The 56308-nt window shown below is 61.2% G+C and carries 53 protein-coding genes and 1 pseudogene; 29 read left to right on the forward strand and 25 right to left on the reverse strand.

Annotated elements, in window-relative coordinates:
- Nucleotides 1-64 precede the first annotated feature (64 nt).
- The 3 genes from BN1800_RS32420 to BN1800_RS32430 all read right to left on the reverse strand — a co-directional run bounded on the left by BN1800_RS32420 (nt 65) and on the right by BN1800_RS32430 (nt 2345).
- Nucleotides 65-646, reverse strand: coding sequence for an alpha/beta fold hydrolase (locus BN1800_RS32420; RefSeq protein ID WP_087003713.1), 582 nt, complete (start codon nt 644-646; stop codon nt 65-67).
- A 351-nt stretch (nt 647-997) separates the two neighbouring features.
- Complete coding sequence (locus tag BN1800_RS32425) at nt 998-1462, reverse strand: low affinity iron permease family protein (RefSeq protein ID WP_027512416.1); 465 nt, start codon at nt 1460-1462, stop codon at nt 998-1000.
- Between the two features lie 85 nt (nt 1463-1547).
- The gene (locus tag BN1800_RS32430) at nt 1548-2345 is read right to left on the reverse strand and encodes a DUF2189 domain-containing protein (protein ID WP_087003716.1); all 798 of its coding nucleotides are present in this window, start codon (nt 2343-2345) and stop codon (nt 1548-1550) included.
- 166 nt (nt 2346-2511) lie between these two features.
- On the opposite strand from BN1800_RS32430, the gene BN1800_RS32435 reads away from it, so the two are divergent.
- The 7 genes from BN1800_RS32435 (at nt 2512) to BN1800_RS32460 (ending at nt 8017) form a co-directional block, all read left to right on the forward strand.
- A complete protein-coding gene (locus BN1800_RS32435; RefSeq protein ID WP_027512414.1) occupies nt 2512-3066 on the forward strand; it encodes an RBBP9/YdeN family alpha/beta hydrolase in 555 nt (184 codons plus the stop codon).
- Nucleotides 3067-3219: 153 nt separating this feature from the next.
- On the forward strand, nt 3220-5445 hold the full coding sequence (locus BN1800_RS32440) for a bifunctional diguanylate cyclase/phosphodiesterase (protein ID WP_087003804.1): 2226 nt from the start codon (nt 3220-3222) through the stop codon (nt 5443-5445).
- A 228-nt stretch (nt 5446-5673) separates the two neighbouring features.
- Entirely contained in the window at nt 5674-6438 is a 765-nt protein-coding gene (gene purC / locus BN1800_RS32445) for a phosphoribosylaminoimidazolesuccinocarboxamide synthase (protein WP_027512412.1), read from the forward strand.
- Nucleotides 6439-6471: 33 nt separating this feature from the next.
- Nucleotides 6472-6714 (forward strand): phosphoribosylformylglycinamidine synthase subunit PurS, encoded by a 243-nt coding sequence (purS, locus tag BN1800_RS32450; RefSeq protein WP_027512411.1) that lies wholly within the window; start codon nt 6472-6474, stop codon nt 6712-6714.
- 18 nt (nt 6715-6732) lie between these two features.
- Nucleotides 6733-6900 (forward strand): hypothetical protein, encoded by a 168-nt coding sequence (locus BN1800_RS41700; protein ID WP_167333931.1) that lies wholly within the window; start codon nt 6733-6735, stop codon nt 6898-6900.
- A complete protein-coding gene (purQ, locus tag BN1800_RS32455; protein ID WP_027512410.1) occupies nt 6897-7568 on the forward strand; it encodes a phosphoribosylformylglycinamidine synthase subunit PurQ in 672 nt (223 codons plus the stop codon). The genes BN1800_RS41700 and purQ overlap by 4 nt, the downstream gene beginning before the upstream one ends.
- Nucleotides 7569-7615: 47 nt before the next feature.
- Nucleotides 7616-8017, forward strand: coding sequence for a hypothetical protein (locus BN1800_RS32460; protein WP_027512409.1), 402 nt, complete (start codon nt 7616-7618; stop codon nt 8015-8017).
- Here BN1800_RS32460 and BN1800_RS32465 read toward each other — a convergent pair whose 3' ends face one another.
- Nucleotides 8018-8326, reverse strand: a complete 309-nt coding sequence (locus BN1800_RS32465) for a DUF1127 domain-containing protein (protein ID WP_143534202.1) — start codon at nt 8324-8326, stop codon at nt 8018-8020.
- 17 nt (nt 8327-8343) lie between these two features.
- On the opposite strand from BN1800_RS32465, the gene BN1800_RS32470 reads away from it, so the two are divergent.
- From BN1800_RS32470 to BN1800_RS32485, 4 genes are all read left to right on the forward strand, one after another.
- Nucleotides 8344-9762 carry an aminotransferase-like domain-containing protein gene (locus BN1800_RS32470; protein WP_087003722.1) on the forward strand — a complete coding sequence of 473 codons (1419 nt, stop codon included), beginning with the start codon at nt 8344-8346 and terminating at the stop codon, nt 9760-9762.
- Between the two features lie 169 nt (nt 9763-9931).
- Nucleotides 9932-10456, forward strand: a complete 525-nt coding sequence (locus BN1800_RS32475) for an acyloxyacyl hydrolase (protein ID WP_244564737.1) — start codon at nt 9932-9934, stop codon at nt 10454-10456.
- A 127-nt stretch (nt 10457-10583) separates the two neighbouring features.
- A complete protein-coding gene (gene purL, locus BN1800_RS32480; protein ID WP_087003729.1) occupies nt 10584-12818 on the forward strand; it encodes a phosphoribosylformylglycinamidine synthase subunit PurL in 2235 nt (744 codons plus the stop codon).
- Nucleotides 12819-12837: 19 nt separating this feature from the next.
- The gene (locus BN1800_RS32485; RefSeq protein WP_027512404.1) at nt 12838-13071 is read left to right on the forward strand and encodes a BolA/IbaG family iron-sulfur metabolism protein; all 234 of its coding nucleotides are present in this window, start codon (nt 12838-12840) and stop codon (nt 13069-13071) included.
- A 22-nt stretch (nt 13072-13093) separates the two neighbouring features.
- On the opposite strand, the gene BN1800_RS32490 is transcribed toward BN1800_RS32485, so the two are convergent.
- A complete protein-coding gene (locus BN1800_RS32490; RefSeq protein WP_087003732.1) occupies nt 13094-14245 on the reverse strand; it encodes a hypothetical protein in 1152 nt (383 codons plus the stop codon).
- A gap of 157 nt (nt 14246-14402) precedes the next feature.
- On the opposite strand from BN1800_RS32490, the gene BN1800_RS32495 reads away from it, so the two are divergent.
- From BN1800_RS32495 to BN1800_RS32520, 6 genes are all read left to right on the forward strand, one after another.
- Nucleotides 14403-14630: a hypothetical protein gene (locus tag BN1800_RS32495; RefSeq protein ID WP_027512402.1), complete on the forward strand. Its 228-nt coding sequence runs from the start codon at nt 14403-14405 to the stop codon at nt 14628-14630.
- Between the two features lie 139 nt (nt 14631-14769).
- On the forward strand, nt 14770-15102 hold the full coding sequence (gene grxD / locus BN1800_RS32500) for a Grx4 family monothiol glutaredoxin (protein WP_087003735.1): 333 nt from the start codon (nt 14770-14772) through the stop codon (nt 15100-15102).
- Nucleotides 15103-15242: 140 nt separating this feature from the next.
- Nucleotides 15243-16448, forward strand: a complete 1206-nt coding sequence (locus BN1800_RS32505; RefSeq protein ID WP_087003738.1) for a multidrug effflux MFS transporter — start codon at nt 15243-15245, stop codon at nt 16446-16448.
- A gap of 42 nt (nt 16449-16490) precedes the next feature.
- The gene (locus tag BN1800_RS32510) at nt 16491-17768 is read left to right on the forward strand and encodes a multidrug effflux MFS transporter (protein ID WP_087003741.1); all 1278 of its coding nucleotides are present in this window, start codon (nt 16491-16493) and stop codon (nt 17766-17768) included.
- A 287-nt stretch (nt 17769-18055) separates the two neighbouring features.
- Nucleotides 18056-18601 carry a glycosyltransferase gene (locus tag BN1800_RS32515; protein ID WP_087003744.1) on the forward strand — a complete coding sequence of 182 codons (546 nt, stop codon included), beginning with the start codon at nt 18056-18058 and terminating at the stop codon, nt 18599-18601.
- On the forward strand, nt 18583-19575 hold the full coding sequence (locus tag BN1800_RS32520; RefSeq protein WP_087003747.1) for an NAD-dependent epimerase/dehydratase family protein: 993 nt from the start codon (nt 18583-18585) through the stop codon (nt 19573-19575). Before BN1800_RS32515 ends, BN1800_RS32520 begins: the two co-directional genes overlap by 19 nt.
- A gap of 16 nt (nt 19576-19591) precedes the next feature.
- Here BN1800_RS32520 and BN1800_RS32525 read toward each other — a convergent pair whose 3' ends face one another.
- The 10 genes from BN1800_RS32525 to BN1800_RS32570 form a co-directional block, all read right to left on the reverse strand.
- A complete protein-coding gene (locus BN1800_RS32525) occupies nt 19592-19840 on the reverse strand; it encodes a DUF982 domain-containing protein (RefSeq protein WP_179213955.1) in 249 nt (82 codons plus the stop codon).
- A 467-nt stretch (nt 19841-20307) separates the two neighbouring features.
- Nucleotides 20308-21132, reverse strand: coding sequence for an inositol monophosphatase family protein (locus BN1800_RS32530; protein ID WP_027512395.1), 825 nt, complete (start codon nt 21130-21132; stop codon nt 20308-20310).
- Nucleotides 21133-21164: 32 nt separating this feature from the next.
- Entirely contained in the window at nt 21165-22049 is an 885-nt protein-coding gene (ttcA, locus tag BN1800_RS32535) for a tRNA 2-thiocytidine(32) synthetase TtcA (RefSeq protein ID WP_087003753.1), read from the reverse strand.
- 57 nt (nt 22050-22106) lie between these two features.
- Nucleotides 22107-23036 carry a glutaminase gene (locus tag BN1800_RS32540; RefSeq protein ID WP_027512393.1) on the reverse strand — a complete coding sequence of 310 codons (930 nt, stop codon included), beginning with the start codon at nt 23034-23036 and terminating at the stop codon, nt 22107-22109.
- 71 nt (nt 23037-23107) lie between these two features.
- On the reverse strand, nt 23108-23725 hold the full coding sequence (rpsD, locus tag BN1800_RS32545; protein ID WP_027512392.1) for a 30S ribosomal protein S4: 618 nt from the start codon (nt 23723-23725) through the stop codon (nt 23108-23110).
- Nucleotides 23726-24323: 598 nt separating this feature from the next.
- Nucleotides 24324-25838, reverse strand: a complete 1515-nt coding sequence (locus tag BN1800_RS32550) for an ATP-binding protein (protein WP_087003754.1) — start codon at nt 25836-25838, stop codon at nt 24324-24326.
- A 147-nt stretch (nt 25839-25985) separates the two neighbouring features.
- Nucleotides 25986-26309, reverse strand: coding sequence for an MmcQ/YjbR family DNA-binding protein (locus BN1800_RS32555; RefSeq protein WP_027512390.1), 324 nt, complete (start codon nt 26307-26309; stop codon nt 25986-25988).
- A gap of 53 nt (nt 26310-26362) precedes the next feature.
- Nucleotides 26363-27166 carry a glutamate racemase gene (gene murI / locus BN1800_RS32560; protein ID WP_087003757.1) on the reverse strand — a complete coding sequence of 268 codons (804 nt, stop codon included), beginning with the start codon at nt 27164-27166 and terminating at the stop codon, nt 26363-26365.
- A 7-nt stretch (nt 27167-27173) separates the two neighbouring features.
- Entirely contained in the window at nt 27174-27977 is an 804-nt protein-coding gene (locus tag BN1800_RS32565; protein ID WP_087003760.1) for an RNA methyltransferase, read from the reverse strand.
- On the reverse strand, nt 27961-28209 hold the full coding sequence (locus BN1800_RS32570; protein ID WP_143534204.1) for a hypothetical protein: 249 nt from the start codon (nt 28207-28209) through the stop codon (nt 27961-27963). The genes BN1800_RS32565 and BN1800_RS32570 overlap by 17 nt, the downstream gene beginning before the upstream one ends.
- Before the next feature lie 194 nt (nt 28210-28403).
- Here BN1800_RS32570 and BN1800_RS32575 point away from each other — a divergent pair, with 194 nt between their 5' ends.
- The 3 genes from BN1800_RS32575 to BN1800_RS32585 all read left to right on the forward strand — a co-directional run bounded on the left by BN1800_RS32575 (nt 28404) and on the right by BN1800_RS32585 (nt 30825).
- The gene (locus tag BN1800_RS32575; protein WP_087003766.1) at nt 28404-29618 is read left to right on the forward strand and encodes an NADP-dependent isocitrate dehydrogenase; all 1215 of its coding nucleotides are present in this window, start codon (nt 28404-28406) and stop codon (nt 29616-29618) included.
- Between the two features lie 80 nt (nt 29619-29698).
- Complete coding sequence (locus BN1800_RS32580; RefSeq protein ID WP_087003770.1) at nt 29699-30142, forward strand: GNAT family N-acetyltransferase; 444 nt, start codon at nt 29699-29701, stop codon at nt 30140-30142.
- Nucleotides 30143-30204: 62 nt separating this feature from the next.
- Nucleotides 30205-30825: a glutathione S-transferase family protein gene (locus tag BN1800_RS32585; protein WP_087003773.1), complete on the forward strand. Its 621-nt coding sequence runs from the start codon at nt 30205-30207 to the stop codon at nt 30823-30825.
- Between the two features lie 8 nt (nt 30826-30833).
- On the opposite strand, the pseudogene BN1800_RS32590 reads toward BN1800_RS32585, so the two are convergent.
- The 3 genes and pseudogenes from BN1800_RS32590 to recA form a co-directional block, all read right to left on the reverse strand.
- Nucleotides 30834-31367 (reverse strand): annotated as a pseudogene (locus BN1800_RS32590) (AraC family transcriptional regulator); the annotation flags it as partial.
- Nucleotides 31368-31544: 177 nt separating this feature from the next.
- The gene (alaS, locus tag BN1800_RS32595) at nt 31545-34205 is read right to left on the reverse strand and encodes an alanine--tRNA ligase (protein WP_087003776.1); all 2661 of its coding nucleotides are present in this window, start codon (nt 34203-34205) and stop codon (nt 31545-31547) included.
- A gap of 154 nt (nt 34206-34359) precedes the next feature.
- A complete protein-coding gene (gene recA, locus BN1800_RS32600) occupies nt 34360-35448 on the reverse strand; it encodes a recombinase RecA (protein ID WP_087003779.1) in 1089 nt (362 codons plus the stop codon).
- 232 nt (nt 35449-35680) lie between these two features.
- On the opposite strand from recA, the gene BN1800_RS32605 reads away from it, so the two are divergent.
- Nucleotides 35681-36622: a carbohydrate kinase family protein gene (locus BN1800_RS32605; protein ID WP_027512381.1), complete on the forward strand. Its 942-nt coding sequence runs from the start codon at nt 35681-35683 to the stop codon at nt 36620-36622.
- A 30-nt stretch (nt 36623-36652) separates the two neighbouring features.
- Nucleotides 36653-37579 (forward strand): pseudouridine-5'-phosphate glycosidase, encoded by a 927-nt coding sequence (locus tag BN1800_RS32610; protein WP_087003782.1) that lies wholly within the window; start codon nt 36653-36655, stop codon nt 37577-37579.
- 28 nt (nt 37580-37607) lie between these two features.
- On the opposite strand, the gene cckA is transcribed toward BN1800_RS32610, so the two are convergent.
- Nucleotides 37608-40217: a cell cycle histidine kinase CckA gene (gene cckA / locus BN1800_RS32615; RefSeq protein ID WP_027512379.1), complete on the reverse strand. Its 2610-nt coding sequence runs from the start codon at nt 40215-40217 to the stop codon at nt 37608-37610.
- 268 nt (nt 40218-40485) lie between these two features.
- Here cckA and BN1800_RS32620 point away from each other — a divergent pair, with 268 nt between their 5' ends.
- A complete protein-coding gene (locus tag BN1800_RS32620) occupies nt 40486-41502 on the forward strand; it encodes a flagellar biosynthetic protein FliO (RefSeq protein ID WP_087003785.1) in 1017 nt (338 codons plus the stop codon).
- 340 nt (nt 41503-41842) lie between these two features.
- Here the strand turns inward: BN1800_RS32620 and dksA are convergent, their stop codons facing one another.
- Nucleotides 41843-42283: an RNA polymerase-binding protein DksA gene (gene dksA / locus BN1800_RS32625; RefSeq protein WP_087003787.1), complete on the reverse strand. Its 441-nt coding sequence runs from the start codon at nt 42281-42283 to the stop codon at nt 41843-41845.
- A gap of 254 nt (nt 42284-42537) precedes the next feature.
- On the opposite strand from dksA, the gene BN1800_RS32630 reads away from it, so the two are divergent.
- The 4 genes from BN1800_RS32630 (at nt 42538) to BN1800_RS32645 (ending at nt 46429) form a co-directional block, all read left to right on the forward strand.
- Nucleotides 42538-43032, forward strand: coding sequence for a SixA phosphatase family protein (locus BN1800_RS32630; protein ID WP_087003789.1), 495 nt, complete (start codon nt 42538-42540; stop codon nt 43030-43032).
- A gap of 75 nt (nt 43033-43107) precedes the next feature.
- Entirely contained in the window at nt 43108-44583 is a 1476-nt protein-coding gene (locus tag BN1800_RS32635; RefSeq protein WP_027511807.1) for a YcjX family GTP-binding protein, read from the forward strand.
- Nucleotides 44580-45662: a YcjF family protein gene (locus BN1800_RS32640; protein WP_087003792.1), complete on the forward strand. Its 1083-nt coding sequence runs from the start codon at nt 44580-44582 to the stop codon at nt 45660-45662. Before BN1800_RS32635 ends, BN1800_RS32640 begins: the two co-directional genes overlap by 4 nt.
- 215 nt (nt 45663-45877) lie before the next feature.
- Entirely contained in the window at nt 45878-46429 is a 552-nt protein-coding gene (locus BN1800_RS32645; RefSeq protein ID WP_027511809.1) for a hypothetical protein, read from the forward strand.
- A 56-nt stretch (nt 46430-46485) separates the two neighbouring features.
- Here BN1800_RS32645 and folK read toward each other — a convergent pair whose 3' ends face one another.
- From folK to folP, 3 genes are read right to left on the reverse strand one after another with little or no spacing between them, the layout of a single operon-like run.
- The gene (gene folK, locus BN1800_RS32650) at nt 46486-46977 is read right to left on the reverse strand and encodes a 2-amino-4-hydroxy-6-hydroxymethyldihydropteridine diphosphokinase (protein WP_087003795.1); all 492 of its coding nucleotides are present in this window, start codon (nt 46975-46977) and stop codon (nt 46486-46488) included.
- 16 nt (nt 46978-46993) lie between these two features.
- Nucleotides 46994-47365, reverse strand: coding sequence for a dihydroneopterin aldolase (gene folB, locus BN1800_RS32655; protein ID WP_027511811.1), 372 nt, complete (start codon nt 47363-47365; stop codon nt 46994-46996).
- A gap of 5 nt (nt 47366-47370) precedes the next feature.
- Complete coding sequence (gene folP, locus BN1800_RS32660) at nt 47371-48228, reverse strand: dihydropteroate synthase (RefSeq protein WP_027511812.1); 858 nt, start codon at nt 48226-48228, stop codon at nt 47371-47373.
- Between the two features lie 104 nt (nt 48229-48332).
- Here folP and BN1800_RS32665 point away from each other — a divergent pair, with 104 nt between their 5' ends.
- Complete coding sequence (locus BN1800_RS32665; RefSeq protein WP_027511813.1) at nt 48333-48959, forward strand: DUF922 domain-containing Zn-dependent protease; 627 nt, start codon at nt 48333-48335, stop codon at nt 48957-48959.
- Between the two features lie 283 nt (nt 48960-49242).
- On the opposite strand, the gene BN1800_RS32670 is transcribed toward BN1800_RS32665, so the two are convergent.
- Together BN1800_RS32670 and BN1800_RS32675 are read right to left on the reverse strand one after the other, a co-directional pair.
- The gene (locus BN1800_RS32670; protein WP_027511814.1) at nt 49243-49563 is read right to left on the reverse strand and encodes a 2Fe-2S iron-sulfur cluster-binding protein; all 321 of its coding nucleotides are present in this window, start codon (nt 49561-49563) and stop codon (nt 49243-49245) included.
- 201 nt (nt 49564-49764) lie between these two features.
- Nucleotides 49765-50133, reverse strand: a complete 369-nt coding sequence (locus BN1800_RS32675; RefSeq protein WP_087003798.1) for an Hpt domain-containing protein — start codon at nt 50131-50133, stop codon at nt 49765-49767.
- 465 nt (nt 50134-50598) lie between these two features.
- Between BN1800_RS32675 and BN1800_RS32680 the strand changes: the two genes are divergently transcribed.
- The coding region (locus BN1800_RS32680; protein WP_087003801.1) for an apolipoprotein A-IV repeat region-like domain-containing protein at nt 50599-56308 on the forward strand (5710 nt) is incomplete at its 3' end.

The following is a 56308-nucleotide window of genomic DNA, read 5'->3' on the forward strand; positions in this document are numbered from 1 at the left end:
CGCAGACGAAATCCTCGCCTCCGTCAGACGCTTCTGCCAAAAAACAATGAACCGAACTTCGGATTCAGGTGACTAGGTCCTGTTCTACTAACCGTCGTGCAGCGCCGGCATCATGCGGATGCAAAGTGCTGGCTACCATGCGCGCATCCCTTGTCATGAAGTCGAGGACGCTTGCGCGGTTGCTCCAGTCGACCGCCTCTGCCGTTGCCGCGTGCTCGCCATAGGCTTCCGTGAACGGCGGCAGACCGTCAATCCCCAGCGGACTGGAGCTGATTAACGTCAGCGTCTTGACGCGATCCGGATGGCCAAGCGTTACCCACTGAGCGATCATGCCGCCGAGCGACATCCCGACGAGATGGGCCGTTTCGATCCCATATCCGTCAAGGATCGCGATTGCATCTTCCGCCATATCAGCGAAGGCATAGCCTGGTTCACCGGTTGGATAGGCCGTGGAGAGCCCGGTGTCCCGATTGTCGTAACGGATCACGTACCGGCCGGAAGCCGCAATACGCTCGCAGAATTCGTCCGGCCACCATAGCATCGAAGCCATCGCGCCCATGCTGAGCAGCACTGCGGGATTCGAATGATCGCCGAATGTTTCTGTCGCCAGTTTCACGTCTCCGCTGTTGATCGTCAATTTGACCATGCTTGTTCCTTCTCGATTGGGAAGCCTTCCGCCCCGCGCACTGCGTCTTCTGCTGGCTTCACGATGAGCTCACGAGCGGAGTGAGTGACGGCTGCTCTGCCGATAAGGATGTGTGATTGCAATTAGCAACTGGTTGCAAAATAAAATCAAAATTGCGTGCATGCAACCGATTTTTATACGGATGCAACAGGATGAAGCAGGCGCGCCAACGACGTGAGAGGAACGGGAGATGTTTGTGATTTCCGAAGAAATCGCCCACACGGGAATATCTCATGGGCTGCTATGAGGGATATTCCCGCCAACCGCCACTTTCGATATTTCGGGGAACGCTGACGTCAGGGGGTGCCGTTTTCATTTCTGCTTTCGTGCTTTCGACGGCGCAACGCGTTTACTGCCCGGCGATCTCGTGCCTTTTCTTCCACCAGCCTCCGATACCGAGCCGGCTTCCGTCGAGCCTTTCTCTTTGGCGGCCTTTGCCACCAACCGGTCCATGTGTTCCAGAGCCTCGTCGTCGAGATTTTCGATGCCGATGAAGCGGTTCTCGGCACGGCTGGTCAGGATGAGTTCATCGAGCTTGGCCTGGATGGCGCGGGTATCGCGCGTCTGCGCGTTCTGCAGTACGAACACCATGAGGAAGGTCACGATCGTCGTGCCGGTATTGATGACCAGCTGCCATGTTTCCGAATAGTCGAAGAAAGGCCCTGAGACGGCCCAAACGATGACGGTCGCAAGCGCGAGGACGAAAATAGCCGGCTTGCCCGCCCATTCCGACACCGTGCTGGCGAAACGGGCAAAGACCTGCTGCGGCGTTGCCATGGCAACCTCCTTCAAAAGCATCGTCAGATTAACTTTGAAAGAGGTTGCAGGTTCCGCCCGCTCAACGCACAGACTGCAGCTCGCCTTATGCGGGCGCGATCAGTTTTCTATAGAGATGCCATGTCGCGTGGCCGAGTATAGGCATCACTAGGGCCAGGCCGACGAACAGCGGGATCGTGCCCACGATCAGCGCCGCGGCAATGATCAAGCCCCACAACATGACCGGCAGCGGATTGACGACAGTGGCGCGGATCGATGCCGCCATCGCAGCCACGAGCCCGACGTCGCGATCGAGAAGTAGAGGGAAAGTGACGACGGTCGTCGCCAGAACCACGATCGCGAAGACAAGTCCCAGCAGATTGCCCCAGACGATCAACTGCATGCCTTCGGACGTGCCAAATATCTGCGATATGAACACCTCGATCGACCGTGGGAAAACGTCGCCGAACAGGCTCGTGTAGAGTGCCTGAGCGGCAACGAGCCAGACGATGAAGAAGCCAAACAGCAGCAATCCGCCGACGATGATGGACGGCAAGGCGGGCGACTGCCTGACTTCGAGCGCATGCGCCCACGACGTATCGAGACCGGCCTCACGGCGGCGGCTGATTTCGTAGAGCCCGATGGCGGCGATCGGCCCGATCAGCGCGAAGCCGGACATCAGCGGAAAGATCATCGGCAACAGGTTGGCGCCCGATGACGCAAGGAAGAGGAAAATGCCGGCGATCGGATACATGAGGCATAAGAACACGTAGTGAGAAGGCTTTTCGCGAAAATCGTCCAGCCCCCGCCGGAGCGCGTCGAAGACGTCTGCGGTACTGATCTTGTTGACGGCAAGGCGCGCATAGCGCTCACCGGATCCTGTCATGACATGAAATGCCGGCATGGCTTTCTCCTCCGTAAGCCGATCAACCGGCGGCGGAAAAGTGTCGGCAATGACGCAGCCGACACGAGAATCCGCAACCGGCAATGGCGCGATCATAACGAATTTCGCCGCCGTTGTCGCGCTTTCCCTTGACAGAGCGGCCAAGCTTTCTCACATCGGCGGCATCATGAAAGCTTCTGACCTCGATATTCTCATCATCCCCGGCTACACGAATTCCGGTCCCGACCACTGGCAGAGCCGCTGGGAAGCAAAGCTCAGCACGGCGCGGCGCGTCGAACAGGCCGAATGGTCGAAGCCGGTCCTCGACGATTGGGTCGCCCGCATCGCCGAGGAAGTGAACGCCTCCTCCCGCCCCGTTGTCCTTGTCGCCCACTCGCTTGGCATACCGTCGGCCATCCACGCGATCCCGCGTTTCAGGAAGAAGGTGGCCGGCGCCTTCTTCGTGGCGCCGCCCGAGGTCGCCAACCCGAAGATCCGCCCGAAGCATCTGATGACTTTCGGCCCCTACCCGCGCGAGCCACTGCCCTTCCCTGCGATCACGGTGGCAAGCCGCAACGATCCTTTCGGCAGCTATGAGCATGCCGACGACATCGCCGCAAGCTGGGGCTCGCTTCTGATCGACGCCGGCGAATCTGGCCATATCAACGCGGAGTCAGGTCACGGCCCCTGGCCCGAAGGCACGATGGTCTTCGCGCAATTCCTGAGCCGCCTGAAGCCTTAGGCTCTGGAAAACCGAAAGTTTTCCACGTCCTTCAGGCATTGCTTAACAATTATTTTATTCAATAACTTCAAACTGCCTACACGCGAATTGAGCGAGTGCGCAGTGAAGAATCGAAAACAGGTCAGCGCCATCGATACGGACGACAAGCTTGTGATGAAGCCGGCACCGGATGCCTCCGATCTGGCCGAACGCGAGAGCCGTTGGAACTATGCGCTCGTTGGTTCCGGGCTCGGCGTCTGGGATCACAACAACCGGGCTGGGACCAAATACTACTCCGACACTTGGAAAGAAATCCGCGGCCTGGCTCCGGACGAGGAAGCCGACGGGGACTATGAGGAATGGATCAAACTTCTTCATCCCGATGACCGGGATTTCGTCATTGAGGCCATCGGGAAGCAGATCGCCGGCGACCCGGATTACCATGTTTTCGAATACCGGGAGCGCCACAGGGACGGCCATTGGGTCTGGATCGAATGCCGCGGCGCGTGTGTGGAGTGGGACGAAGACGGCGCCCCTGCGCGCATCGTCGGCACGGATACGGACATCACGGCCCGCAAGCGATCCGAGGAAATGCTCGAGCACCTATCGCGCAGGCTGGATCTCGCTCTCGAAATCTCGCGCATCGGCGTTTTTGAGGCCGATCTCGATGCCGGAACCGTCGAGTGGGACGACCGCTTGCTGGCGATGTACGGGCTTGAGGGCACGCCGCGCATAAAGCTCAGTGAAGCATGGGAGCAGGCGCTGCATCCGGACGACCGCGAAGGCACGCTGAAGAACCTGGAAATAAGTCTCGAAAAAGACCGCGGCCTGCTGCAAGAGTTCCGCATCATCCGCGGCGACGGCGCCGAACGCGTCATTCGCGCCCGCTCGGCTTTCTTCTTGGATGCCGACGGCAAGCGCAAGCTCATTGGCGCAAATTGGGATGTGACCGAAGAGGTCAGTCTTCGCAACGATCTGCAGAAGGCGAAGGATCTCGCGGAAGCCCGCAATCAGGAGCTCGAAGCCGCCAGGGAAAGCATCGAGCATCTGGCGCTTCACGACTATCTCACTGAGCTGCCAAACCGCCGCTATCTCGACCGCATGCTTGACGAGCGCTCCGCCGAATGCCGCGAGAATGGCCTGACGCTCGCAGTCCTGCATATCGACCTCGATCGCTTCAAGCAAATCAACGATACGCTCGGCCACCGCGCCGGCGATGCCATGCTGAAACATGTGGCCAGGGTGCTGAAAGAGAGTGTGCGCTCGAGCGATTTCGTTGCGCGCATCGGCGGCGACGAGTTCGTCGTAGTCTGCACGATCGACAGCGCTCCGAAAAAGCTTTCCAACATGGCGGCCCGCATCATCCGCGAGCTGAGCAAGCCGGTCCGCTACGAAGGCCACGACTGCCGCTTCGGAGCCAGCATCGGCATCGCCGCCGACAGCGGCAGGGATCTCGATGCAAAGCAGTTGCTGCTCAATGCCGATATCGCGCTTTACCGCGCCAAGGGCGCAGGCCGCAACCGCCATGAATTCTTCTCGAGGGACGCCCGCCGCACCATCATTGCGGCAAAGCGCCTGTCGGATGAAATGCTGCTTGGACTGGAGCGCAACGAATTCATTCCCTTCTATCAATTGCAGTTCCATGCCCGGACCCTGGAGGTTGCCGGCGTGGAGACGCTGGCGCGCTGGCGGCATCCGGAGCACGGACTGCTGACACCCGGCCACTTCCTGACGATTGCCGAAGATCTCGACGTCGTCTCGGCGATCGACAGCCTGATCCTCGAAAAGGCGCTGGCCGATCGCGCCGCCTGGGCGAGAGACGGTTTTGTCGCACCGAAGCTTTCGGTGAATGTCTCCTCCAGGCGCTTGGCCGATCCGGGCCTTGGCAAGAAGCTGCGGGCGCAAAAAATCGAGCCGGGCATCCTCTCCTTCGAACTCCTGGAATCCATATCGCTTGACGATTGCGACGATGCCGTCCTGGCCAATCTCAGGCAGTTTCGCAAGCTCGGGATCGATATCGAGATCGATGACTTTGGTACAGGCCACGCCTCGATCGTCAGCTTACTCAAGCTCAGCCCGCGCACGCTGAAGATCGACCGGGAGCTGATCCGCATGCTGCCGCAGTCGGCCGAGCAGAGAAAGCTCGTCCGCTCCATCATCGACATCGGCCGTTCGCTGAACATCCTCGTCACGGCCGAGGGCGTCGAAAGCATGGATCATGTCCGCGTCCTCGGCGATCTCGGCTGCGACATGCTGCAAGGTTATGCGCTGGCGCGGCCGATGCCGGCTATGCAGATTCCAGCTTTTGTACGCAATGCGGGCTGGCGGCGGCACGATGGCGGCGCCCGCGCCCTTCAGGGCGCTCTTCGCCACCAAATCAAAAGCAACCGCAGCAAATAAAGCTTGCATAAGCGGCCGCGCTGGCGGCAGCGATTCCACGGTGTCACAAAAACCTGTAAGCTTGTATCCAGAAAATCTTCGATTCTCTTGGGCCAAGTTCCTACATATTGGAATTGGGAGAAGGAGTGACAGGCGCATTGTGAAACTCTTTCTTTTCCTTTATGGGGACGCCACGAGGTCCATCCACTCGCGCTATCCCAAGAGCGCCAACGACAGAGAACAATTAAAATGAACCGTCGCCGCCGTATCTACGAGGGCAAGGCCAAGATTCTATATGAGGGACCGGAACCGGGCACGTTGATCCAGTTCTTCAAGGATGACGCCACGGCCTTCAACAAGAAGAAACACGAAGTCATCGATGGCAAGGGCGTTCTGAACAACCGCATTTCGGAATTCATCTTCAACCATCTGAACAAGATCGGCATCCCGACCCACTTCATCCGCCGCCTCAATATGCGCGAGCAGCTGATCCGGGAAGTAGAGATGATCCCGCTCGAGATCGTCGTGCGCAATGTCGCTGCCGGCTCGCTCGCCAAGCGCCTCGGTATCGAGGAAGGCGTGGTCCTGCCGCGCTCGATCATCGAATTCTACTACAAGTCCGATGCCCTCGACGATCCGATGGTCTCGGAAGAGCACATCACCGCCTTCGGCTGGGCAAATCCTGCGGAACTCGACGACATCATGGCCCTCGCCATCCGTGTCAACGATTTTATGACGGGTCTCTTCCTCGGCGTCGGCATCCAGCTCGTCGATTTCAAGATCGAATGCGGCCGCCTGTTCGAAGGCGACATGATGCGCATCATCCTTGCCGACGAGATTTCGCCGGACTCCTGCCGCCTCTGGGATATCGAAACCCATGAGAAGATGGATAAGGACCGCTTCCGCCGTGATATGGGCGGGCTTCTTGAAGCCTATTCCGAAGTCGCGCGCCGCCTCGGCATCATCAACGAAAACGAGCCTGTGCGCGGCACCGGCCCCGTTTTGGTCAAGTAAGACGTTCTGGTCAAAGACAGGGAAGAAGAAGAAGTGATCAAGGCTCGTGTCACCGTCACGCTGAAAAACGGCGTTCTCGATCCGCAGGGCAAGGCAATTGAGGGCGCGCTCGGCGGCCTCGGCTTCACAGGCATCGGCCACGTCCGCCAAGGCAAGGTCTTCGACCTCGAGCTCGAAAGCGCCGACAAGACGAAGGCTGAAGCCGACCTCAAGGCCATGTGCGAAAAACTCCTCGCAAACACGGTGATCGAGAATTATACTATTTCTCTCGACTGACGGTTGCAGAAAGTCGTGATGGTCGAGGTGAATCAAGAGCTCATGTATGAGCTGTTGAAAAAGATGCACCAGCGTATCGACTATGGTGTCCTTGCACGGCATGAAGACCGGCTGGAGCGCATTGAAAATCGTCTCGAACTTCGAGAATTGGCAGAAGCACAAGCAAGGTTTGAACCGCACCCATGAAATCAGCCGTCGTTCAACTTCCAGGCCTCAACCGCGATCGCGACATGATCGCAGCGCTGACGAAAATCTCGGGCCGCGCGCCCGTGACGATCTGGCAGACGGAAACCGATATTCCAGACGTCGATCTGATCGTCATCCCGGGCGGCTTTTCCTATGGCGACTATCTGCGCTGCGGCGCGATCGCGGCGCGTATGCCGGTAATGCAGGCGATCATCGCCAAGGCCCAAAAGGGCGTCAGGGTTCTGGGTGTCTGCAACGGCTTCCAGATTCTCGTCGAGGCCGGCCTGCTGCCTGGTGCGCTGATGCGCAACGCCTCACTGAGATTCGTCTGCCGTGAGATCAAGCTCGAGGTCGCCAACGCCGACACCGATTTCACCCGCGCCTATGCCAAGGGCCAGGTCATACGCTGCCCGGTCGCCCACCATGACGGCAACTATTTCGCGGACGCCAAAACGCTGGCTGAGATCGAAGGCAATGGCCAGGTGGTTTTCCGTTATGCGGAAGGCACCAACCCAAATGGCTCGATCAACGACATTGCCGCGGTGATGAACGCCAAGGGCAATGTGCTCGGCATGATGCCGCATCCGGAAAACCTGATCGAGGCAGCCCACGGCGGCTCCGACGGCCGCGGGCTGTTTGCCTCTGCGCTCGACGTAATCGCTGCTTAACCTTCCCCGCGTAAGACGCACTCAACAGGTCCACCGGAGCAAGATTGATGCGCCTTTCCATGAACATTGCCGTGGTTGCGGCTGTCGGTGCGCTTTGCGTTCCAATCGCCTCGTGCCAGTCCAGGGCGCCGTCTCCCGGCCCGGATCGTAGCGCACTCTCCACCATGGAGCGCGTTGCCGTCGGCGCCAATTCGTGCTGGTTCAAGTCCGGCGATGCTGCGTTTTCAGCCTACCGCCTGGCGCCGGAACTCAACTCCTTTTCGGGCCGCCCGCGAATCCTGGTTGTCCACAAGAACAACCCGGAAGGCAGGCCGCTGCTCGTCGTCCAGGCCGAGGGCAATCCCGCTCGCCTGCAAGCTTTCGGGCCGATGATGTCCGAGCCTGTTTCCACCCGCATTGCCGCGGACGTGACCCGTTGGTCTGGCGGCGGCGGCAAAACGTGCCGCTGATCAATCCCAATAGCGTGACTTGCTGATTTCCTTCGCTGCATCGACGGGCGAAAGTCCGATATCGCGCAGCTGCCAATCCGCCATCTCCCGCAAGGCACGCCGGCTTTCGCGCTTCACGCTCCAGCAAGACAGCTTGTCCCGAATCCTGGCAAACAGCCCCTGCGCCGGCACGGGTTGCATTTCGTGCCGTTCACCGATGGAAACAATTGACACAATATGCTGATCGATCTTCTGAATGATAGACATCGTCATGAAGGTCCGCTTCGTTACTGACAATTGTTCATACGCTTGACAGACAAAGGGTGACAATCTATCGAATTGTTACCATGACAAATTGGCTTCCCGATCTTTCGCGCGGCTCCGGTCCGGTCTATATGCGCCTGGCGGACAGCATCGAATCCGCAATTGCCAGCGGCACCCTCCCCGCAGGCAGCAAACTGCCGCCGCAACGGAACCTTGCTTATGATATCGGCGTGACGATCGGCACAATCGGCCGGGCCTATGCCTTGGTCCATGAGCGCGGATTGGTGGCGGGCGAAGTCGGCCGCGGAACCTATGTGCTTGATCGCGCGGAGACGCCGCCAGGCGAACAGGCCGATCCACTGACGATTTCGCTTGGCGGTACACGCGTTCTAGACGCACCGTCAAACAAGATCCGCTTCGACACCACCGCGGCCCCCGATCTCGGCCAGGGCCGCATTATCGGTCAGATCCTCGCCGAAATCGGCGAGCAGAACATTTCGGAAATATCCTCCTACTCCCGCAATTTTCCGCGAAACTGGTTCCAGGCGGGGCAGAAGTGGCTGGCGCGAAACGGCTGGACGCCGGAGACCGAGAATATCGTTCCGACGCTCGGCGCCCACGCGGCAGCTGTGTCGATCATCTCGGCTGTGTCCTCGCCTGGTGACAAGATCGTCTTCGAGAACCTCAGCTACACGCAGGTGAGCCGCAGCGCCCGCCTGTTGGGCCGGCGGACGATCACTGTCGATTCCGACGAGAATGGCGTCCTTCCCGATGATTTCGAACGGCTATGCCAGCAACAGCATCCCAAGCTCGCCTTTCTGATGCCTACCGCACACAACCCGACGCTCGCAACCATGCCCCATGAGCGCCGCGTCGCGATTGCTGCAACGGCCCGCAGGCATGGTGTCTGGCTGATCGAGGACGACCTTTATGGCGGCATGACGGGCGACGGGATACCGTTGCTGGCGTCGCTTGCGCCCGACCGCACCTTCCTCGTCAACGGGCTTTCGAAATCGGTCGCTGCCGGTGTCCGCGGCGGATGGGTCGCCTGCCCGCCGCATTTTGCCCAACGGATCAAGGTCACGCACAAGATGATCACGGGCGGATTGCCGTTCATTCTCGCGGAGACCTGCGCGCGCCTCGTCGAAAGCGGCAGCGCGCACGCCATGCGCAAGGCAAGCATCACCGAACTCGCCACACGCGAGCGGCTCGTCCGCGAATTGCTGGACGGGTTCGATTTCGAATCGCATCCGCACGTCCCCTTCCTGTGGCTGAAGCTGCCCGATCCATGGATGTCTGGCACCTTCAAGAACGCCGCGTTTCGGGATGGCGTGCTGGTGGACGATGAGGATGAATTCAAGGCCGCCCGCGCCGACAAGGTCTATCACCGCGTGCGCATCGGCTTCTCGTCGCCGAAGAGCAAGGACGCTCTTAAGAACGGCCTGATCATCTTGAGAAGCCTGCTTGAAGGCGGCGGCTCGGCCTATGTCGGCGAGATATGAGCCTGCGGAAATGAGTGTCCCGGAAGCCGAAGCATAAGACAGCGTGCTGGCTTGGCAGCGACTCATGCTACCAATTCTCCTGTTCTGCTGTTGGCGCGGAATAAGGAGGATACCGGATGACAACCGCTGGGCGTTGATGCCACGTTCCTTGAGTATTCTGTTGGCCTCAATGATAGCCGACGTCTCGGACGTCTCAGCATCCGCGCACGCGCAGGATTGGATTTTTGACGAGCTGCGTTTTGGCGCCTCGGCCTCGGTCCAGAGCGGCGGAGAAAGGGAGGACGGCGTTTTCCCCGAAGTCACGATATTCTTCGATCCCTTCGGCTCCGGTTCCGCCGCAAACTGGACACAGAAGCTGATACGCCCCCGCATCCATCTCGGCACCTCGATTGGGACCGGCGGCGAAGCGACACAGGTCTTCAGCGGCTTTTCCTGGACCGCCGATTTCAATGACAAGCTCTTTGCCGAAGCGGGCTTCGGCGGCCTAATCCACACCGGCAATCTCGATGACGAGGACGATAGGCCGGCGCTCGGCTGCCATTTGCTGTTTCACGAATATATCGGCGTAGGCTACCGCTTCGACACCCACTGGAACGTGATGGCACAGGTTGCCCACTCCTCCCATGCCAATCTTTGCGACGGTCCGAACGACGGCATGACGCGCGCAGGCGTCCAGATCGGGTATAAATTCTAGTCGAACGCCTGCATCAAAGGCGCTTTGTCCGCTCTTTGTTGACGGCGGGCATTTTCCTGTCGCGCGCCGCGCTTACATAGGCTAAAGACACCGAAAAACGCGCAACGGCAGGGACTTTCGAGAGCTCATGACCATTTCTAATACCCGCCCAATCACCCCCGAACTCATCGCCAGCCACGGCCTGAAGCCGGACGAATATCAGCGGATACTGGACTTGATCGGACGCGAGCCGACCTTCACCGAGCTCGGCATCTTCTCCGCCATGTGGAACGAGCACTGCTCGTACAAATCCTCGAAGAAGTGGCTACGCACGCTTCCGACCAAGGGGCCGCGTGTCATCCAGGGACCGGGCGAGAACGCCGGCGTTGTCGATATCGACGACGGCGATTGCGTCGTCTTCAAGATGGAGAGCCACAACCACCCCTCCTATATCGAGCCGTATCAGGGTGCTGCGACCGGCGTCGGAGGAATCCTGCGCGACGTCTTCACCATGGGTGCACGGCCGATCGCCGCGATGAATGCACTGCGCTTTGGCGAGACGGATCATCCGAAGACCCGCCACCTCGTCTCCGGCGTGGTTGCCGGCGTCGGCGGCTACGGCAATTCCTTCGGCGTTCCGACCGTCGGCGGCGAAGTCGAATTCGATGCCCGCTACAACGGCAACATCCTCGTCAACGCCTTTGCGGCAGGGCTTGCGAAATCGAACGCCATCTTCCTGTCGGAAGCCAAGGGTGTCGGCCTTCCGGTCGTCTATCTCGGCGCCAAGACCGGCCGCGACGGCGTCGGCGGCGCGACCATGGCATCGGCGGAGTTCGACGAGTCGATCGAGGAAAAGCGCCCGACCGTTCAGGTCGGAGACCCCTTCACCGAGAAGTGCCTACTGGAAGCCTGCCTTGAGCTGATGCAGACCGGCGCCGTCATCGCCATCCAGGATATGGGCGCGGCCGGCCTCACCTGCTCGGCTGTCGAGATGGGCGCCAAGGGCGATCTCGGCATCCTGCTCGATCTGGACAAAGTTCCGGTCCGCGAAGAGCAGATGACCGCCTACGAGATGATGCTCTCGGAAAGCCAGGAGCGCATGCTCATGGTGCTCGAGCCGGACAAGGAAACGGTTGCCAAGGCGATCTTCGTCAAATGGGGTCTCGATTTCGCGATCGTCGGCAAGACGACCGACGACCTGCGTTTCCGCGTCGTGCACCAGGGCGAGGAAGTCGCCAACCTGCCGATCAAGGATCTCGGTGACCAGGCGCCGGAATATGACCGTCCCTGGCGGGAATCCGGCAAGCGCGCGCCGCTCCCGGCGGAGCTTGTTGCGGAGCCGGAAGACTATGGCAAGGCGCTGCTCACGCTCGTCGGTTCGCCGAACCAGTCCAGCCGCCGCTGGGTCTACGAGCAGTATGACACGCTGATCCAGGGCAATTCGCTGCAGCTTCCGGGCGGCGACGCAGGCGTCGTCCGCGTCGAGGGCCATCCGACCAAGGCGCTCGCCTTCTCGTCCGACGTCACGCCGCGTTATGTCGAAGCCGATCCGTTCGAAGGCGGCAAGCAGGCGGTTGCCGAGTGCTGGCGCAACATCACCGCGACGGGCGCGGAGCCGCTGGCTGCGACCGATAACCTCAATTTCGGCAATCCCGAGAAGCCGGAAATCATGGGCCAGTTCGTCGAAGCCGTGAAAGGCATCGGCGAAGCCTGCCGGGCGCTCGATTTCCCGATCGTTTCCGGCAACGTATCGCTCTACAACGAGACCAATGGCATCGCGATCCTGCCGACCCCGACGATTGCAGGCGTCGGCCTGCTGCCCGATTGGCAGGCGATGGCCCGCATCGGCGGCGCATCCGAAGGCGACCAGCTGATCCTGGTCGGCGTCGACGGCAGTCACCTCGGCTCCTCGATCTACCTGCGCGATATCCTCGGCAGCAGCGATGGCCCGGCGCCGGAAGTCGATCTCTTCGCCGAGCGCCGCAACGGCGAATTCGTCCGGTCCGCAATCCGCAACGGCCAGGTCACCGCCTGCCACGACATCTCGTCCGGCGGCCTGGCGCTGGCGCTCGCGGAAATGGCGATGGCATCGGATAAGGGCCTGATCGTGACGCTTGCCAAAGGCAAGGGTGCGCCGCACGCGCTCCTCTTCGGGGAAGATCAGGCACGCCACGTCATCGCGGTCAAACCGGATGTTGCTGATTTCGTCTGCGCCAATGCGGAAGGTGCCGGCGTGCCCTTCCGCCGCCTCGGCACGGTTGCCGGCAGCGATCTCGTGATCGACGATCTGTTGTCGCTGCCCATTCAGCAATTGCGCAACGCCCATGAATCGTGGTTCCCTGAATTCATGAACAGCGCAGAGGCACTGGCCGCTGCGGAATGATGTGCAAGGAGTAACGATCATGGCCATGAAACCCGGCGATATCGAAGACCTGATCAAGGCCGGGATACCCGGTGCCAAGGTGACGATCCGCGACCTTGCCGGCGACGGTGATCATTACGCCGCCGAAGTCGTGGCCGAAGCCTTCCGAGGCAAGAGCCGCGTGCAGCAGCACCAGATGGTGTATGAGGCCCTCAAAGGAAACATGGGCGGCATCCTGCACGCCCTGGCCCTGCAGACATCGGCCCCCGAGTGATCTTCGAGATAACAATGCCCGGTCACAAGCCGGGCATTTCTTTCAATCCACCGTCGGGGAAAAGACCGGCGGGCATGGGACCCGCCGTCAGCAGCGTGAAATCGAAGGGTCCCCGCAAATCCGGCCCCAACACGTATTGCCGGTGCACGCGCAGAAAATCCCGTTTGATCTTTTTGTAGTGTTCTGGCGTCAGCATCTGCTTGACGCGGATGAACTGCATCTTCGCCTGCGGCGCATTCCGATGCCCCGAGGCCGCCACGACCGGCACCTTGTAGAAATGGATCGCGTCTGTCAGGCAGTGCACGTCGAGCCAGAAGACGGATCGGCAACGCGCGATCAGCGCGACACGCGCCCGCAATGCTTTTGCGGATGACAGCAGCGCGCATTGCAGCACCGCCGAACCGAGCGAAGCAAAGGTGACCTTCTTGCCGTCGAAGAGCGCCGGCTCCTTTTCAAGCAGCGAGCCGACGACATGCGCGGCAACGCTCGATCCCATGCTGTGCGAGGAGATTACATATTCGTCGGCATCCTCCTGCAGCGCCTCGCGCACGGCTGATGCACAGCGCTCCAGCCACGCGGCAAACTTGGGGCGATCCATACGCCCGAGTGCAACCGCCATTTCCCAGTCCGCGAAGAGATGCAGGGTGTAGAAGCGTTCGGCGAATGGCAAGAAGATATAAGTGAAAAAGACAGCAGCTGCCGGAAGGCTCCAGACGAGATGCCAAACCTCAAGGCTGAAGCCGATCGGCGCTGCCGCGATCGTGGCCGCTAGCATAAGGCCGAGGAGCATCAGCAGGAACGGAAAGATGAAGAAAAGGCCAAAGCGCCAGGCATGGCGGAAATAGCCGTTCAATCCCCCGTCCACGATGATGCTGCCACAGGCGGCAAAGCCGTCGAGAATGCGCTTCGTCACCGGTTTGGCACTAAGATGCCGCACCAGCACATCGTGATCGAAAACATGAACCCTGCTTGCCGTCTGCCAGAGATCGGAGGCTGCGCGTACATCGAATTTCGCAAACCCGTCGCAATCGTCTATCTCGCCTATCTGCGCCTCGAAGCCCCAAACCTTTCCGCTCTGTCTGGCGGTTCGCTCGTAGCGCGCCCGGTGCGCCTTCCCGTCCAGCGGCTCGAAACCCGGGAAGTGAAGCACCACCCTCTTGCTGATCAAATTCATAAATATATCTTTCCAGCGAGTCCGCGCCGCCAACTCGCAGATCGCGCATGCATGGGAAATGTGGCGGAAAAAGCTCTCGTGCCGTTGAAGGGCGCTTGCTAACGGAAAGCATCCGGAATTCAATAGCCTCGGAGCGTTTTTAGTGCGGGAGGGGCCGATGGCCGATATCGTGAAGGAACTCGTCAGCGGCGTGGTCGAAAGTGTGCTTAAGGAAATCCTCAAGAAGACGGCGGGCCGCACCACGACCAAGCGAAAGAAGCGCCAGACGCGCTCGGCCACGACCGGCCGCTTCACCCGCAAGGCTTCGACCGCAAGCAAACCCGCCAGGAAACAGGTCAGCAAACGCCGCACCGTCGCGACCCGCAGCAGGCAGCGCGGCCGCTAGTTTTTTCAACATTGCGCATCGGGTAGCATGCTTATCTTTTTTTGGTTTTGGCGGCTGGAATTTGGGCCGTCACATGCTATTTAAGGCTAACGATTGAAACGGCGGGCCTTTAACCTGCCTGTTGAAAGGATTGGGTCTCATGAGCGGTATCAACGAATTCATCGACAACGAAGTCAAGACGAACGACGTCGTCCTTTTCATGAAGGGCACGCCGCAGTTTCCGCAGTGCGGTTTCTCCGGCCAAGTCGTCCAGATCCTCGATTACCTCGGCGTCGACTACAAGGGCATTGACGTGCTCGCCGATTCGGAAATCCGCCAGGGCATCAAGGATTATTCGAATTGGCCGACGATCCCGCAGCTTTACGTGAAGGGCGAGTTCATCGGCGGCTGTGACATCGTGCGGGAAATGTTCCAGGCCGGCGAGTTGCAGCAACACTTCCAGGAAAGCGGCGTCACGGTTCGCGCCGCCTGACAGGTCACCGGGCGTTCGCCCGGTTTCCAAATCTGTTCAAATTCGAGTTCGAGGCGCTGTGCTGAACAGCGCCTTGACCTGTTTATGGGATTTTCATCGTGACAGATTCATCTCAAGCCGTGTCCGCGGGCCAAATGCCCATGGGCAAGCGTGAATTCATCGCGCTCGCCGCATTTTTGATGGCAACCAATTCGCTGGCGATCGATATCATGCTGCCGGCTCTGCAACAGATCGGCGCCAATCTCGGCGTCGAAAGCGAAAACCACCGGCAATTCGTCGTCTCGACCTATCTTCTTGGCTTCGGCGCCGCTCAGCTCTTCTACGGGCCGATTTCCGATCGCTTCGGCCGCCGCTTGCCGCTTCTCGTTGGTCTAGGGATTTATATCGCGTCCGCGATCGGAATCGTTTTCATACCCTCGTTTGCCGGCTTGCTCGTGCTGCGTTTCATTCAGGGCATCGGCTCGGCCGCAACGCGCGTCATCACCATTTCGATCGTCCGCGACATCTACGGTGGCCGGCAGATGGCCGAAGTTATGTCTCTGATCATGATGGTGTTCATGATCGTACCGGTCATTGCGCCAGGCAGCGGCCAGATCATCATGCTCTTTGCCAGCTGGCATATGATCTTCGTCTTCATAGCCGCAATGGGGGCGGCAATCGCTGCATGGACCTTCTATCGCCTGCCAGAAACGCTCGATCCGCGCAACGTTCGGCCATTCACGGCGCGCTCGATCCTCGGCGGCTTCAAGCTCGTTCTGACGAACCGCATTGCGCTCTGTTACACGCTTGCCACCACCTTCATCTTCGGCTCCCTGTTCGGCTTCATCAACTCCGCGCAGCAGATCTATGTCGGCATCTACGATCTCGGCGTCTATTTTCCCTTCGCCTTCGCCGCCGTCGCGATCTTTATGTCCATTGCCTCGTTCCTCAACTCGCGCTTCGTCGGCAAGTTCGGCATGCGGCGGCTGTCGCATGGATCGCTGCTCGGCTTCCTCGCCGTCAACACGCTTTGGATGATCGTGCAGGTCGTTGGCCCGCAACCGATGCCCTTCGTCCTTTTCATCGGCTTCTTCGGCATTGCGATGTTCCAGTTCGGCTGGATCGGCTCGAACTTCAACTCGCTCGCCATGGAGCCGCTCGGCCACGTGGCGGGCACCGCCTCCTCCGTGCTCGGCTTCATGAGCACGATCGGCGGCGCGCTCATCGGCGCGGCCATCGGCCAGGCCTTTGACGGCACCGCGCTGCCCATGGTCTCCGGCTACTTCGCCGTGTCGATCATCGGACTGGTCTTCGTCCTGATCGCCGAGAAGGGCCGCCTGTTTCAACCCCACAATCCGCGTGCCTGAGCGGGCCGTTTTTTTCTATTTTACATTGATCGGATTTGAAGAATGACCGCGCATAAACCGCACGCCGAAAACCAGGGCTCCAGCCGCATCGGCATGGGCTTCACCGAATTCGTCATCACCATCGCCATCATGACCGCCAGTATCGCCATGGCGATCGACAGCATGTTACCCGCCCTGCCCGCCATTGGCCGCTCGCTGAGCGTGACGACGACCAATGATGCGCAGCTTGTCATCGGCGTGTTTTTCTTCGGTTTCGGCGTCTCACAGATCGTCTTCGGCAGTCTTTCCGACACCTTCGGCCGCCGCCGCATCCTGCTTGGCGGTCTTGCCGTTTATGTGCTGGCGATGTTCGGCGCAGCACTGACCGGCAGCTTCGAGATGCTGCTCGTGATGCGCTTCGTCCAGGGCATCGGCGGCGCGGCCGTCCGCATCACCACGATGGCGATCGTCCGCGACTGTTTCGGCGGCCGCGAAATGGCCCGCGTCATGTCCTATGTGATGATCGTTTTCATGATCGTCCCGATCGTCGCGCCTTCCGTCGGCCAGCTGATCATCAGCTACGCCGACTGGCATTGGATTTTCAACCTGCTCGGTGTCGTCGGCTCGATCCTCTTCCTCTGGGCGCTGTCGCGACTGAAGGAGTCGCTGCCGGCCGACGAGCGTATCCCGCTCTCCGTCGGTTCGATTGTCGATGGCTTCAGGACCGTTCTCACGAACCGCATCACCTGCGGTTACATGATCGGGCTCACGATGTTCACGGGCGTGATCAGCGCCTACGTCATCTCCGTCCAGCAGGTCTTCGGCGAGGTCTACGGCCTCGGCGATTGGCTGCCAATCGCTTTTGCGGCAACGGCAGGCGGCATCGCGGTCGCGAACTTCGCCAACGGCTTCTTCGTCCGCACCTTCGGCATGCGCCGCATCTCGCACACGGCCATGATCCTCTTCACAGTGATTTCGGCATTCGGCTACATCATGGCGCTCGGCGGACGTGTCAATTTCGCGCTGGACTATGCGCTGTTTTCGATTCTGCTGATGATGTTTGCAGTGATCGCCACGAACTTCACGGCAATCAGCCTGGAGCCGATGGGCAATCTCGCAGGCACGGCGACCGCCATCACCGGCTTCGTCTCGACGTCCGTCGGCGCACTGCTCGGCGGCGCCGTCGGCCAGCTCTTCAACGGCACTGTCCAGCCGCTCTTTGCCGGCTTTGCGGTCTTCGGCGCCGTCAGCATCGTTGCGACGCTTTGGGCCGAAAACGGCAAGCTCTTCACCCATCCGGGCGACAGTCCCCAACTCGACCCGGGTGTTGCGCATCTCTGATGGAGCAAGCGCCTTCGTTCCGGCGGGAGGCGCTGCGGACCTGGCCTGGGTCGCGGTTGCAGGCTGCGCGATGAGGTGAGCTGCTACCACAGATTGTTGCGCATTCCAATCATATGCAACCTTGTATAAAGTCCTGCACATTTGATGATTGCAGGTTAGTGCAAAAGGCTGAATTGCAATCAGCCTGAAAACATCGCCTCATAAGATGGGGGATTTTGACACCACCAATCAAACGTCAAGCCCGGTCGGGGCATGCGGTTCTGTTGCGACGGTCCTGGGATATGCGGATGATAGTCATAAATGACGTATCGGTCGTGCGCGGCGGCGCAACAAAGGTAGCTATTCAGTGCCGGCAGACACGCCGCAGCGCTGGCATCGATTGCACATGCATGGAAACCTACCTAAGGCCGGCTCCTTTCCGGCATTTCACCAGATTGCGCAGACCCACGGAACCGTTGACGCGGCTGTCAACTGAGCTCTGGCGCAGAGAGCGCATCGTCTTCCTCGGACGGATGACCCGGGAGAAAAGTCTACGCACGCTCGGTAGCGGGATTCCCGTAATCGTCAGCAGCAACGCCCTCATTGCCGAAGACATTGAAGGCAATGGCGCGGGCCTCGTCTTCAAGAGCGGAGACGCGGGCTCGCTTGCCGGGGCGCTGGTGAGAATCAAGAGCGATAGCCTTGTGAAAAGGCTGGCCGAAGGCGCACGGGCTTTCGGAAAGAAAGTCGCACCAAGCCGACAGGATTGGGAGCGTCGATTTATTGGCATCTACACCGGCGAAGCCGCCCGCCCTTGTGACGGTTTAGGAGAATCATGGTGCGTGCACTTGTGACAGGCGGATGCGGTTTTGTCGGCCGACATCTTTGTGATCGGCTTCTCGCGGAAGGACTGGACATTGTATGCGTTGACTCGCTGAAACCGAGGACAGGCGCAAAGCACCCGGCTCTTTGGAGGCGCCCAAGCAAGCATTTCATCTTCCTTGAGGAGGATTGCAGATCATTCTTCGAGACCTCCTCCCAACGTTTCGACTACGTCTTTCATCTTGCCGCCCTCGTCGGCGGACGAATGACGCTTGAGAACGAAACGCTTCTCGTCGCCGAGGACCTGTCGGTCGATGCCGCGCTGTGGCGATGGGCGGGCTGTAACAAGCCCGGGAACGTTGTCTATTTCAGCTCCAGCGCAGCGTATCCGGTGGCGTTTCAAACCGAGGAAATGCAGACACCGCTTTCGGAGGAGATGATTTCGTTCGAACGGTCGCTTGGCGTTCCGGATCTGAGCTATGGTTGGACTAAGCTGACTGGCGAGTACCTCATGAAGCTCTATGTCGAGCGATACGGCGGCCGGGCCATCGCGTATCGGCCATTCAGCGGCTACGGCGAAGATCAAGATATCGCCTACCCGTTCCCAGCAATCTGCCAGAGACTGGTCAAGGAATGGGGAGCAGCCGAGGTCTCCGTTTGGGGCTCCGGCCGTCAGCGCCGCGACTTCATTCACATTGCCGATTGTATCGACTTCATCTGGCAAACCGTGCACCGGCTGCCAACGGGAACAAGCATGAACCTTTCGACCGGCGGCACGACGTCCTTCATCGAGCTCGCAGTCCTGATCAGCCAAGAATTGGGCTGGTCGCCGGAAATCGCCGGAACGACCAGCCGTCCCGAAGGTGTGTTTTTCCGGTGTGGCGACACTGCTCTTCAACAGCGCTTCGGGCTCGCTCCACGGATCAGTCTTCAAGAAGGTGTCAGGCGCTCACTGGACTCTATCTCCGCATTGAGGCAGCCGCTTACATCTGAGAATGAACGCTGAGCCCTGCTGGTATGCTTCAGACGACGTATTCCAGGTGCGCCTCGCTGGCCGCGACCAGGAACTTCTTGCGTACTTCTTCTGGAGGTATAGCGCCGTTGAAGGCGTCAAGGCAGGTCACCTCGGCACGATAGAGCGCCGGACCATCATGGATCGGCCATTCCATGACCATCAGCCTATAGGCATCGTGAACCGTCCTGACGACGCGATAGCGTCCGCCAAGTTTGATCCTGACGGGCGGGAATTTCCGGATATCCTTTTTCTCCATGACGCTATACCTCACGCAAAACATTCCACTCAACGAATCACCGGGGTACTCGTTCCGGCGGAACCGCTCGGGAACCCCGAGCAATTTCACCGCACAACGGCACGCCGTTCACGGCAATACGAGTATTCTCCATGATGTTTTGTTCATCTGGCGTTCATATTTCTTGTGGCCATCGCCCTTTCGGGCTAATCTGTCTTGGCAACGATGGAGCAAGAGATGATCAGGACCACCGTCGCGGCTTCTGTATTTGCCGCTTATGCCTTTACGATGTTCGCAATTGCATCCCTCCCGCAAAACTCGCCCAGCATTCCGGTCGACCGGATCACGACAAGTTCAACGAACTAAGCCAAGGCTAACACGAAAACCCCGCTCTGAAGCGGGGCGGTATCGTGATCAAAACGCCTTGGGAGGAAATATGCATTTCTCCCTATATGTCGGGCATGGATCGAGGCTTGCGACCTCAATCCTCAGAGCGTGAAAACTTCCCGCCGCAGCAGTTCCCATGACGCCTTGTCCGGAGCGACCAGCAAGCCGCCGCCGACGTGGTGCGGCAGATAGGGCGAGCCATCGAAACGCGCCGCATGGGCGCCCGCCTCCTGGCAGATCAGCGTTCCCGCCAGATGGTCCCAGGGCATCAGCTTGTTGTACATCAGATAGTGCACGTGGCCCGACGCGAATGTCCGGTATTCATGCGCAGCGCAACGGTAATTTACGAGGAAGCGGACCTTCGCAAGATTTGCGAGAATTTCCGGCCGCTTTTCCTTGGGCAGATATCCGGTGGACGCCATGCCGACCATCTGTTCTAAAGCCACCGGCGTGGCCACCGACAGCCGTTCCGCCTCGCCCTCCGGCCGCCGCAGCCAGGCGCCGCCGCCCTTCTCCGCCATCACCCAGTCGTCGCCCATCGGGTCGTATATGATGCCGGCGACAGTTTCGCCCTTCGACACGACCGAAGCCATGACGCCGAAGGCGGGAATGCCGGAAGCGAAATTGAAGGTGCCGTCGACCGGATCGACGACGATCGCGAGGTCCGCTCCCTGCAACTTGCCGAGCAGCGCGGGGTCGGCCGCAACCGACTCCTCGCCGATGAAGACCGCGTCAGGCCAGCGCTTGGCTACCTCTGCCTTCATCATCCGCTCAGCCTGCTCGTCGGCTTCTGTCACCAGATCGGTCGCCTCGGTCTTGATCCGTACGTCGCCGCTGCCGAGACGCCGGAAACGTGGCAGTATCTCGGCCTTTGCCGCCCGCCTGAGGAGATCGGAGAGCGCTGTCACATCAACTGTCGAAGTCATGGCATGTCCTTGCTTTAGAGCGTTTCGCCCAGTTACACGCTTGCCGGTGACGGTCCCGCGACCATCAGGCTGGAAAAATCGAAGAGCTTCGGATCGAGCAGGTGCGAGGGGTTCACATGCGCGAGCGCCCGCAGCATCGTGTCCTTGCGGCCCGGCATGCGCCGCTCGATATCTGCAAGCATATCCTTCATCGCATTGCGCTGCAGGCCGTCCTGTGAGCCGCAGAGGTCGCAAGGGATGATCGGAAACTGCATGGCAGCCGCAAACTTCGCCATGTCGTCCTCGGCGCAATAGGCAAGCGGCCTGAGCACCATCAGGTTACCCTCGTCATTGAGCAGCTTCGCCGGCATGGAGGCAAGGCGCCCTCCATGGAAGAAGTTCATGAAGAAAGTCTCGAGAATGTCCTCGCGGTGATGGCCGAGCACCAAGGCGTCGCAGCCCTCCTCCCGCGCGATGCGATAGAGATTGCCGCGGCGAAGACGGGAACAAAGCGAGCAATAGGTGGCCCCCTCCGCCACCTTCTCCTTCACGATCGAATAGGTATCCCGATATTCGATGCGATGCTTCACACCGATCTCGGTCAGGTAATCCGGCAGGATATGTTTCGGAAAGTTCGGCTGGCCCTGATCGAGATTGCAGGCGATCAGCTCGACCGGCAGCAATCCACGCCATTGCAGGTCAAGCAGCAGCGCCAGCAGCCCGTAGGAATCCTTGCCACCCGAAACGCCGATCAGCCACCGCTTCTGGCCCTTCAGCATATCGAAATCGTCGAAGGCCTGGCGCACCTGCCGCAGCAAGCGCTTGCGCAGCTTGTTGAACGACACGGAGCGCGGCGCATCCGCAAACAGCGCATGGCCGATCACGCCGTCTTCCGCGGCTTCCTTGAAGGCCTCATCAATGTTGGCTGCGATATTCATCGTCCCATCCAATCCAACGGACTCTGCCTTAGCAGAAAGCCGGGTTTCAACGAAGCTTCAATCGCCGAAAACCGACCAGCCGGTGCGCGCTGCGAGCATCTCCAGCGCCACGGCCCCGAGCTGCGAATTGCCAACCTTGTTCAAGCCCGGCGACCAGGCGGCGATCGAGGCGATCCCCGGAGCAACGGCGAAGATGCCGCCGCCGACGCCGCTCTTGCCGGGCAGGCCGACATGATAGGCAAAGTCGCCCGATCCGTCATAATGGCCGCAGGTGAGCATCAGCGCGTTGATGCGCCGCGCCCGCTTCGGCGAAACGACCGAATGGCCTGTCATGGGATTGCTGCCGCGTGCTGCAAGGAAGAGCCCTGCCCGCGCCAGCTGCTCGCAGCTCATCGACAGCGCACACTGGTGGAAATAGACGCCGAGCACGTGTTCGACGGGATGGTCGATGTTTTTGTAAGCGCGCATGAAACTGGCGAGTGCGAAATTCCGGTATCCTGTCTGCGTTTCGGAGCGCGCCACCTTGTCGTCGATGGTTATGGATTCATCGTCTGCCAGATAGCGAACAAAGCGCAGCAGTTCGCCGATCGCCTCGCGCGGCGCATGACCGGCCATCACGACGTCGGTAACAGCAATCGCGCCGGCATTGATGAAGGGATTGCGCGGGATTCCGTGCTCATGTTCGAGCTGGACGATGGAATTGAAGGCGGAACCAGACGGTTCGCGCCCGACCCGCTTCCAGAGGCCCTCGCCGACCTTGCCGAGCGCCAAGGTCAGCATGAAGACCTTGGAAATACTCTGGATGGAGAAAGGCACCGCGGCATCGCCGGCGGTGTAGACCCTGCCGTCGACGGTGACGACCGCCATACCGAACTGGTTCGGATCGATCTTGGCAAGCTCAGGGATATAGTCCGCGATCCTGCCCTCGCCGATGCGGGGCGTCAGCTCCTTGTAGATGCTGTCGAGGACGGCCTGCAAATCCACCATGGCTTCTCTCCAGAGAACAAAAAAGCCGCCCAGGAGGCGGCTTTTCCGTATGCGAAAACGCCTCTCGCCAATTAGCGAGAATAGAATTCGACCACCAGATGCGGCTCCATGACGACCGCATACGGAACGTCGGAGAGCGAAGGAACGCGTGCGAAGGTCGCAACCATCTTGTTGTGATCAGCTTCGATGTATTCCGGAACGTCGCGTTCGGCGAGGCTGATGGATTCCAGAACCGTAACGAGCTGCTTCGACTTCTGGCGAACTTCGATGACGTCGCCGGCCTTGCAACGGTAGGACCCGATGTTGACGCGGACGCCGTTCACGGTCACGTGGCCGTGGTTCACGAACTGGCGGGCAGCGAAAACGGTCGGAACGAACTTGGCGCGATAGACGATCGCGTCGAGGCGGGACTCCAGAAGACCGATCAGGTTTTCCGAGGTGTCACCCTTGCGGCGGTTGGCTTCGTCGAAGATCGCACGGAACTGCTTTTCGCGCAGGTCGCCGTAATAGCCCTTCAGCTTCTGCTTGGCGCGCAACTGCACACCGAAGTCGGAAAGCTTGCCCTTGCGGCGCTGACCATGCTGGCCCGGGCCGTATTCGCGGCGGTTCACCGGGGACTTCGGACGGCCCCAGATGTTTTCGCCCATACGGCGGTCAATCTTGTACTTGGACGATTCGCGCTTGCTCATCGTATTTCCTTTCAGAACGTTAGGGCGGTTTGTTGCCNCCAAACCGCGCGAAGGAAACACGCCCTCCTTTGGCTTTCTTCCGAAAGCCCGACAGGACCATCCTATTACGCGAACAGGACAAATCCACGGGACATGTCAAATGAAACACCGGACATTGCTGCCCGGCGTTCGGGCGGTCTTTAGGGGTTCGTCATGAAAATGTCAACAGCGGAGCGCGTTGAGAGATATCGCGTTTATCGCCATATCGAAAGCAAATGGCCGGAGACTTGTGAAACGACCCTCGCGATCGATGGTGATGTGCTTGACACAGCCAAGGCCATGCCCGCGCAGCAAGATAAAAGCCTTGGCGAGATTATCTCTGACTTGGCTCGCAATCGCTGATCCAGACCCGATCACCCGTAATGCGTAACGGCATTCCGCTTATAAAAGAAGATCCAACGGGGCGGGCGATTACACCTGAATTTGTCAACGAATATCCGTGACGTTCCTTCTCGACGTAAACGTTCTCATTGCCTGTTCTCGCGACTCTCGACCGTCGGATAGGTGCGTCGCTTGCGGTTGATGGCAAAGCAAGGCTCTACCTTGTCGAGACATAAGCTTATTCCGCCGCTTGTGGCGCATCGCCTTGATCGGGCGCATTCGCATCGCCTGGCGCCGTCTGGCAGTTCATGTCCGGGAAAGCCACGACGCGTTTGCCCGTGAAGTCCGTGTGCACCACGACGGTGCCCTGCTCCTCGAAATATCCGAGGAGACGCCTGGCCCGTCGCGCTGAATGCGTACCGTAGGCGCGGGCTATCCGGGCGTCGGACGGGCAAGGCTCGCCGCAGACTGCCGCCTTCGCCAGCATCAGAAATACGCCCTGCAGATCGTCGGTCACACCGGCTGACAACGAAAGTGCCGCCGCCCAGACTTCGGTCCCGGCCGTTGCGGCATCGACGCCAGACCGCGAGATCGCCACGCGCCGGCGGAACTCCGGCAGCGACATCGGCGACCCGGGCACGCGGCGCATGCGCAGACGCACCAGGAATTCCTGGTAGAGCACCGAATCCGTCCGGAAACCTGAACCCGGATCGTCGAGGATTTCCGAAAGCACGGCCGCAAGCCGTTCCTCGCGCTCCTCAGCGGAAAGTTCCCGCTGGCTTGCACGCGCCTCTGCGGGCGCAGCGGTCGCCGCAGGCGCCGAGCGTGAAAGCTCTGCCAGAATGTCCGTCGTCGGCCGTGGCGCCGGCGGCGCGCGGCGCGCGATTGGGCGCTGGAATTCCTCCGGATCGGGCGTGAAGATCAGGTCCTCGACATCCTGCGGCGCGTCCGGCAGCGGCATCAGCTTGGGGCTCGACGAGCGCGCCGACGTCTCCACGGCACCGATCTGGATCGGCAGCGGGCGGCGCGACAAGGCCGGTCCAAGCGCCACGAAGTTGCCGCGCCTCAGTTCGCGGAACATTTCTGCCTGGCGCCGGTCCATGCCGAGCAAATCGGCGGCACGCGCCATGTCGATATCGAGGAAAGTGCGGCCCATTAGAAAGTTCGAGGCTTCCGCCGCAACGTTCTTCGCAAGCTTCGCTAACCGCTGCGTGGCGATCACGCCCGCCAGCCCGCGTTTGCGGCCGCGGCACATCAGGTTCGTCATGGCGCCCAGCGACATCTTTCGGGCATCTTCGGAAACATCGCCGCCGACCGACGGGGCAAACATCTGCGCCTCGTCGACAACGACGAGCACGGGATACCAGTATTCGCGATCGGCATCGAACATGCCGTTGAGGAAGGCGGCCGCCGCGCGCATCTGCTGCTCGATGTCGAGGCCCTCCAGCGTCAATACGCAAGAGACACGGTGCTGGCGGATACGGTTGGCAATGCCTGCAAGCTCCGCCTCCGTCCGTTCACCATCGACGACGACATGGCCAAAGCGGTCGCTGAGCGTGACGAAGTCGCCTTCCGGATCGATGATGACCTGCTGGACCCACTGCGCGGACTGTTCAAGCAGCCGTCGCAGGAGATGTGACTTGCCGGAGCCGGAATTGCCCTGCACAAGAAGGCGGGTCGCCAGCAGCTCCTCGATATCGAGCGTCGCCGGGGTGTTCCCTGACGCCATTCCCATATCGATACCAACCTGCAATGCAATGACCTATTCAGATGAGACTCAATGATGCGAAGCGCCATTGTCCTGAAACGGCGCGCTTCCGTCTATCAAAGATTTCCGGGCATTTCGCCCACGCGTTTGCAAAACCCACAGCGAATGCGGACAGTTGCGGCCTAGCGCTTATCACCGCGCCGGCTTCCTGCGTTGCGCATGCGCCCACGCCATGCACAACGCATTCTCGAGATCCTCCTCGCCCAACTGCGACAGATCCGCGGTCGTCCAGCCCTGCCTGCCCCAGGCATTCGGCACCGGCGAAAAGGCATCCGCCAGCATCATGCATTTGAACTGCTGTTCGTCAGGCGTGAAATTGAAGTTTGCCGTCCGGCCATCGGCGGCGAGCGTGACGTAGATCCGCGCGACCCTGAATGCCATGCGGTCGAAATGCGGGGCCTCGATCGTACCCTCCAGCGATAACGCGATGCGTCGCAAGTCTTCGCCTGTCGCCATTGCACCCACCTCCGACGGTTCGCGCCATCCTATCACGATTGAAGCTGGACGCGTCACCGGACCGTCAGCCCGAAGCCCTGCATCAGTCGCGTTGTGGCGAAATCCGGATTGCCGGAGGTAAACACAGCGAAATCAAAGTTGTCGGGGTGAACGCCATCGGCCACCTGCGGCACGAGGCTGCGCGCGCGCCGTGCGATGGCCTCGGCGGGGTCCAGCCAATCCACTGGCCAGGGTGCCAGCCGCCGGAAGAGGTTCGCCATGAAGGGATAATGGGTGCAGGCGAGCACGACGATGTCAGTCTTGCGGCCGTCCTTTTCGACGAAGCACTGCTCGATTTCCGTCATGACAGCCTCGTCCGAGACGGTATCGCCGCGGATGTAGGCTTCCGCCATGCGCGCCAGATTCTCCGAGCCGACGAGGCGGACGTGGCATTGCTGCGCAAAGGATTGGATCAGATCCCGCGTATAGGCGCGTTTGACCGTGCCGGGCGTGGCAAGCACCGAGACGAGACCGGAACGCGTGCGCTCTGCGGCGGGCTTGATCGCCGGCACCGTGCCGACGAAAGTCATCTGCGGGAAGGCGGCGCGCAGATCGGCACCAACCAGCGTAAAGGCCGTATTGCAGGCGATGACACAGACTTCGGGATCGTAGTCCTCGAGCAGCCTGTCGAAGATCGTGATGATACGCTCCTTCAGCGCCTGCTCTTCCCAGCCCCCATAGGGAAATCCCGCATCGTCGGCGATGTAGATGAAGCCGCGCTCCGGCATCAGCACGCGGGCTTCGCGGAGCACAGTCAGCCCCCCGATACCGGAATCGAAGATCAAGACCGGTTTCAGCTCATTCGCTGCTGATGTCATCTTTCGGCTATTCCTTGGTGTCTGCAGGCGGACGGCTTCCGCGCGGATACTTGCGCGAGAAGCGGTCAAGGGAAGATATCACGCCGCGCAGCACGCTGATTTCCTGTTCCGTGAAGGCGCGGCGGGAAAGGACCGCGCGCAGATTGTCCACCATTTTCGGCTTTTTCCCGGCAGGATGGAAATAATTGCGTGCTTCCAGCGCCTCTTCCAGCTGGTCGAAAAGTCCGAAGAGCTGCTCCTTCGTCGATTGCGTCTGCGACGTCGCCTGGAACGGCACGGCACCAGCATCCTCCATGCCGGATTTCATCCACTCGTAAGACATCAGAAGCACGGCCTGCGCGATGTTCAGCGAGGCGAAGGCGGGATTGACCGGGAAGCTCACGATCTCATCGGCAAGAGCCACTTCCTCGTTGGTCAGCCCCCAGCGTTCACGGCCGAAGAGGATGCCGGTGCCCTCGCCCGCGCGGAATTTCGCCCGCAACGTTTCGGCAGCAACCACCGGAGAACGCACCGGCTTGAAGCCATCCCGTTCCCGGGCCGTCGTCGCATAGACGAAGTTAAGATCAACGACAGCCTGCTCCAGCGTGTGGTAAACCTTTGTGCCTTCGATAACGTGATCGGCTTTGGAGGCGGCGGCTTGTGCCTTCTCGTTCGGCCAGCCGTCGCGCGGATTGACGAGGCGCAGCTCCGCAAGGCCGAAATTCGCCATTGCGCGCGCCACCATGCCGATGTTCTCGCCCATCTGCGGCTCGACCAGAATGATGACCGGTCCTTCGGCCAAAAGTTTGCGCTCGCTATTCGTGCCCGCCATAAATGCCGTCCTTGCTGTCATGCGGGGAATAGCTTTGCAAAGCCGAAACGGCAAGGCCCATGCCGCAGGATTGACCTGTCCGTATACCGTCGATCAAATCAAACCTGCTTTCACTCGCCCAGTTCTGGACGGTTGCATCCATGACTTCCTGCACCGGTGCCTCGATCTCCGCGCCATCGGGGACGGCGGGCAAACCGGCAAATGCGACAAGCAGAAGGGCGATCGTCTTCATGATGAAATATCCGGTTCGAAAGGCAATTGCGTGGAACACTAGCCGAACCTCCGGACTTGGCAAAGGCACGCCAAAATGCGCTTTGAACGGCGCTTGCGGCTTTGCGTTCCCGGCTCACAATGCTATAGCGCTCGGGATTTTTCATCACCCACCCTGGGACGGTCGTCCCTTCCAAGCTTGAACGAGGCAGATACATGAAGAAGATCAAGGTCGCCAATCCCGTCGCCGATCTCGACGGCGATGAAATGACTCGCATCATTTGGCAGCTCATCAAGGACAAGCTGATCCATCCGTATCTCGACCTCGACATCGACTATTACGACCTCTCGGTCGAAAACCGCGACGCCACGAACGACCAGGTCACGGTCGATGCCGCAAACGCCATCAAGAAATACGGCGTCGGCATCAAGTGCGCGACGATCACGCCGGATGAAGCCCGCGTGCAGGAATTCAACCTCAAGGAAATGTGGAAGAGCCCGAACGGCACGATTCGCAACATTTTGGGCGGCGTCATCTTCCGCGAACCGATCATCTGCAAGAACGTTCCGCGCCTCGTTCCAGGCTGGACGCAGCCGATCGTCGTCGGCCGTCACGCTTTCGGCGACCAGTACCGCGCCACCGACTTCAAGTTCCCGGGCAAGGGCAAACTCACCATCAAGTTCGTCGGCGAAGACGGTCAGGTCATCGAAAGGGAAGTGTTCAACGCACCGGGCGCCGGCGTGGCCATGGCCATGTACAATCTCGACGAATCGATCCGCGAATTCGCCCGCGCCTCGATGATGTACGGCCTGATGCGCAAGTGGCCGGTCTACCTGTCCACCAAGAACACCATTCTCAAGGCCTATGACGGCCGCTTCAAGGATATCTTCGAGGAAGTCTACGAGACCGAATTCAAGGACCAGTTCAAGGAAGCCGGCATCACCTACGAGCACCGTCTGATCGACGACATGGTCGCCTCGGCGCTCAAGTGGTCCGGCGGCTACGTCTGGGCCTGTAAGAACTACGACGGCGACGTGCAGTCCGACACGGTTGCCCAGGGCTTCGGTTCGCTTGGCCTGATGACCTCGGTCCTCTTGACGCCGGACGGCAAGACGGTGGAAGCCGAGGCCGCCCACGGCACGGTCACCCGCCACTACCGCCAGCACCAGAAGGGCCAGGAAACCTCGACGAACTCGATCGCCTCGATCTTCGCCTGGACCCGCGGCCTGGCGCACCGCGCCAAGCTCGACGACAACACCGAGCTCGCCCGCTTCGCCTCCACGCTGGAAAAGGTCTGCGTCGACACCGTCGAAGCCGGCTTTATGACCAAGGACCTGGCGCTGCTGATCGGCCCGGATCAGCCATGGCTCTCCACCACCGCCTTCCTCGACAAGATCGACTCCAACCTGCAGAAGGCCATGGGCGCCTGAGGCACCCGGAGACATCGAACAACGAATGCGGCGGGATCTTCCCGCCGTATTCGTTTCAGGCACAAAAGAGGAGCATGGACATGACGACCATCCGCCTGCTACAGCCGTCTGACCGCGCCGCCTGGGAGCCTCTCTGGGTCGCCTACCAGCGCTTCTACGAAGTCGTTATTCCGCCGGAAACGACGGACCTGACTTGGAGCCGCTTCCACGACCCGGCCGAAGAGATGTACGCGCTAGGCGCCTTCGACGCGGGCGGCCGCCTTGTCGGCATCGTTCACGCCATCTTCCACCGGTCCTGCTGGCTGCCACGATGGACCTGCTATCTGCAGGACCTTTACGTCGAAGCCGACCGGCGGGGCTCAGGCACCGGCGCAGCTCTTATCGAAGCCGTGGCAGATCTTGCACGGGAGAACGGCGCCGGCAGGCTCTACTGGATGACCCACGAGACCAACGCGACGGCACGGCGGCTCTACGACCAGATCGCCGAGAGCTCCGGTTTCATCCAGTACCGCAAGGCGCTTTGAACGGCAGGCTTGATTTTGCTCCGGGCCGCGCTAGACCGGAAAAGGAACAGGAGGAGGAAAGCATGGCTGAAGAACTCGTATTCTATACGAACCCGATGTCGCGCGGCCGTATAGCCCGCTGGATGCTGGAGGAGACCGGCGTTCCCTACCGCACGGAAATCATGACCTTCGGCGGCACGATGAAGGCGCCGGACTATCTGGCCGTGAACCCGATGGGCAAGGTGCCGGCGATCCGGCATGGCGAAACGATCGTGACGGAATGCGCCGCGATCTGCGCCTATCTGGCCGATACTTTTCCGGAAAAGGAGCTCGCTCCGAAGCCTCATGAGCGCGGCAGCTATTACCGCTGGATCTTCTTCGCCGCCGGCCCCTTGGAAGCTGCTGCCACCAACCGTGCGCTCGGCTTTGTGACGCCCGCCGAAAAGAGCCGAATGGCCGGTTACGGCAGCTTTGGCGACGTCATGGATACACTCGAAAAAGCCGTCAGCGCTTCGCCCTATATTGCCGGCGACCGCTTCACGGCCGCCGATGTCTACGTCGGCTCGCATATCGGCTGGGGCATGGGCTTCGGCACGTTCGAAAAGCGCCAGGCCTTCGCGGACTATGTCGCCCGCGTGACCAACCGCGAAGGCTACAGGCGAGCCACCGCGCTTGATGACGAACTCATGAAGCAGATGCAATAGGAGCCGCTTTACGCGAGCGGCATGTGAATATCCGTGAGCAGTTCGGTCGGCGGAACGCCGCGGGGATTGTTGGGATATTCCTGGAACATCACGCTGTCCTTGACCTGCCTGCCGGATTTTGGGAGCTATTCCGCTTAAAGCCATTGATCGGCCTTGTGCATATCGGCGTAAGGTCCCTTTGTGGCGGAGAACAGCATATTCGCCAGCATCGAGCCTATGCCGTTCGAACGGCGGCTCTGCCGGAACGCCCGAGAGGCCGGTCACGCAGGCGATGGAGCACAGCTTTTCCGCCGGCACGATATCCGCATCGTCGAAACAGACGCCGATCCTCCGCATGTCGGGTTTGCCAGGCCGCGGGCACCGAGCGTCCCGAACAGCGTCTCGAACGCCTTGCTGATCTGCATGTAGGAGCCATTATGGAGAACGCCTATCAATTCGATCGGCTCTATCTTCCGTAAGGTTACATCGAACATGGCCGCTTTCTTCCCGTTACGTGAGGGTTCAAGGGCTCTGTGGCCTCCCTCTTTCCGGTAGCGCGCCGGCGCAGCCCGTAGACTTGATCCTCCCCACGGTCGCTCACTCTTCCGCAGTTGCGCTTCTCTTTGCTCCCTATGACCAGCTTACGGCGGGACTGCACCACAAGAATGCACCCATGCTGGGCGCACAACAAAAAGGCGGAGGATTAGCCCCCGCCTTTCAAACCTCATCGGCAGATGAAATCAGCTTGCAAGTGCTGCCGCAACCGCTTCGATCGCCTCGTCGGCCTTGGAGCCGTCCGGACCGCCCGCCTGTGCCATGTCCGGCCGCCCGCCGCCGCCCTTGCCGCCGAGGGCAGCGGATGCAACGCGCACCAGATCGACGGCGCTGAACCGCGCCGTCAGGTCCGGCGTTACGGCAACGACCGCGCTCGCCTTTCCGTCATCCGATACGCCGATCAGCGTCACGACGCCCGAGCCGATGCTGGACTTGCCGTCATCGGCAAGGCCCTTGAGGTCCTTCGGATCGACGCCCGTCATCGCCTTGCCGAGGAATTTCACGCCGGCAACCTCGCGCGCCGCGTCCGTCGAGCCGCCTTGCCCGCCGCCCATGGCAAGCTTGCGCTTGGCGTCCGCCAGTTCGCGCTCGAGCTTGCGGCGCTCGTCCATCAACGCTTCGACGCGCGAAAGCACTTCGGCAGGCTGAACCTTCAGCGACGACGCGAGCGACTTCACGCGCTCGTCCTGCTCAGCCAGATATTCGCGCGCAGTTTCACCGGTGACCGCCTCGAGGCGGCGCACGCCCGCGCCGACAGCGCTTTCGCCGAGGATGCGCACGAGGCCGATCTGGCCGGTCGCCGCCACGTGCGTGCCGCCGCAAAGCTCGATCGAATAAGGCTTGCCGGCCTTCGTGCCGCGCACGCCCTGCCCCATCGAGACGACGCGCACTTCATCGCCGTATTTCTCGCCGAAGAGCGCCATCGCACCTTCGGCGATAGCGTCGTCGACGCTCATCAGCCGCGTAGTGACCGGTGCGTTCTGCAGCACGATCTCGTTTGCCATGTCCTCGACGACCTTGAGTTCTTCGGCGGACACCGGCTTCGGATGCGAAACGTCGAAACGCAGGCGTTCCGGCGCGACCAGGGAACCCTTCTGCGCCACATGCGTGCCGAGCACTTCGCGGAGCGCCTCGTGCAGCAGGTGCGTTGCCGAGTGGTTAGCGCGCAGGCGCGAGCGGCGGGCGTGATCGACGGACAGCGCGACGGCATCGTCAGCCTTCAGCGAACCTTCGATGACCGTCCCGGTATGGACAAACAGGCCCTCGCCTTTCTTTTGCGTATCAGTGATCTCCACCTTCGCATGGTCCGAACTGATGATGCCGGTGTCACCCATCTGGCCACCGGACTCGCCGTAGAACGGCGTCTGGTTGACGACGATCTGGACCTTGTCGCCGGCCGAGGCGGATATGACGGCAGCGCCATCCTTGACGATCGCCTGAACGACGCCTTCGGCGGTCTCGGTGTCGTAGCCCAGGAATTCGGTCGCGCCATGCTTTTCCTTGAGCTCGAACCAAATAGTTTCGGTCGCCTTGTCACCGGAGCCTGCCCAATGCGAGCGGGCCTCGGCCTTCTGGCGCTCCATCGCATCCGTGAAGCCGGCAAGATCGACGCCGATTTCGCGGGCGCGCAGCGCATCCTGCGTCAGGTCGAGCGGAAAGCCGTAAGTGTCATAGAGCTTGAAGGCCGTCTCGCCGTCCAGCATGTCGCCCTTGCCGAGCGCCGTCGTCGCGTCGGAAAGCAGCGACAGGCCGCGCTCCAGCGTCTTGCGAAAACGGGTTTCCTCGAGCTTCAGAGTTTCGGAGATCAACGCCTCGGCGCGGGCGAGTTCCGGATAGGCGCGGCCCATCTGCTGGACGAGCGCCGGTAGCAGCTTCCAGATCAGCGGCTCCCTGGCGCCGAGAAGCTCCGCATGCCGCATGGCGCGGCGCATGATACGGCGCAGCACATAGCCGCGGCCTTCGTTCGAGGGCAGCACACCATCGGCAATCAGGAATGCGGAAGAGCGCAAATGGTCGGCGATGACGCGATGGCTCGCACGGCGCTCGCCCTCGGCGTTGACGCCGGTTGCCTCTTCCGAGGCTTCGATCAGCGCGCGGAACAGATCAATGTCGTAATTGTCATGCTTGCCCTGCAGCACGGCCGCCACCCGTTCCAGCCCCATGCCGGTATCGATCGAGGGCCGAGGCAGATCGACGCGCTCTTCCTTCGTCAGCTGCTCATACTGCATGAAGACGAGGTTCCATATCTCGATGAAGCGGTCGCCGTCTTCTTCCGGAGAGCCGGGAGGACCGCCCCAGATGTGATCGCCGTGATCGTAGAAGATTTCCGAGCACGGGCCGCACGGGCCGGTATCGCCCATCGCCCAGAAATTGTCGCTCGTCGGAATGCGGATGATCTTTTCGTCCGAAAGACCGGCGATCTTCTTCCAGAGGCCGAAGGCCTCATCGTCCGTGTGATAGACAGTGACCAAGAGACGCTTGGCATCGAGGCCGAACTCCTTGGTGAGCAAGTTCCAGGCAAGCTCGATCGCCCGCTCCTTGAAATAGTTGCCGAAGGAGAAGTTGCCGAGCATCTCGAAGAAGGTATGGTGGCGCGCGGTATAGCCGACATTGTCGAGGTCGTTATGCTTGCCGCCGGCGCGGACGCATTTCTGCGCCGTCGATGCCGTCTTGTAGGGGCGCTGCTCCAGGCCGGTGAAGACGTTCTTGAACTGCACCATGCCGGCATTGGTGAACATCAGCGTCGGATCGTTGCGCGGCACAAGCGGGCTCGACGGCACGATCTCATGGCCGTTCGTCTTGAAATAGTCGAGGAAGGTCGACCGGATATCATTCACGCCGCTCATGCTATGCCCTTCAGTGCTGCCCAAGGCAGGTCAAAACTCAAATCCAGTGGCTTTTATCGTTCACCCTTGCCACTGTCCAGCAGACAAACAAAACCGGCCGCATTCTGATCAAGGAATGCGGCCGGTTTCGATACAGCAAAGCTGAAGCTACGAATTACATATCCGTGTCGGTGTCGCCATCATTGGCGTCCGGCCCGCTATTCTGCAGGAAGCGGTCGGCAATGAGCCCGGCATTCTGGCGAAGCGCTGTCTCGATCTCGCGGGCCATGTCCGGATTGTCGCGGATGAAGAGCTTGGCGTTCTCGCGGCCCTGGCCGAGACGCTGGCTATTATAGGAGAACCAGGCACCGGATTTCTCGACGATGCCGGCCTTGACGCCGAGATCGATCAGTTCGCCGGTCTTGGAAACGCCTTCGCCATACATGATGTCGAATTCCACCTGCTTGAAAGGAGGCGCCATCTTGTTCTTGACGACCTTGACGCGGGTCTGATTGCCGACCACCTCTTCGCGATCCTTGACCGCGCCGATACGGCGGATGTCGAGACGGACGGAGGCATAGAACTTCAGCGCATTGCCGCCTGTCGTTGTTTCCGGCGAGCCGAACATGACGCCGATCTTCATGCGGATCTGGTTGATGAAGATCACCATGGTGTTCGATTTGGAGATCGAAGCCGTAAGCTTGCGCAGCGCCTGGCTCATCAGGCGTGCTTGCAGGCCCGGCAGGCTGTCGCCCATCTCGCCTTCGATTTCAGCACGCGGCGTGAGAGCCGCAACGGAATCGACGACGAGAACGTCGACGGCGCCGGAGCGCACCAGCGTATCGGTGATTTCAAGCGCCTGCTCACCGGTATCCGGCTGCGAGATCAAAAGGTTCTGGAGATCGACGCCAAGCTTGCGAGCATAGACCGGATCGAGCGCATGTTCGGCATCGACGAATGCGCAGATGCCACCCTTCTTCTGCGCTTCGGCGATCGTCTGCAGTGCAAGCGTCGTCTTGCCGGAGCTTTCCGGCCCATAGATTTCAACGATACGACCCTTCGGAAGACCGCCGATGCCGAGCGCGATATCGAGGCTGAGGGAGCCGGTCGAAATCGTTTCGACCTCGATGACACTCTCGTTCGCGCCGAGTTTCATGATCGAGCCCTTGCCGAACGACCGCTCAATCTGTGAGAGTGCCGCTTCAAGCGCCTTGCTTTTGTCCACCGATTTGTCCTCTACGAGCCGCAATGAATTTTGAGACATCCGATCCACCTTTAGGTTATTGAAGCCGCTTGAGCAATATCGAGTTTGTACCCCATTTGTTCCAGCTGTGCAATGGGCGCCCAAACAATTGAAAGAAAAAGGTAAAACGTCCCGTGTTCTATATTTGTTTTATCGATGCAAAGCAACGAGTTAGGCAACGTCGGGCTGAGACTGCGGCATCCGGCGCCTCTGTACGATTCGCTTCTTCCACCGGCTGGGAGCATTCAGGACGATGAAAAGAATCCTCGTTTTCGGCGGCGCGCATATCGATCGGCGCGGGCGCATTTCCGGCGAGACGGCGCCGGGCGCCAGCAACCCCGGCACCTGGTTCGAGGAACCGGGCGGCGGCGGCTTCAACGCCGCAAGGAATCTAGCGCGCCTTGGCTTCGACGTCACCATGATTTCGCCGCGCGGCGGCGATCCGGCAGGGGAACTGGTGACGGAGGCGGCTTATGCGGCCGGTATCAGCGACCGACCCTTCGTCTTTCTCGATCGCAAGACGCCGAGCTACACGGCCATTCTGGAGCGGGACGGCAACCTGGTGATCGCCCTCGCCGACATGGAGCTTTACCGCTACTTCGTGCCGCGCCGGCTGGCGATCCGCTGGGTCCGGGAAGCCTTCGCGGCAAACGACCTCATCCTTTTCGATGCGAACCTGCCGGAAGAGACGATCGCGGCGATCGTCAGCCGAGCCAATGCGCTCGGCATACCCGTGGCCGCGATTGCCATATCGCCGGCAAAAGTGGTCAAGCTCAAGGCGTGTATCGGCGGCATCGACTATCTCTTCCTCAATGAGGCCGAGGCCGCAGCCCTGGTCGGCCAGCTCCCTGACAAGCCGGAGGATTGGGTGTCACTGCTCGGTGACACCGGCCTGAAGAGCGGCGTCATCACACGCGGGCAGCGCGAACTGATCGCCTTCGGCAGGGACGGCGCTTTCTGCCTTTCGCCGCCGTCGGTCGAAACCGTCGCCGACGTGACGGGCGCCGGAGATTCGCTTGCGGCCGGCATCCTCTCCGCCCTGATGCAGGGCCTGCCGCTCCAGGAAGCCCTGCGGCACGGCGCGGCGGCCGCTGCACTCACGGTCCAGTCGCCCTATGCCGTCAACGAAAAACTCTCGGCGAAACTGCTTGCGGAAACGCTTGCCCTTGTTCAGCGTGCCAGAATTCTGCATTGAAGCGGCAATATCGATGAAACGGAAGAGATAATGACGAAACCGATCTCCCCCCTCCTGCCGGTCTCCTATTCCAAGGAGGTTGCCGCCGCAAAGCAGCGCGGTGCGCCGCTGGTGGCGCTTGAATCGACGATCATCACCCACGGCATGCCCTACCCCGGCAATATCGAAATGGCCCGTAGCGTCGAAGCGATCATCCGTGAGCAAGGTGCCATTCCGGCAACGATCGCCGTCATTCACGGCGTTCTGCATATCGGCCTGGAGCCGGAAGAGCTTGAGAAGCTCGCGAAGGAGAAGGACGTGATGAAAGTCTCGCGCGCCGATCTCGCATTCGCCATCGCCGAGCGCCGCACCGGTGCCACGACGGTTGCCGCAACGATGATCGCCGCCGCCCGCGCCGGCATCAAGGTCTTTGCTACCGGCGGTATCGGCGGCGTGCATCGCGGCGCCGAAGAGAGCTTCGATATCTCGGCCGACCTGCAGGAGCTCGCCCGTACCGGCGTCATTGTCGTTTGCGCCGGTGCAAAGGCGATCCTTGATATTCCGAAGACCCTGGAAGTCCTGGAAACCAGCGGCGTTCCCGTCGTCACCTACGAGAGCGCAGAGTTCCCGGCCTTCTGGTCCCGTTCCTCAGGCCTGCGCAGCCCGCTGACGCTGAACAGCCCGGCCGCCATCGCCAATTTCCAGATCACCCGTGAGCAGTTGGGCATCGACGGCGGCATGCTGATCGCCAATCCGGTTCCGGAACAAGATGAAATTCCGCGCGAGGAGATGGAAATCTACATCGAACGGGCGCTGGACAGCGCCGAACGCGACGAAATCAGCGGCAAGGCCGTGACCCCTTATCTTCTCGGCACGATCTTCGATCTGACGGACGGACGGAGCCTCCAGACGAATATCGCGCTCGTCGAGAACAATGCCCGCCTGGCGGCTGAAATTGCCGTGGCGCTCGACGATTGAAATCGGACGGGCGGCGGTTACCGCCTCCCTATTCGCCTTCCAGCGTTTCCTTGACGACGACGGCGAGCTGCTTCAGCGAGAAGGGCTTCGGCAGGAAGCCGAACTTGGCGTCCGGCGGCAGGTTGCGGGCGAAAGCGTCTTCAGCATAGCCGGAAACGAAGATGAACTTCATGTCCGGATATTTCTTGCGCAGCTCGCGCAGCAGCGACGGCCCGTCCATCTCCGGCATGACGACGTCCGAAACGACGATGTCCACCTTGCCGTCCAGTTCCTCCAGAATGTCGAGCGCCTCGACGCCCGAGCCGGCCTCGTGGACGGTGTAGCCGCGTGTTTCCAGCATGCGCTTGCCGCCGCGGCGCACCGCCTCCTCGTCTTCGACGAGCAGAATGACGGCGTTGCCCGTCAGGTCTTCCGGCTGTTCCGGCTGGCCTGCGGCCGACTTCTGTGCAGCCGCCCCGGCTTCGGCTGCCGCAATGGCGTCCGCCTCGGCGGCGACGGCCGGATCGACGACATGGCGCGGCAGGAAGACCCGGAAAGTCGTTCCCTTGCCGACTTCGGATTCCGGCTGAATATAGCCGCCGGATTGCTTGACGATGCCGTAGACCATCGCCAGCCCGAGGCCCGTCCCCTTGCCCACTTCCTTGGTTGTGAAGAAGGGTTCGAAGATCTTGTCCATGATGTCGGGCGCAATCCCGGTGCCGGTATCGGCCACCTCGATCAGCACCATGTCCTCATGCGGCATGTAGGAATAATTGAAACCGGCCACTTCCGCCGCCGTCACGTTGCGGGTGCGCAGCGTCAGCTTGCCACCCTCCGGCATCGCGTCGCGCGCATTGACGCAAAGATTGATCAGCACCTGCTCGAACTGCGACAGGTCCGTCTTCACCGGCCAGAGATCGCGGCCGTATTCGACATCGAGCTTGACGTTGGTGCCGGACAGCAGCCGGTCGACAAGCATGCGCAGGTCGCCGACAACGTCGGTGAGGTTCAACACCGTCGGCCGCATCGTCTGCTTGCGCGAAAAGGCCAACAGCTGGCGCACGAGAACCGCGGCGCGGTTCGCATTGCGCTTGATTTCCATAAGGTCGGCAAAGCTTGCATCCGACGGCCGCGCCTGCAGAAGCAGATGGTCGGACGACAGGAGGATCGCCGTTAGCACGTTGTTGAAGTCGTGCGCGATGCCGCCCGCAAGCGTGCCGACCGCATTCATTTTCTGCGTCTGCGCCATCTGTGCTTCCAGCGCCTTCTGCTCCGTCATCTCGACGGCATAGACGATCGCGGCCTCTTCCGGCGCCTCGTCGCTCTGGTCGATGACGGCGTTGACGTAGAAGCGGAAATGGCGCGCCTCGTCGCTCGGCATGCGCGAATCGATCGGCGGGATATCGCCCTGGCGGTCCTTCGCCGCCGCCAGGGCGTCCTTCAGCCTCTGCCGGTCGGTTTCCTGAAGGATGACTTCGAGCGCTGCGCCATTTTCGACGTCATCGCGCGAAACGATGCCGGAGAAGAGCTTCAGGAACGGGGCATTCGTGCGCAGGATTCGCCCGTCGCCGTCAACCGAGGCAATTGCCATCGGCGTGTTGTTGAAGAAGCGTGTAAAGCGCATCGCGGCGGCGGAAGCGGACTGCTCGTTCTCGGTGCCTGGCTGTCTTCTCAGCACGATCGTCCGGCTCTCGCCCGGCGCGCCGTCGCGCATGGAGGTCACGCTGTGGATGAGCTGCACCGGCAGGCTCTGCCCGTTCGCCTTCTTGAGGTCGAGGTCGAGCGTATCGGTTTTCTTGAGGCCGGGCTCGGCCTGAACCGACTGGATGAGCGCCAGCCCGCCGCCCGCCACGAGATCCCCGATCGTCATCGAGCCCGGCACGAACTTCGTGAGATCGAGCCCGAGCCACTCGGCGAGCGTTGCGTTCAGGTAGAAGATTTCGCCCTTGCGGCCTGCAGAGAAGAAACCTGCCGGCGCATGGTCGAGGTAGTCGATCGCGTTCTGCAACTCCTTGAAGAAGCGCTCCTGGTCGTCGCGCTCGGCGCTGATGTCGCTGATCTGCCAGATATGCAGCGGCTTGCCGGCACCTTCCTCGGTTCGCAGCGTCCGCGCCTTGAGACGGTACCAGTGAGCGCCGGAATTGTTCGTTGCCGGGCCAAGAGCACGCAGCAGGCGGAATTCCTCCTGCCCTTCCCTGCCCTCGCGCAGCCCGTTCGACAGACGGTAAAGCGCTTCGTTCGATTCCCGGTGGCGCGAAAGCAGCGCTTCGAGCGTCTGCACCTCGGTCGGTTTGCGGGCGCCGGTCAGCTTTCCGTAGGCGGCGTTGGCATAGATGATCCGCCCTTTCTCGTCGGTGATCAGCGAACCGTCCGGGTGGCTGTTGAGAAACGACCGCGCAAGGCTATCCGATTGCCGCTGCGGCATGACCTCGATGAAGCCGATAACCGACGAAACGAGGAAGAAGATGCCGACCATGGCCAGCACGCCGAGGACGCCAAGAACCATCTCGTTTTCAAGCGAATCCTTGAAGTAGACGAAGGCGGCTGCGGCTGCGACAAGCACAAGCGCCAGAAGAATGATGCGAACAGCCGTTCCCGAACGTCCTCCGCGATCCACGATCGGGGCATTGTAGTCGTCAGCCTGACGTGGTGTCGTCATCTATTCCTCGCATGAGCCTGTTCAGCATTCGCTTATATTCTCAAGAGAAAGCAGGAATCAGGCGTTCGTTCCTTCTTAGCAAGTTGCTGCGTCCGCCAAAACAGTATGAAGAGCCAAGAATGCTTGAATTCACAACGAACGGCGCCACTTTCGACAACCAGAAACAGGTCCTTGTGTTCGGCCGTGACTGGACAAGCAGGCAGCCTATTGCCTAAGGAGCTGAAAAGCCGTCATGTTATGGCGAATGCCGCAACCGGAGTAGAAGACCATGTTCGACGAAGTAATGGGCGCCTATGGCAGCCGTTTCCTCCTCGCAGCGGGCGGCGTCGGCATCGCGCTGCTGCTCCTGATCGGCATCATGTGGATCCTCCGCAGCCGGGCGCCTTCGCCCTTCGTGCGCGGCGGCAAGAACCGGCAGCCACGTCTGCAGGTGCTGGATGCTGCAGCCGTCGATACGCGCCGCCGGCTGGTGCTCGTGCGCCGTGACGACGTCGAGCATCTGATCATGATCGGCGGCCCGACTGACATCGTTATCGAAAGCCGCATCCTGCAGGATACCGACGACGGCTCGGAGCGCGCATTCATAGCCCCGCCGGCGCCCCAGCCTCAGCCTGAACCGGTCGTCGCGATGCCCCAAGAGCCGCGTGCCGAGCCTGCAAGGCCCGTCGCAGCCTTCGAGCGCGAACCCGAAGCTGCTGAACCCTACGCTCCGGCACCCGCGCCTGCCGTCGAGCCGCGTCTGCATCCCGCAGTGGCCGCTCCTTCCGCGGCGCCTGCTGAACCAGAGCCGGCAGCAACATCGACCGTGGCGGCAAACATCGCACGGGAGCCTGCCAGCCCCACTGCTCCGCCACCGATCATTCCGAGGCCACCTGAGCGCCCCGTCTCCCCGGTGATCGAGGCAGCCAGCGCCGCCGACATCCTCGACGCGGCCCGCCAGCGCGTTCTGCCGCAGCAGCGGGTGGAGTCGCAGGTCTCGACGCCGCCGGCGCAGAGCCTTCCGACCGTTGCCGAAGGCGTGCCGGTTGTTACCGGCGACGCAGCCGCAGCTCCGAAGGAATCGCCCAGCGATTTCGAACGCATTCTTCAGGAAGAGATGAACAATACACTCGCTGCGCAGCGCATCGTTCCCACACCGAACGCGCCCACCCGCCCGGTTCCGCCGCAATCCGGCAGCCTGCTGCGCCGCGATCCGGAAATGGCGCCGATCACCGGCGCCGATGCCGACCTTCAAAAGGAAGTGGCCCGCATCTTCGGCGAAATGAGCGTCAATCGCGAAAAGTGAGCGATCGGGATAGGAACCTTGCGGGTCCGCCCCTCCCACACCACCCTGCGTACGGGTCCGTACAGGGCGGTTCGGCTGGTTATGCGGCCTTCGCGGGCACAACGGAAGCGAGGCCTATGCTTGCGAGGAAAGCGTTCGGCAGGGCGCTGTGGTGTCAGTCACGATCTGGCGGCACAAACCGCCGGCAGTGCACACGGCCCATGGCGCATCAGCAACACCCCGCGCTCGCCATTGCTGGGTAAAGGACTTACACCTCCAAGCTGTCGATCATGCTCGGCACACAGAAAAAAAGGCACAGCAAACCGCGGTGCCTTCGATATTCTGCAACGAGGCCGAAAGCCTATTCGTCGCGATAGACCTTCTCGCGGCGCTCATGACGCTCCTGCGCTTCGATCGACAGCGTTGCGATCGGACGTGCGTCGAGGCGCTTGATGCCGATCGGCTCGCCGGTTTCCTCGCAGTAGCCGTAGGTACCGTCTTCGATACGCTGCAATGCTGCATCGATCTTGGAAATCAGCTTTCTCTGGCGGTCACGGGCGCGAAGTTCGATCGCCCGGTCTGTTTCGGAAGAGGCCCGGTCCGCGAGGTCCGGGTGGTTGGCGCTTTCTTCTGCGAGATGATCGAGCGTCTCGCGCGCTTCTCTAAGGATATCGTTCCGCCAGGCTACGAGCTTGGCTCTGAAGTAAGCCCGCTGGCTTGCGTTCATGAATTCCTCGTCTTCCGAGGGAACGTAACTGCTAAGATCGATCTTCTCACTCGACGCGATTCTCCTGAAGAACATCTCATATGGCGGGGTGTATATCCCAAGCGCCATCGCGGATTCAAGCCAAATACGACAGGTAAACAGATTTTTAAATCTGTCATATTTTGAAGCTAACAATTTATTTTTGCATCACTATTAGGATTGTTGGTTTTTGCTTCCCGTTCAAGAAGGTGTGTTGGGCTTGCTGTTTTGCGCCGCCGCTGTGCCGATGCGGTTGACGCCGGTGATCCGCGGACGCTACTGAAAAGGCTCCTTCGCTCGTGGATTCTTCTATGGCCGCAACCTTGCCTCCACCCTCACGAATCTATCTGTTGCGGCACGCAGAAGCCGCCTGGGCGCAGCCCGGCGAACGGGATTTCGACCGGCCCCTGAACGATAGGGGCTATGACGACGCCGAACTCGTGGCAGACCGCGCAGCTGATAAGGGCTACCGGCCGGATCTTTTGATCAGTTCCACGGCAAGGCGCTGCCGCGAGACCGCGGACGCCGTGCACCGCGCCATGGGCCTGTCGCTCGACATCCTCTACGTCGATGAACTCTACAATGCCACCCCCGATGTCTATCTCGAGATCATCAATACCCAAAACGTCGGCTCCGTCATGCTGGTCGGCCACAACCCGACGACCGAGCAGGCGCTCGAAGCGCTCATCGGTTACGATGCCCTGCTGCGTGCGTTGCCGAATGGCTTTCCCACGGCCGGCCTTGCGGTCGTCGATTTCGACGACGCAGCCGCAGAGTGGAAGCTCACGGACTTTCTGCACGACTGACGTCTTTCGCGTCGCTTCTTTTTCGGGCAGCATCCGCATCCTATATGCTTGAGCACTGACAACCGGAAACCCGCCTTGCCGCCAAGCTTGACATCACTGACCGACGACGCGCGCATTGCGCTCGATAACCTCGCAGACCGCGCCTCGAGTCTTGTCAATCCGGCTATCCGCCTTGGCGTCACGGGGCTTTCCCGGTCCGGCAAGACCGTCTTCATCTCGTCACTTGTGCACAATCTGCTGCATGGCGGACGCCTGCCGCTTTTCGAGCCGGTTCAGTCCGGCCGGGTATCGGCCGTGCGGCTGGAACAGCAGCCGGACGACGCCGTGCCGCGCTTCCAGTACGAGGACCATATCCGGGCGCTGGTGAAAGACCGTGTCTGGCCGGATTCGACCCGCGCCATATCGGAACTGCGCATCACGCTGGATTATCAGAGCGCCAGCGGCTGGAACCGGCTGTTCTCGCCCGGCCGCCTGTCGATCGATATCGTCGATTATCCCGGGGAGTGGCTCCTTGATCTGCCGCTGCTGGCCAAGGACTACCGGACCTACAGCGAAGAGACGCTGGCGCTTGCCCGCAGCGGCATCCGCGCTGAACTCTCCCGCGGCTGGCTCGCACCGACCATAGCCACCGATGTCAAAGCCGCCGCCGATGAGATGCAGGCGCGCGATCTCGCGACGGCCTTCACCGATTACCTGAAGGCCTGCAAGGCCGACGAGCGCTCGCTTTCGACATTGCCGCCCGGCCGTTTCCTGCTTCCCGGCGACCTTGAAGGCTCGCCCGCGCTTACTTTTGCGCCGCTCGCCTTGCCTTCCGAAGGCAAACCGCCCCGGGGCTCGCTCTGGGCGATGATGGAGCGCCGCTACGAGGCCTACAAATCGGTCGTCGTCAAACCCTTCTTTCGCGAACATTTTGCCCGGCTCGACCGCCAGATCGTTCTCGTCGACGCGCTTCAGGCGATGAACCGCGGCCCTGAGGCGATCCAAGACCTGGAGCGCGCGCTGACGGATGTGCTAGCCTGCTTCCGTCCCGGCACGAACTCGCTGCTCTCGTCGCTCCTCGGCCGACGGATCGACCGCGTTCTCGTGGCAGCCACCAAAGCGGATCATCTGCACCATGAGAGCCACGATCGCCTCGATGCGCTGACGCGCCGCCTCGTCGAGCGCGCCATCCAGCGGATCGGTATGGCGGGTGCCGGCATCGACGTCATGGCGCTTGCCTCGGTGCGCGCCACGCGGGAGGCGACCGTCAGGCGCGACGGCCACGACCTACCGGTGATCGTCGGCACGCCGATCGATGGCGAGACGATCGCCGGCGAACGCTTCGACGGCATCAGGAAGACGGCGATCTTCCCCGGCGACCTTCCGGAAGACCCCGAGAGCCTGTTCGACGGCATTGAATCTGCAAGCCGCAATGTCCAATTGCCGGATGTGAATATCGTACGCTTCCGGCCGCCGCAGCTTGAGGAAACCGGCAGCGGCATCAAGCTTTCAGTGCCGCATATCCGGCTCGACCGGGCCATGCAGTTTCTGTTTGGAGACCGCCTCGCATGAGCAAACCCGCTTCTGGAGATTCGGATCGACCGGGCCGCACACCGGCGGCCTTTGCATACGACGACGATCCGCGCCCGATCGAGACGGACAGGAAACAGGAACACCGCAGGCCCGCAAGCTTCGGTGGCGAAGTCGTCCTCACATCGGACGAAGACGACCCCTTCATTAACCCGGACAAGGATATCGCCCCTTTGCCGGTCGCCGTGCCGCGCAAACGGCGCACGTCCTTTGGCAAGATCGCGCTCACTGCCTTCGGCGTGCTGTTGTCGCTCGCGTTCGGCCTCTGGACCGACAGCCTGATCCGCGACCTCTTTTCGCGCGCCGACTGGCTGGGCTACACGGCGCTCGCGGCATTCGCGATCGGCATCCTTGCCGTTATCGCCATCGTCATCCGCGAAACAGCAGGCATGATGCGTCTGGCAGCGGTTCAGACGATCAAGGCCGACGCGGAAGTGGCCATCCTGGAAACAAAGCCCGCCAAGGCACGCGCCCTGGTGAAGAATCTTTCAAACCTGCTTGCCGGAAAGCCCGAAACCGCCAAGGGCCGCGCCACCTTGAAAGCCGCCGAAGGCGACATCATCGACGCGCAGCATCTCGTGGCCCTTGCCGAACGCGAATTGCTGGGCTCGCTGGACCGCCAGGCGAGAGCGCTGATCGTCAATTCGTCGAAGCGTGTTTCGATCGTCACTGCTGTCAGCCCGCGCGCGATCGTCGATCTGCTCTACGTGCTTTTCGAAGCCTCGCGCCTGATCCGCGCCATGGCCGAGCTTTATGGCGGCAGGCCGGGCACTCTCGGCATGATCCGCCTGATGCGGGACGTTCTGGCGCATCTTGCCGTCACCGGCTCGATCGCCGTTGGCGACAGCCTTGTTCAGCAGGTCCTGGGCCACGGCCTTGCTTCCAAGCTCTCGGCCAGGCTCGGCGAAGGCGTCATCAACGGCTTGATGACGGCTCGCATCGGGATAGCCGCGATGGATCTTTGCCGTCCGCTTGCCTTTCGCGCCTTGAAACGGCCGGGAATCGGCGACTTCATCGGCGATCTAGCGCCCTCCGTGGTGCCGCGGGCCGGTAGCAAATAAGCGGCAGATAACATTTTCGCGCTTCCTCGACTTGCGTTACGGAAAGGGTCGAAAAAACCAGAAAGTTCATGATTCTAGCGGTCTGAATTGACGGTGTTGATCGCTCCTAAAGCCCGTCATTTTCACTGTGCTTCGTCCGCCGGAAACCAACCGTTAACCATTATTCGGCAAAACTCTGGGTCAGTAACGGGTGGTGTTTGGGTCAGGAAAAATCCATGTCTTCGCGCAAGTTTCTCTTCGTCTGCGGCCTCGCCGCTGCGGCATTGTCTCCGGTGGCGGATGTTGCCCCTGTTGCGACTGCTGCAACACGCGACAAGGCCTTCTTCGAATCTGTCGCGGGCTCATGGAGAGGTCCGGGCGAGATCGTCGCCGGCAAATACAAAGGCACGAAATTCAGCTGCAATCTCATCGGTTCTGCCACGAGCGACGGCGGTGCCGGCATCAAGCTCGACGGCTCCTGCCGCGTCGGCGTCTTCAAGCAGCCGATGTCCGCCCTCATCACCCAGTCGAGCAGCGGCTATAAAGGCAAATTCCTCGATGGCGCCGCCGGCAAAGGTCTCGACGTCGTTTCGGGCACCGTCACACGGGATACCGTGGTCGTCGGCTTGAACCGCGCCAAGCTGAACGGCGCGATGATCGCCCGCGTCCGCGACGACAAGACGATGAACGTCACCGTCTCGGTCAAGGTGGAAGACCGCATGATACCGGTGATCGGCCTGACGCTGACCCGCCAGATCGATGAAATGACGGTCGGCTCGGTCGAATAGCGACGGCAGATAGAGATAGACACTTCAAGCGGCGGGCTCTCCGCCGTTTTTTCATTTCACGCGCTGCGCCACCAATCGCGATTGGCATCCGCGATTTCGATGCCCTGGGTATCCGCCTCGCAAAGCCAGTCTGCAACGGTCCGGCCCTTGACGATGAGGTTCGAGGCAAAATCTGCAAGCGGCATCAGAACGAATCCCCGGTCGGTCATGCGCGGATGCGGCAGTTCTAGCCTCGGCGCTTCCTGTTCGACATCGTCGTATGTCAGCAGATCGATGTCGAGCGTTCGTGGTCCCCAGCGCTCGATGCGCTCACGCTTCATATTTCGCTCGATGCCGAGACAGACGTCGAGAAGCGCTTCCGGTTCGAGCAATGTGTCGAGTGCCGCGCATGCGTTGAAGAAGAAGGACTGGTCGGTCTTGCCCCAAGGCGGCGTTCGATAAAGCCGCGACACCGCAGTCACCCGGCAATCATCACGCCTGTCGAGTAGCCGCAGCGCCGCAGCCATCGACTTGACGGGATCGCCGAGATTGCCGCCGAGACCGAGCATCGCGGGCCTGAATCTGTCAGGCGGCAAAGTGTTCAATGCTCACCTGTACGAAATCGAGAACGCCGGGCACCGGCGCATTCGGCTTGCGCACAGTGATCTTTGCGCGCGTGATCTGATGAAATTTCTCGCAGAGGCCCTTGGCGATATCGAGCGCCAGCGCTTCGATCAAATAGCGGCGCTTGCCCGTGACGATCTCCTCGATCACCGTAAAGGCGATCCCGTAGTTCACGGTATCGTCGATCGAGTCGCTTTCGAGCGCGCCCGCCGCCACGACGTCGAGCTCGGCATCGACGAAGAACCGCTGGCCGAGGAACTCCTCCTCGTCGTGAACCCCGTGACGCGCAAAGAAGGCGCAATTCTGCAGCGTAATTGTATATTTCGTGCCCATCAGCCCTATCTCCGCTCGAAATCCAGACGCGCGGCCAGCATAGCATCCGCCATCGCCAGCGCATCCCTGTTGATTGCGACATTGTGCACCCGAAAAACCGCAGCCCCTTGCAGTCTGAGCAGTGCACTGCTCGCCGCCGTCGCAACATCACGTTCAGCCGCATCCCGCCCCGTGACCGCCCCGACGAAGCGCTTGCGTGACGTGCCAGCCAGCAGCGGCAATCCGAAACGCTGCAATTCGGCAAACCTCGCCATTAGCTCCAGGTTCTCGTCGGCGTCCTTGGCAAAGCCGAAGCCCGGATCGAGCACGATCCGCTCGCGCATGACACCTGCTTCCGCCGCGATCTCCAGGGAGCGAACCAAGAAATGATATTGGTCCGCAATCACGTCCGGAAGCTTTTCGCGGCCCCGACCCGTATGCATGAGACAGAGCCCGGCGCCGGTATCGGCCGAAACCTTGGCGATCGCCTCCTCCTTCTGCAATCCGTAGACGTCGTTGACGATATGCGCACCGGCCCCGACGGCGAGCCGCGCCGTCTCCGCCCGGTAGGTATCGATCGAAATCAGCGCGTCGCTCCTGCCACGCAGCGCCTCGATCACCGGCAGTACGCGGGCCTGCTCTTGCGCAGGGCTGACTTCGGCCGCTCCCGGACGTGTCGATTCCCCGCCGATGTCGACGATCGAGGCCCCCTCGCTGACGGATTGAAGTGCGTGCTCCACGGCGGCATCGACGCTTGCGTAGCGTCCGCCATCCGAAAAGGAATCCGGCGTCACATTGATGATCGCCATGATTACGCCGCGCGGCCCGAGTTCTATCTCGCGGCCGTGCGCCACGCGCCAGAAACTGCTTTGAAGCTGTAGCATCGGGGGTTATCCCATTGATTATAAAAAAAGCCGACGCCCCTGTATTGCGCTCGCCGTGGCTATGCCCCAAGCTTCGCCGAACTTCAACACGGGTAGCGTCAAGAATGCCTTCCGCATCGCGTTATATGCGTTTCGTCCTCGCTTTTTCCATGACTGTTGCCCTCTGCATTCCCGCCTCGGCTCAGGTCGTTGCGACCAAGAGTTACTCCTATTTCGACATCCGCGGAAAGAGCGCCGGCGAGCTCGACGAGGAGCTGAGCCGCCGCGGGCCGACGGCGAGCGGCTCGTCCGCGCGTCACCCCGGCGCGACGAAAATCCGCTTCGGCGGCGAGGCGACCTACCTGCAGAAGAAGGGCCGCTGCCGCGTCACCAGCGCGAAAGTAACCGTTCACACGCAGATCATCCTGCCGCGCTGGCGAAACCGCAACGGCGCAAGCAAGCAACTGTCGATGATCTGGGATACGCTCTCGAGCGACATCAAGAGACATGAGGAGCGGCATGCGGAAATCGCCCGCACACAGGCGCGCGTCATGGAACGGAACATCCTCGCACTGCCGGCTCAGCGCACCTGTGAAGCAATGCAGGAGCTTGTCACGGAAGAATCGAACCGGGGAATAGAAGAACACGATAGGTTGCAGGCGCGTTTCGACCGCGTCGAGGCCGTCAACTTCCAGAACCGGATGATGCGCTTGCTCAACAAGCGAATCAGTTCATCCGGTGGCGAAAGATAGCCCAATTTCTGAAAGGAAACATGCAAGATCGTTAGCTGGGCAACGAAACTTGTGCGAAGCTTTCCTCCTCCCCAGCCTGTTAATGATGAAAATTAGCGATATGCGACTCAACCCGCACGCGCTAATATGAACACATTCGGAAGTTCAGGTGGGATTGACCTGATCTTCTGTCGCTGGGTTCTCCTGGCGCGTTCTAAGCCGCGGGCGGTCCTCCCTCGCCCGATGGTTATGCGCCCGCCTTGCCTCGCACGTCATCCGGCGCGCGAGGCTTTTTTTGCACGGATCAGGCCTGCCGCTCGGGCACATGTACGATGAGTCCGTCCAGCACCGCCTTCATTCTGATCTGACAGGAAAGCCGCGAAGTCGGGCGAACATCGAAGGCGAAGTCGAGCATGTCTTCCTCCATCGCTTCCGGCGGGCCGACACGCTCCGTCCATTCATCGTCGACATAGACGTGACAGGTCGCACATGCGCATGCGCCGCCGCACTCTGCTTCGATACCCGGCACCGAGTTGCGCACGGCATTCTCCATCACCGTCGACCCCTGGTCGACATCCAGATCGAAGCGCGTGCCGTCGAAGGCAACAATAGTCAGTTTGGGCATGATATTTTCCGGTAATCATAGAGGGGAGGATCAGAATTTGTCTTCCAACAAATCTGATGAGCAGTCAACATCGACCGCCTTCACGGTTTCATTCCATATTTAAAAGCGACAGGCTTTTCCGTTTGCGTCATACCGCTGGCCACAAAAAGACCCGCTGTTCCTGAATGGAGCAGCGGGCCGAGCGGCTTAAAATGCCCAGCTCTAGCGGCTGAGCTTGAGAATGAAATTCTCGGCCTCGACGACGGCGGCCCCGACGGCGGCCATGTTCGCCGCATCGCTCCAATTGTTCTCGATCGCCTCTGCTGCTTCGAATACGCCGAAAGCCCCGACGGCGCTCGCCGCCCCCTTAAGCCGGTGGGCCGCGGCTTGGATTCTCTTTGCGTCGCCTGATGAAATTTCGTTCAGGCAGCCGCGTGCCTGGCGCGCGAAGATCTGCAGCACCTCGACTTCCAGCGCCTTGTCGCCCATTGTCTGCTTTGCCAGATGAACAAGGTCGATCGGACGAGCCTTCGAGGGGCATGGCCCCTTGGAATTATCCGGCGCCTCGAATGCGATACTGACTGCTGCCATGTGCCAATACTCCCGTCTTTACCCCGCAGTTGGATTCACACTGCGGTTGGAGAGTGGCGATCGCGTTAAATTCTGGCACATTGAGGGCGGAATTCTCGCGCTATGGTTAACAGCCGCTAAACGCCCTTAAATTGTTGGTTTTTCGACATCCGCCCGCGTTAAATTATGTTAACAACAGATTAATGGACGGTGATTAGCAAGGCTTCATTAATTGTCTCGGAAGCCCGGATGTGTCACTACGATACTAGTAGAGTTGGTTTATGGTACGCGCCTTTGCGGGCCAAGTGGATAGTGGTAATGTTTTGATACCGTCTGTTTGAAAAAGCGGCTATCTACTCTGAAATGACATGCTTATCCGTCCGCCGGCTTGGATGGGAAGCTCAGAGGCAAAGGTTGAAAACCTGGACGCGGCGTTGTCTGGGAAAATGCGGCTGAACCGGCTGGGATGTAACGAGGCGTAACCGAATGGCGAACAACAAGTACAGCGAGTCGATCGAGGACAAGGCGTTCCAAGCATTAGACGAAGCTCTCCAGATCGACTTCAGCCAGCAGAAGGCGCCGTCTCGTGGCGCTAAAACGCCCGACGCCCCGGAGGCCAAAGTGTCCGACACGCCATCTGCCCGCAGCAATCACCAGGACCAGGACGAGAGCCAACGCCGTGGCGGCCGCGGCTCCAGAGCGGCCGAGCAGCAGACGCCCCGTTCCCCGGCCCTGGCCGCGGCGAACGACGCCAACCGCATGACGGCGGCCTCCATTCTGAAATCGCTGGACGGCGGCTCGACGCGTTCGGCCGTCCGTAACGCCACGCTCTTCTCGCTGCTGTGGATCGTCGCCGGCGCCGGCCTGATGGCCCTGCTTTATTCGCCGCAGATTTGGCAGATCCGCTCCGTCGCCGATCTCGTGGCCCTCCCTGGCGTCATTGCCGGCATCATCGGCGTCATCGTGCCGGTCCTTCTGTTCTACGCGTTTGGGATCATGATCTCGCGTGCTCAGGACATGCGCAATGCCGCCCGCTCGATGGCGGAAGTGGCGCTGCGTCTCGCCGAGCCGGAAACGATCGCGTCCGAACGCATCATGACCGTCGGCCAAGCCGTTCGCCGCGAGGTCTCGGCCATGAACGAAGGCATCGAGCGAACGATCGCCCGCGCTTCCGAGCTCGAAACGCTGGTTCACTCCGAAGTCAACGCGCTTGAGCGCAGCTACGCCGATAACGAACTGCGCGTGCGCGGCCTGGTTCATGAGCTCGGTTCAGAGCGCGAAGCGATCGTCAATCATGCCGAGCGAATCCGCAGCTCGATCGTCGGCGTCCACGACCAGTTGAAGGAAGACCTCTCGCTTGCGACGGAAGAGATCGCCGTGCGCCTTGCAACGTCCGGCGAAGCCTTCGCATCGATGATCGACACCCGCGCCGCAACGCTGACGGAAAAGTCGGAAACCGCGATCCAGTCGCTCGGTTCGCTTCTTGCCGCCAAGACCGACTCGCTGCTGCAGACGCTGACCTCCTCCGGTTTTGCGCTGGCGCACGAATTCGACACGCGTCTGGAATCGCTCACCTCCAACCTCAACGATCGCGGCGAGCAACTGCTCAGCCAGTTCGAAACGCGCGCCTCCACGATGGACAGCAGCGCAGAGAAGCTGAATGCGGCGCTGAACGACCGCGCCCGCCAGCTGAACGAAATCCTGATCGCCCGCACGCGCGAAATCAACGAAAGCCTGACCGGCGGCGAACGCGAAATCACCGGCACGCTCGACGACGTGCTTTCCAAGCTCAATGCGTCGCTCGACGAGAAGAGCGCAAGCTTCCGTCAGAGCCTGCAGTCCAGCGCCGACGACGCCATCATGGACCTTGACCTGCGCTCCGGCTTCTTCGACGAGCGCCTGCAGGCAACGGTCGCCCAGATGTCCACCGCATTCGACGAACGCGTGGCGGAATTCGCGAATGCCTTCGACAAGCGCGCCGGTTCGCTCGACACCAAGCTGATGGAAAGCCTCGCGCGCATCAACGAGACGCTGGCCGGCGGCTCGGAATCGATCGACGGCATCCTCAATTCCAGCATCGAGCGCCTTGGCGCCTCGATGACCGACCAGTCCTTCGCGCTGGCGACTGCGCTCAGCACCGGTCAGGAGGTTCTCGAAAGCTCTCTCGGCAGCAAGGTCGACGAAATCTCCAGCGCCCTGTCGGTCCGCACCAACGAGATCACCTCTGCGCTGCAGTCTGCGAGCGGCGAGATTTCTGAGGCGCTCGCTTCGGGCGTCTCCGAGCTGCACGGCAGCCTGTCGGGCCGCGCGAGCGAGATCACCTCCGCCTTGCAGTCTGCAAGCGGCGAGATTTCTCAGGTGCTCGCTTCGGGCGTTTCCGAACTGCATGGCAGCCTGTCGGGCCGCACGAGCGAGCTCACCTTCGCACTGCAGAGCGCAAAGGATGAAATTTCTGAGACCCTGGCGTCTGGCACCACCGATCTGCGGGAGAACCTTTCGAGCCATACCGGTAAGCTGACCTCGGCGCTGAAAAATGCCAAGGGCGAGCTCTCCGAGGCTCTCACGTCCGGCACTTCCGAGCTGCAGGCGAATCTTTCGGGCCGTACCAGCGAATTGGCATCGGCCCTGCAGAACGCCACCGGTGAAATTTCGCTAGCGCTCGCAACCGGCACCTCCGAACTTCACAACAACCTGGCGGCGCGTTCGACGGAATTCCGCGAGACCCTGCTGTCGACCACGTCCGACCTCACCGCAGCCGTCTCCGCCGGTACCGAGCAGATCACCTCCGCCTTCGGCCGCGCCGACGAGCTAAACAACGTCATCTCCCAGCGCGCCGACGCGATCACGCAGGCCCTGGATTCCGCCCATGAACGCATCGACGACGTCATGGCGGAACGCAGCAGCGCGCTCGTCAGCGCGCTCTCCAGCAATCACGACCGCATCGCCGATGCCCTAGACGAAAAGACGATGGCGCTCGCCATCTCGCTTGACGACAGCCAGAGTCGCTTCGACAGCGCGCTCGAGGCCCGCACCAACGCACTCCTCGACACCGTTGCGGGTGCTGAGGCCCGGGTTGCCGGCGCCTTCACCGACAAGGCTGAGGCGATCCGCAGCGCTTATACCGACAACCAGGAACGGCTCGAACTATCGCTCGGCGAACACGCCGCAGCGCTCTCCTCGACGCTCTCCAGCAGCAACAATCGCCTCGAGACACTGACGGGCGAAGCAGCCGCCCGCATGGAAGCGCTCACAAGCGAAGCAACCGCGCGCATCGACGGCGGCCTCGCCTCGGCCCATGACCGCATCCGCGCAACGCTGGACGACCGTGCGAACGCGATCAGCCTTTCGCTCAGCAATGCGCATGCGCAGCTCAGCGATACGCTGTCGGAGCAGGCGACGACCATCGGCGCTTCGGTCGCCGCAAGCGCCAGCATGCTCGAAATGTCGCTGGAAGATCACGAAGCCTCCATTCGCCAGACGATCGACAACAGCGCCAAGTCGCTCGAAGAGCGTCTGCGCGAGGGCGCCGGCCAGATCGCCGGCCGCTTCCAAGATGCAGCAAGCGAAATCTCACGTTCGGCAGAAACCTTTTCCACGCACCTCGATCAGTCGATTGACGGCATGACCGGCCGGTTTGCCGAAACCGGTTCACGCGTCGAAGCAGGCCTTGCTGCTCTCGAAAACCGGATCCGCGACGGCGTCGGCGGTGTCGCAACGCAGGTGGATGCCGCAGGCAGCCGCCTTGCGGAAACACTTAACGACAGCATTTCGCAACTGCGCGAACTCGGCGACGATGCCGCCCTACGCGTTACGACCGTCCTGGAAAGCACAAGCGACACGCTTTCCAGCGCCATCGATGAGCGCACGGCAAGCCTTGCCTCCGCCATTGATGAGCGGGCGACAGCCCTCACCTCTGTGGTGGACGAGCGAGCGAGCGTGCTTGCCGCAGTCGTGGACGACCGTGCCGCAAATCTTGCAACGTCCATCGACGACCGCACAGCGAACCTTGCACAGGCGATGCACCGCGGCAGCGAACATATCGACGAACGCCTATCCACCATGGACCGGGCGCTCACGCTTGGCCTCAATGCCGTCAACCAGACGATCGAAGGCAAGGCAGCCGGTCTCGCCTCGACGCTGCGCAGCGCCGTTGCCGATGCCGCCCAGGGCATGGATGCCGAAGCTGCGCGCACGGCCGAACTGATGGCCCGCACCGGCCAGCAGTTCACCGAAGGTCTCGACCAGAAGAGCAGCGAGTTCGCACGTGCCATGGACGAGCGCTCCGAACAGATCGTCGGCCGCGTGTCCGAGGCGCAGAACCGTCTTGCGAGCCAGGCCGCCGCCGTCGCCCAGACCTTCTCCGAAGCCGGCAATGCGATCGTTAACAAGGTCGCTGAGGCCGAAACGCTCGTCAGCGGCCAGGTCAATGCCATTTCGCAGGCCCTCTCCGAGGCCCAGTCCTCGCTGGAAAGCCGCGGCGACGCGATCCGCTCGACAATCGCCAGCGCCAGCGAAGGTATTGCCGCCACAATGTCGGACGTCGACAAGGCTCTCGAAGCCCGCGGCGACGCGATCCGCTCAGGCCTGACAGACCAGGCCCGTGAAATCGATGCGACCTTGACGGATGTCGAAAAAGCGCTCGAGGCCCGGGGTAACACAATCCGCTCGACAATCGCCAGCGCCAGCGAAGGCATTGCCGCCACAATGTCGGACGTCGACAAGGCTCTCGAAGCCCGCAGCAGCGCGATCCGCTCAGGCCTGACAGATCAGGCCCGTGAAATCGATGCGACCTTCACGGATGTCGAAAAAGCGCTCGAGGCCCGGGGGCACACAATCCGCTCGACGCTCGACGAACGCACCCGCGAGCTCAATTCCATGCTCGCCGGTCGTTCTTCCGAGCTGTCGCGGCTGATCGATGAAACCGCACGCCCGATGATCGAGCGCTATGCGGAAACCGGCAAGGAGGCTGCGGCCCGCATCGCCGCCGCCGCCGAGCAGAGTGCCGACCGCCTTCGCGCCGAAAACGCGGCGCTGGCCAATGCGATCGCGGCCCGCACAGAGAGCGCCGCCACCGCGGTCAACACGATCGAAACGAGCCTGCTTGGCAACGTCAACGCGCTGATCGAGCGCCTGTCCGAAAACAGCGCCTCGATGGCGACGATGATGAGCCGTGCGGCGGAAAATCTGACGGACGTCGATGGCCGCCTCGGCGAGACCACCTCGCGCTTCACCGACTCGGCCTCCAAGGCGGCGGAAATGGTTTCGGCGTCGACCCGCCTGCTCGAAGGCAAGGTCGATCGCCTCTCCGATATCTCCGGCCAGACGCTGGCGCAGGTCGGCGGCATCATCGGCCGCTTCGACGAGCACTCGAAGGTTCTGAGCCAGGCATCGAACCTGCTTGCGGCTGCACAGTCGAACCTCGTGTCGACGCTCGAGGAACGTGAAGGCGCTCTTCAGAACCTCTCCGTCGGCCTCGTCCAGCGTTCCGAAGAGATCGAAACGACCATGCGCGCGCTTTCCAGCATGGTCGAGAACGCCTTCGAGCGCGCCGAACAGCGCTCCAACCAGGTCACCGGCAATCTGCGCCAGGGCGTACAGTCCTCCTTCGCCGATATCGGCCGCGTGCTCTCGGAAACCGAGAAGCGTACCGAGGAAGCCGCCGAGGCGATGCGCAACTCGATCGTCAAGGCCGGCGAAGAAGCGAACGCAACGATCGACGGCACCTTCGGCAATGCCGAACGCCGCGCGAACGATCTGTCGAACCGCCTTCGCGGTGGGCTGACGGCGTCGCTTTCGGATGTCGAGCGCATGCTCGGCGAGGCCGGCCGTGCTTCGGACGGCGCTGCCCAGCAGCTGCGGGAATCGCTTCGCGAAGCCGTCGAGGAAGCGGTCGCCCGCTTCTCCGGCGCTACCGACGAAATCCGCCGCTCGGCAGGCGATATTCGCAAGGAACTCGACATGACGCGCAGCGAATTGAAGCGCGGCGCATTCGACCTTCCGGAAGAAGCCAAGGAAAGTGCGGCCGCGATGCGCCGCGCCGTTGCCGAACAAATCAAGGCGCTGCAGGACATTTCGCAGATCGTCGGCCGCTCCACGCAGCAACTCGAAATCTCCGAGCCGGTTGCCCGCGCAGCCGCACATGCCCAGCCCGCACCGCGCGGGGCAGCTGCGGCCGCCCAGCAGCCTGCCCCGGCGC

It is taken from the genome of Rhizobium sullae (assembly GCF_900169785.1).
Lineage (GTDB): Bacteria > Pseudomonadota > Alphaproteobacteria > Rhizobiales > Rhizobiaceae > Rhizobium > Rhizobium sullae.

Coding starts and splice junctions, on each gene's coding strand:
- BN1800_RS32670 (WP_027511814.1), bottom strand. CDS start 49,563: ATGCCCAAACTGACTATTGTTGCCTTCGACGGCACGCGCTTCGATCTG.
- BN1800_RS32425 (WP_027512416.1), bottom strand. CDS start 1,462: ATGGCAACGCCGCAGCAGGTCTTTGCCCGTTTCGCCAGCACGGTGTCG.
- BN1800_RS32630 (WP_087003789.1), top strand. CDS start 42,538: ATGGCCGCAACCTTGCCTCCACCCTCACGAATCTATCTGTTGCGGCAC.
- BN1800_RS32640 (WP_087003792.1), top strand. CDS start 44,580: ATGAGCAAACCCGCTTCTGGAGATTCGGATCGACCGGGCCGCACACCG.
- BN1800_RS32565 (WP_087003760.1), bottom strand. CDS start 27,977: ATGGCGGGCACGAATAGCGAGCGCAAACTTTTGGCCGAAGGACCGGTC.
- BN1800_RS32675 (WP_087003798.1), bottom strand. CDS start 50,133: ATGGCAGCAGTCAGTATCGCATTCGAGGCGCCGGATAATTCCAAGGGG.
- BN1800_RS41700 (WP_167333931.1), top strand. CDS start 6,733: ATGGTCGAGGTGAATCAAGAGCTCATGTATGAGCTGTTGAAAAAGATG.
- purC (WP_027512412.1), top strand. CDS start 5,674: ATGAACCGTCGCCGCCGTATCTACGAGGGCAAGGCCAAGATTCTATAT.
- BN1800_RS32485 (WP_027512404.1), top strand. CDS start 12,838: ATGGCCATGAAACCCGGCGATATCGAAGACCTGATCAAGGCCGGGATA.
- BN1800_RS32605 (WP_027512381.1), top strand. CDS start 35,681: ATGAAAAGAATCCTCGTTTTCGGCGGCGCGCATATCGATCGGCGCGGG.
- BN1800_RS32505 (WP_087003738.1), top strand. CDS start 15,243: ATGGGCAAGCGTGAATTCATCGCGCTCGCCGCATTTTTGATGGCAACC.
- BN1800_RS32460 (WP_027512409.1), top strand. CDS start 7,616: ATGCGCCTTTCCATGAACATTGCCGTGGTTGCGGCTGTCGGTGCGCTT.
- BN1800_RS32430 (WP_087003716.1), bottom strand. CDS start 2,345: ATGCCGGCATTTCATGTCATGACAGGATCCGGTGAGCGCTATGCGCGC.
- rpsD (WP_027512392.1), bottom strand. CDS start 23,725: ATGAGCAAGCGCGAATCGTCCAAGTACAAGATTGACCGCCGTATGGGC.
- BN1800_RS32665 (WP_027511813.1), top strand. CDS start 48,333: ATGCCTTCCGCATCGCGTTATATGCGTTTCGTCCTCGCTTTTTCCATG.
- murI (WP_087003757.1), bottom strand. CDS start 27,166: ATGACATCAGCAGCGAATGAGCTGAAACCGGTCTTGATCTTCGATTCC.
- BN1800_RS32490 (WP_087003732.1), bottom strand. CDS start 14,245: ATGAATTTGATCAGCAAGAGGGTGGTGCTTCACTTCCCGGGTTTCGAG.
- BN1800_RS32540 (WP_027512393.1), bottom strand. CDS start 23,036: ATGGTGGATTTGCAGGCCGTCCTCGACAGCATCTACAAGGAGCTGACG.
- BN1800_RS32520 (WP_087003747.1), top strand. CDS start 18,583: ATGGTGCGTGCACTTGTGACAGGCGGATGCGGTTTTGTCGGCCGACAT.
- BN1800_RS32530 (WP_027512395.1), bottom strand. CDS start 21,132: ATGACTTCGACAGTTGATGTGACAGCGCTCTCCGATCTCCTCAGGCGG.
- BN1800_RS32620 (WP_087003785.1), top strand. CDS start 40,486: ATGTTCGACGAAGTAATGGGCGCCTATGGCAGCCGTTTCCTCCTCGCA.
- folB (WP_027511811.1), bottom strand. CDS start 47,365: ATGGGCACGAAATATACAATTACGCTGCAGAATTGCGCCTTCTTTGCG.
- dksA (WP_087003787.1), bottom strand. CDS start 42,283: ATGTTCTTCAGGAGAATCGCGTCGAGTGAGAAGATCGATCTTAGCAGT.
- BN1800_RS32515 (WP_087003744.1), top strand. CDS start 18,056: ATGATAGTCATAAATGACGTATCGGTCGTGCGCGGCGGCGCAACAAAG.
- BN1800_RS32575 (WP_087003766.1), top strand. CDS start 28,404: ATGAAGAAGATCAAGGTCGCCAATCCCGTCGCCGATCTCGACGGCGAT.
- BN1800_RS32470 (WP_087003722.1), top strand. CDS start 8,344: ATGACAAATTGGCTTCCCGATCTTTCGCGCGGCTCCGGTCCGGTCTAT.
- purL (WP_087003729.1), top strand. CDS start 10,584: ATGACCATTTCTAATACCCGCCCAATCACCCCCGAACTCATCGCCAGC.
- grxD (WP_087003735.1), top strand. CDS start 14,770: ATGAGCGGTATCAACGAATTCATCGACAACGAAGTCAAGACGAACGAC.
- BN1800_RS32610 (WP_087003782.1), top strand. CDS start 36,653: ATGACGAAACCGATCTCCCCCCTCCTGCCGGTCTCCTATTCCAAGGAG.
- BN1800_RS32585 (WP_087003773.1), top strand. CDS start 30,205: ATGGCTGAAGAACTCGTATTCTATACGAACCCGATGTCGCGCGGCCGT.
- alaS (WP_087003776.1), bottom strand. CDS start 34,205: ATGAGCGGCGTGAATGATATCCGGTCGACCTTCCTCGACTATTTCAAG.
- folK (WP_087003795.1), bottom strand. CDS start 46,977: ATGCTCGGTCTCGGCGGCAATCTCGGCGATCCCGTCAAGTCGATGGCT.
- purQ (WP_027512410.1), top strand. CDS start 6,897: ATGAAATCAGCCGTCGTTCAACTTCCAGGCCTCAACCGCGATCGCGAC.
- BN1800_RS32570 (WP_143534204.1), bottom strand. CDS start 28,209: ATGAAGACGATCGCCCTTCTGCTTGTCGCATTTGCCGGTTTGCCCGCC.
- cckA (WP_027512379.1), bottom strand. CDS start 40,217: ATGACGACACCACGTCAGGCTGACGACTACAATGCCCCGATCGTGGAT.
- BN1800_RS32495 (WP_027512402.1), top strand. CDS start 14,403: ATGGCCGATATCGTGAAGGAACTCGTCAGCGGCGTGGTCGAAAGTGTG.
- recA (WP_087003779.1), bottom strand. CDS start 35,448: ATGTCTCAAAATTCATTGCGGCTCGTAGAGGACAAATCGGTGGACAAA.
- BN1800_RS32435 (WP_027512414.1), top strand. CDS start 2,512: ATGAAAGCTTCTGACCTCGATATTCTCATCATCCCCGGCTACACGAAT.
- BN1800_RS32645 (WP_027511809.1), top strand. CDS start 45,878: ATGTCTTCGCGCAAGTTTCTCTTCGTCTGCGGCCTCGCCGCTGCGGCA.
- BN1800_RS32440 (WP_087003804.1), top strand. CDS start 3,220: ATGAAGCCGGCACCGGATGCCTCCGATCTGGCCGAACGCGAGAGCCGT.
- folP (WP_027511812.1), bottom strand. CDS start 48,228: ATGCTACAGCTTCAAAGCAGTTTCTGGCGCGTGGCGCACGGCCGCGAG.
- BN1800_RS32580 (WP_087003770.1), top strand. CDS start 29,699: ATGACGACCATCCGCCTGCTACAGCCGTCTGACCGCGCCGCCTGGGAG.
- BN1800_RS32555 (WP_027512390.1), bottom strand. CDS start 26,309: ATGGCGACAGGCGAAGACTTGCGACGCATCGCGTTATCGCTGGAGGGT.
- ttcA (WP_087003753.1), bottom strand. CDS start 22,049: ATGAATATCGCAGCCAACATTGATGAGGCCTTCAAGGAAGCCGCGGAA.
- BN1800_RS32475 (WP_244564737.1), top strand. CDS start 9,932: ATGATAGCCGACGTCTCGGACGTCTCAGCATCCGCGCACGCGCAGGAT.
- BN1800_RS32420 (WP_087003713.1), bottom strand. CDS start 646: ATGGTCAAATTGACGATCAACAGCGGAGACGTGAAACTGGCGACAGAA.
- BN1800_RS32510 (WP_087003741.1), top strand. CDS start 16,491: ATGACCGCGCATAAACCGCACGCCGAAAACCAGGGCTCCAGCCGCATC.
- BN1800_RS32525 (WP_179213955.1), bottom strand. CDS start 19,840: ATGGAGAAAAAGGATATCCGGAAATTCCCGCCCGTCAGGATCAAACTT.